This is a genomic window from Streptomyces dioscori (assembly GCF_003024195.1).
GTDB lineage: Bacteria > Actinomycetota > Actinomycetes > Streptomycetales > Streptomycetaceae > Streptomyces > Streptomyces dioscori.
Genome location: NZ_KZ679050.1, coordinates 287,134 through 338,143, shown reverse-complemented (window position 1 = coordinate 338,143; position 51,010 = coordinate 287,134). Strand labels below are relative to the sequence as shown.

Genomic DNA, 51,010 nt, shown 5'->3' with positions numbered 1-51,010 from the left:
CCCTTGGCCGCCAGCTCCTCCGCGTGCTTCTCGTCGTCCGTCCAGCGCGAGTTGCCGCCGTCCACGACCACGTCACCGGGCTCAAGCAGCTCGCCGAGCTCGTCGATCGTGGACTGGGTCGCGGCACCGGCGGGAACCATCACCCACACCACTCGCGGACCTTCGAGCTTCCCCACCAGCTCGGCCAGGCTGCTCACGTCGGCGAGCTCCGGATTGCGGTCGTATCCGATGACGGTGTGGCCTGCGCGGCGGATGCGCTCGCGCATGTTGCCGCCCATCTTGCCGAGCCCGATGAGACCAAGCTGCATGGCAGTCATGTCAGTTCACTTCTTCCGGAGAGTGCGGTACGTGGCCACGAGGGCGCTGGTGGAGGAGTCGAGGCCGGGGACGTCGGCGCCCTCGGTGAGGGCGGGTTCGACGCGCTTGGCGAGGACCTTGCCGAGCTCGACGCCCCACTGGTCGAAGGAGTCGATGTGCCAGATCGCGCCCTGCACGAACACCTTGTGTTCGTAGAGGGCGATGAGCTGGCCGAGGACCGAGGGGGTCAGTTCGCGCGCGAGGATCGTGGTCGTCGGGTGGTTGCCCTTGAACGTCTTGTGCGCTACCAGCTCCTCGGCCACGCCCTCCGCCCGCACCTCCTCCGGTGTCTTGCCGAAGGCGAGCGCCTGGCCCTGGGCGAAGAGGTTCGCCATCAACAGGTCGTGCTGGGACGCGAGTTCGCCGCCCAGTTCGGCGACCGGGTTGACGAAGCCGAGCAGATCGGCGGGGATCGTCTTCGTGCCCTGGTGGATCAACTGGTAGTAGGCGTGCTGCCCGTTGGTGCCGGGGGTGCCCCAGACGACCGGGCCCGTCTGCCATTCCACGGGGTGCCCGTCGCGGTCCACGGACTTGCCGTTGGACTCCATGTCCAGCTGCTGCAGGTACGCCGTGAACTTGGACAGGTAGTGCGAGTACGGCAGCACCGCGTGCGACTGGGCGTCGAAGAAGTTGCCGTACCAGACGCCCAACAGGCCCAGGAGCAACGGCACGTTGGACTCGGCAGGGGCGGTGCGGAAGTGCTCGTCGACGAGGTGGAAGCCGTCGAGCAGCTCACGGAAGCGGTCCGAGCCGATCGCGATCATCAGGGACAGCCCGATCGCGGAGTCGAACGAGTAGCGTCCGCCGACCCAGTCCCAGAACTCGAACATGTTCGCGGTGTCGATGCCGAAGTCGGCGACCTTCTCCGCGTTCGTCGACAGCGCCACGAAGTGCTTCGCCACGGCCGAGCCGTCACCGGTCTGCGCCGTGCCGCCGAGTCCGGCGAGCAGCCAGGACCGCGCCGAGGTCGCATTGGTGATCGTCTCGATGGTGGTGAAGGTCTTCGAGGCGACGATGAACAGCGTCTCGGCCGGGTCCAGGTCGCGGACCGCCTCGTGCAGGTCGGCCCCGTCGACGTTCGACACGAACCGGACCGTCAGGTCGCGGTCGGTGAAGGACCGCAGCGCGTCGTACGCCATCGCCGGGCCCAGGTCGGAGCCGCCGATGCCGATGTTGACGACGTTGCGGATACGCCGGCCGGTGTGGCCGGTCCACTTGCCGGAGCGGACCTGCTCGGCGAAGCCGGCCATCCGGTCGAGCACGGCGTGCACCTTCGGCACGACGTTCTCGCCGTCGACCTCCACGACCGCGTCCCGCGGGGCGCGCAGCGCGGTGTGCAGGACCGCCCGGTCCTCCGGCGTGTTGATCCGCTCGCCGCGGAACATCGCGTCGCGCAGGCCGAACACGTCGGTGGCGGTGGCGAGTTCCTGGAGCAGCGCGAGCGTCTCGTCGGTGATCAGGTGCTTCGAGTAGTCGATGTGCAGGTCGCCCACGCGCGCGGTGTAGCGCTCGGCGCGCTGCGGGTCCGTCGCGAACAGCTCACGCAGGTGCGCGTGCAGGAACGGCCCGGCCCGGTGGTCCTCCAGAGCGGTCCACTCGGGGCGGCGGGTGAGCTTCGGTGAGTCAGACACGGCTCTCCCTCTGGGCGTCGTCCCCGTGCAGGGCGACGGCGTACATCTCGTCCGCGTCGAGTCGCCGCAGTTCCTCGGCGATCAGCTCGGACGTGCTGCGGACCTTCAGCGCGAGGGTGCGCGAGGGCTGGCCCGGCAGGGACAGTGTCGCGAGGGGGCCTTCGGGGCGGTCGATGACGATCTCGCCGTTCGCGGTTCCGAGCTTCACGGCGGTGACCACGGGTCCCGCGGTGACGACCCGGTCGACCGGGACCTGGAGGCGGGCCTCCAGCCAGCGGGCCAGCAGTTCGGCGCTCGGGTTCTCGGCCTCGCTCTCGACGGTGGCCGTGATGATCCTCGTACGGGCCTGGTCGAGGGCGGCGGCGAGCATGGAACGCCACGGCGTCAGCCGGGTCCAGGCCAGGTCGGTGTCGCCCGGCGCGTACGCGGCGGCACGCGCCTCCAGGGCCTCAAGCGGGGTCTCCACGGCGTACATGTCGGTGATCCGGCGCTGCGCGAGGGCGCCCAGCGGGTCCTTGACCGGGACCTTCGGCGCGTCCACCGGCCACCAGACGACGACGGGCGCGTCCGGGAGCAGCAGCGGCAGGACCACCGAGTCGGCGTGGTCGGACACCTCGCCGTACATGCGCAGGATGACCGTCTCGCCGGTGCCGGCGTCCGCGCCGACCCGTACCTCGGCGTCGAGGTGGGAGTTCGTGCGGTCGCGCGGGGTGCGGGCGTGCCGCTTGATGACGACCAGGGTGCGCGAGGGGTGCTCGTGCGAGGCCTCCTCGGCCGCCTTGATCGAGTCGTAGGCGTTCTCCTCGTCCGTCACGATGACCATCGTCAGGACCATGCCCACGGCTGGCGTGCCGATGGCGCGGCGACCCTGCACGAGGGCCTTGTTGATCTTGCTTGCCGTGGTGTCGGTCAGGTCGATCTTCATGGCCTGCGCCAGCTCCGTCCGTCTCGTGCGAGCATCTCGTCGGCTTCCCCGGGGCCCCAGGTGCCCGAGGCGTACTGCGCGGGTTTGCCGTGCGTGTCCCAGTAGCCCTCGATCGGGTCGAGGATCTTCCAGGACTCTTCCACCTCCTGGTGGCGGGGGAAGAGGTTGGCGTCTCCGAGCAGTACATCCAGGATCAGGCGTTCGTACGCCTCCGGGCTGGACTCCGTGAACGACTCGCCGTACGCGAAGTCCATCGACACGTCCCGGATCTCCATCGACGTACCCGGCACCTTCGATCCGAAGCGCACCGTCATGCCCTCGTCCGGCTGGACGCGGATGACGATCGCGTTCGCGCCGAGTTCCTCGGTGGCGGTGGAGTCGAAGGGGGAGTGCGGGGCGCGCTGGAAGACCACCGCGATCTCGGTGACCCGCCGGCCGAGACGCTTGCCGGTGCGCAGGTAGAAGGGGACGCCCGCCCAGCGGCGGTTGTCGACCTCCAGCTTGACGGCCGCGTACGTGTCGGTCGTCGACCCGGGGTCGATGCCGTCCTCGTCGAGGTAGCCGCGCACCTTCTCGCCGCCCTGCCAGCCCGTCGCGTACTGCCCGCGGACCGTGTGCTCGCCCAGGTTCTCCGGCAGCTTCACGGACTTGAGGACCTTGAGCTTCTCGGTGAGCAGCGAGTCGGCGTCGAAGGCGATGGGCTCCTCCATCGCGGTGAGCGCCATCAGCTGCAGGAGGTGGTTCTGGATGACGTCACGGGCGGACCCGATGCCGTCGTAGTAGCCCGCACGGCCTCCGATGCCGATGTCCTCGGCCATCGTGATCTGTACGTGGTCGACGTACGACCGGTTCCAGATGGGCTCGTACATCTGATTGGCGAAGCGGAGCGCCAGGATGTTCTGGACGGTCTCCTTGCCGAGGTAGTGGTCGATCCGGAACACCTGCTCCGGGTCGAACACCTCGTGCACCACGCGGTTCAGCTCACGCGCGCTCTTCAGGTCGCGGCCGAACGGCTTCTCGATCACCCCGCGCCGCCAGGAGCCCGCGGGCGCCTCGGCGAGGCCGTGCTTCTTGAGCTGCTTGACGACCTTGGGGAAGAACTTCGGCGGTACGGATAGGTAGAAGGCGTAATTGCCGCTCGTACCCCGGGACTTGTCCAACTCGTCGACAGCGGCGCGCAGTTGATCGAACGCCTGGTCGTCGTCGAAGTCACCCGGGATGAACCGCATGCCCTCGGCGAGCTGCTGCCAGACCTCCTCGCGGAACTCGGTGCGCGCGTGGTCGCGGACCGAGTCGTGCACGATCTGCGCGAAGTCCTCGTCCTCCCAGTCGCGCCGCGCGAACCCGACGAGCGAGAAGCCCGGCGGCAGCAGGCCGCGGTTGGCCAGGTCGTAGACGGCCGGCATGAGCTTCTTGCGGGACAGGTCGCCGGTCACCCCGAAGATGACGAGCCCGGAGGGCCCGGCGATCTTCGGCAGCCGGCGGTCCTGGGGGTCACGGAGGGGATTGACCCACCCGTCACCCTGCTCCAGCACCTCGGCGAGCGACTGCGGCGCGAGATCGGCGCCGGCCGCGTCGGCGGCGGCGACCGCCGCAGTGTCCGAGACCGAGCCGTCCGCGGTGACGGCGACAGCACCGGCCTTCGCACGGCTCGGCGCGGCCTTCTTGGCATCGGCGGTCTTCGCGGCACTCGCGGTCTTCTTGGCTCCGGCTGCCTTCGCGGCACCCGAAGCCTTCGTAGCACCAGCGGTCTTCGCGGCACCCGCGGTCTTCCTGGCGCCAGCGGTCTTCGCGGCACCCGTGGCCTTCTTGGCGCCCACGGCCTTGGTTGCGCCCACGGCCTTGGTCGCACCCGCGGCCTTCTTGGCACCGGCGGTCTTCTTGGTGCCCACGGCCTTCGCGGCACCCGAAGCCTTCTTGGTGCCCGAAGCCTTCTTCGTAGGCGCGGTCTTCTTCGCCGAGGTGGCGACGGCAGGCGCGGCCGCCGCCGTGCCCGCCGTCTCCGACGGGGTTCCCTCGGGAGGGTTCTTGCTCATTCGCTGTCAACTCCCTTGCTGTTCAGCGAGACCGTGACCGCGTCCAGCAGCTCGCCCCAGGCCACCGCGAACTTCGCGACGCCCTCGGTCTCCAGCTGCCCGACGACCTCGTCGTACGAGATGCCCTGCTTCTCGACGGCGTCCAGGTCCGCGCGGGCCTGTGCGTAGCCGCCGCTCACCGTGTCGCCGCGGATCTCGCCGTGGTCGGCGGTGGCGTTCAGCGTGCCCTCGGGCATCGTGTTGACCGTGCCGGGCGCGACCAGCTCGTCGACGTACAGCGTGTCCTTGTAGGACGGGTCCTTGACGCCGGTCGACGCCCACAGCGGACGCTGCTTGTTGGCGCGGGCGCCACCGAGGGCGTTCCAGCGCTCCGAGTCGAAGACCTGCTCGTACGCCTCGTACGCGAGCCGCGCGTTGGCCAGCGCGGCCCTGCCCTTGAGCGCGAGCGCCTCGTCCGTGCCGACCTTCGTCAGCCGCTTGTCGATCTCGCTGTCGACGCGGGACACGAAGAAGGAGGCGACGGAGTGGATGGTGGCGAGGTCCAGGCCCTTGGCCTGTGCCTTCTCCAGGCCGGCCAGGTAGGCGTCCATGACCTCGCGGTAGCGCTCCAGCGAGAAGATCAGCGTGACGTTGACGCTGATGCCGAGGCCGATGACCTCGGTGATCGCGGGCAGTCCGGCCTTCGTCGCCGGGATCTTGATCATGACGTTCGGGCGGTCGACCAGCCAGAAGAGCTGCTTGGCCTCGGCGACCGTCGCCTTCGTGTCGTGGGCGAGGCGCGGGTCGACCTCGATGGAGACCCGGCCGTCCCGGCCGCTGGTCGCGTCGTACACGGGCCGCAGTATGTCGGCGGCGGCGCGGACGTCGGCGGTGGTCATCATCCGTACGGCCTCGTCGACCGTGACGCGGCGGGCGGCGAGGTCGGCGAGCTGCTCCTCGTACCCTTCGCCGGAGCCGATCGCGGCCTGGAAGATGGAGGGGTTGGTGGTGACGCCGACGACGTGCCGGGTCTCGATCAGTTCGGCGAGGTTGCCGGACGTGATGCGCTTGCGGGACAGGTCGTCGAGCCAGATGGAGACGCCTTCGCCGGAGAGGGCCTTCAGGGGTTCGGCGGTGGTGATTGTCTGAGTCGTGATTGTCTGGGTCACAGTGATCATCTTCCTTCGTGCAGTCGGACTAACCGCGGGCGGCGGCGACGGATTCCCGCGCGGACGCGGCGACGTTCTCGGCGGTGAAGCCGTACTCGGCGAACAGGACCTTGGCGTCGGCGGAGGCGCCGAAGTGCTCCAGGGAGACGATGCGTCCGGCGTCACCGACGTACCGGTACCAGGTGAGACCGATGCCCGCCTCGACCGCCACGCGGGCCTTCACGGCTGTCGGCAGGACACTCTCCCGGTACTCGGCGGACTGCTCCTCGAACCACTCCACGGACGGCATCGACACCACCCGGGTGCCCAGTCCCTCGGCTTCCAACTGCTCGCGTGCCGCCACGGCGAGCTGCACCTCGGAGCCGGTCGCGATGAGGATCACGTCGGGCGCCTCGGTGGAGGAGTCGCGCAGAACGTAGCCGCCCTTGGCCGCGTCGGCGTTGGCCTCGTAGGTCGGTACACCCTGACGGGTGAGGGCCAGGCCGTGCGGGGCCGGGTTCACCGCGTGCCGCCGGGTGATCTCGGCCCAGGCGATCGCGGTCTCGTTGGCGTCGGCGGGGCGCACGATGTTCAGCCCGGGGATGGCGCGCAGCGAGGCCAGGTGTTCGACCGGCTGGTGGGTCGGGCCGTCCTCGCCGAGGCCGATGGAGTCGTGCGTCCACACGTACGTGACGGGGAGCTGCATGAGGGCGGACAGGCGGACGGCGTTGCGCATGTAGTCGGAGAACACCAGGAAGGTGCCGCCGTAGATACGGGTGTTGCCGTGCAGCGCGATGCCGTTCATCTCCGCGGCCATGGAGTGCTCGCGGATGCCGAAGTGGATCGTGCGGCCGTACGGGTCGGCCTCGGGGAGCGGGTTGCCCTTGGGGAGGAACGACGAGGTCTTGTCGATGGTGGTGTTGTTCGAGCCCGCGAGGTCGGCGGAACCGCCCCACAGCTCGGGAAGCACCCCGCCGAGAGCCTGCAGCACCTTGCCGGAGGCCGCGCGGGTCGCCACGGACGTGCCGGTCTCGAACACCGGCAGCGCGCTCTCCCAGCCCTCGGGCAGCTGTCCGGCGACGATCCGGTCGAAGAGCTTGGCGTGTCCGGGCCGCGCGGTGCGCCACTCGGCGAGTTGCTTGTTCCAGGCGGCGTGCGCCTCGGCGCCGCGGTCGAGGGCGCGACGGGCGTGGTCCAGGACCTCGTCCGACACCTCGAAGGACCGCTCGGGGTCGAAGCCGAGGAGGCGCTTGGTGGCGGCGATCTCGTCCGCGCCGAGGGCCGAGCCGTGCGAGGCCTCGGTGTTCCGCGCGTTCGGGGCGGGCCAGGCGATGATCGTGCGCATCGCGATGATCGAGGGCCGTCCGGTCTCGTTCCTGGCGGCGGTCAGGGCCTCGTACAGCGCGGCCACGTCGATGTCACCGGCCGTGTCGCCGTCCGTCGAGGGCTCGATCCGCTGGACGTGCCAGCCGTACGCCTCGTACCGCTTCAGGACGTCCTCGGAGAAGGCCGTGGCGGTGTCGCCCTCGATCGAGATGTGGTTGTCGTCGTAGAGGAAGACGAGGTTGCCGAGCTTCTGGTGGCCGGCGAGGGAGGACGCCTCGGCGGAGATGCCCTCCTCCAGGTCGCCGTCGGAGACGATGCCCCAGATGGTGTGGTCGAAGGGGGACTCGCCCTCGGGGGCGTCCGGGTCGAAGAAGCCGCGCTCGTAGCGGGCGGCCATCGCCATGCCCACCGCGTTGGCGACACCCTGGCCCAGCGGGCCCGTGGTGGTCTCGACGCCGGCCGTGTGGCCGTACTCGGGGTGTCCCGGCGTCTTCGAGCCGTGGGTGCGGAACGCCTTCAGGTCGTCCAGCTCCAGCTCGTAGCCGGAGAGGAAGAGCTGGGTGTAGAGCGTCAGCGAGGTGTGGCCGGGGGAGAGGACGAAGCGGTCGCGGCCGGTCCACTCCGGGTCGGCGGGGTCGTGACGCATCACCTTCTGAAAGAGGGTGTACGCGGCCGGGGCCAGACTCATCGCGGTGCCGGGGTGGCCGTTGCCGACCTTCTGCACGGCGTCGGCCGCCAGCAGCCGGGCCGTGTCGACGGCTCGACGGTCCAGGTCGGTCCACTCCAAGCTGTCAGGTGTCTGCGCGCTCATCTTCAACAAATCCTCACCGGAAGCCCGATAACTGCTCTGATGCCTTCAACCTTAAAAGTCAGACTTTTACTGGGGAAGGTGCCCCTGTGTCAGCCTTTGGTGAAAGTGGGACAACGACCACGGGACCGAGCCGGTAAGAGAAGGACATGGCGGACACAAGTACTCAATTCGAGGACGGATTCAAGGGCGGGTACGGAGACGGGCACGAAGGCGGGCACGAAGTCGGGCACGAGGGTGGACGTGAGAGCGGACATGACGGCGGCCGGACCGGGATCAAGACCTTTCCCTTCCCCGTCGACCTCAGCGTCCTCGGTGTCGGCATGCAGGTGGGCCCGATGGAAGCAGGCCGCAGCTGGCATTCGGGTGAACAGATCGAACGCGTCCACCGCATCGACTTCCATGTGGTCCTGCTCTTCCGGGGCGGCCCCGTCCGGCACATGATCGACTTCGACGAGTACGAGGCCGGGGACGGCGAGATCCTCTGGATCCGGCCCGGACAGGTGCACCGCTTCTCCTCCGCGGCGGACTACCGCGGCACCGCCCTGATCATGCAGCCGGGCTTCCTGCCCCGCGCCACCGTCGAGGCGACCGGCCTCTACCGCTACGACCTGCCCCCGCTGCTGCGCCCCGACCGGGACCAGCTCACCGCGCTGGAGCACTCCCTCGCCCAGCTGGAGCGCGAGTACGTCGACACGGGCACCCTGCCGCTCAGCCTGCACACCGCCGTGCTGCGGCACACCCTGACCGCGTTCCTGCTGCGCCTGGCCCATCTGGCGGCCGGCGCCGCCGACGCGGCCCACGCGCAGGCGGACAGCACCTTCACCCGCTTCCGCCAGGCCGTCGAGAAGGGCTTCGTCACCAACCACAGCGTCAGCGCGTACGCCGACGCCCTCGGCTACTCCCGGCGCACCCTCGTCCGCGCGGTCCGCGCCGCCACCGGTGAGACACCCAAGGGGTTCATCGACAAGCGGGTCGTCCTGGAGGCCAAGCGCCTGCTGGCCCACACGGACATGCCGATCGGCCGCATCGGCGCCGTCGTGGGCTTCCCGGACGCGGCCAACTTCTCCAAGTTCTTCGTCCAGCACACCGGCACGACACCGGTGGCGTTCCGGGCGGAGCTGCGCTGAGACCCCGTAACCGCGCGGATACGTCTGTGGAGGGGCGGCCCGGCCGGGCCGCCCCTCCACAGATACCTGACGGTGGTGACTACGGACTCAGCGGCCGAAGTTGAACCAGTTCACGTTCACGAAGTCCGCCGGCTGGCCGCTCGTGAAGGTCAGATAGACGTCGTGCGTGCCGGTGACGTCGCTGATGTTCGCGGGCACGGTCCGCCAGCTCTGCCAGCCACCGGTGTTGGCCAGCGCGAAACTGCCGATGGGTGTGCTCGTACGGCTGTCGAGGCGGACCTCGACCAGACCGCTGACGGCGTTGCCCGCGCCGCTCGCGACCCGGGCGACGAACTGCCTGGCCGCCGTGGAGCCGAAGTTGACGCCCTTGTACTGCACCCAGTCGCCGTTGGCGAGGGCGCCGATGTTCTGGCCGCCGCCCGAGTCGGTGGTGGTCTCGGTGATCGTGCCGCTCTGCCCGTCGAACGACTCGGCCTGGATCGCGCTGTACGCGTCACGGTTGCCGGTCGGCGGAGGGGTGGTGCCGCCGCCCGACGTGAGTACCTGCACGTAGTCCACGACCATCGGGTTGCCCGGCACCGTGGCACCGTCCGGGCCACCGCCGAAGGCGTCCACGAAACCGCCGCCCATGGCCACGTTCAGGATGATGAAGTACCCGTGGTTCGTGGCGTTCGCCCAGGTCGTCGCGTCGACCTGATTGGCCCGTACGGTGTGGTAGTTGACGCCGTCGACGTAGAAGCGGATCTCCTCCACGCTCGTCGAGCGGTCCCACTCCAGGCCGTACGTGTGGAAGCCCGCCTGGCAGGTCGTGCCGGGACAGGCGCGGGAGCCGCCGATGCCGGTCGTCTCGTTGCAGGGGCCGCCCGGGTTGGTGCCGCAGTGCATGGTGGACCACACGGTGTTGAGGCCCTGGACGTTCTCCATGATGTCCAGCTCGCCGACGGCCGGCCAGTTCTGGTAGTTGCCGCGGTAGGGCGCGCCCAGCATCCAGAACGCCGGCCAGTACCCGCGGGCGGCCGTGCCCGTCACGTTGGGCATCTGGATACGGGACTGGACCCGCAGCTTGCCCCCGGCGGGCGGCTGGAAGTCGGTGCGGTTGGTCTCGATGCGGCCCGAGGTCCAGTTGCCGGAGGCGTCGCGCCGCGGGGTGATGCGGAGGTTCCCGGCGCCGTCCAGTGCCACGTTGTTGGTGCTGGACGTCATGTTCTCGATCTCGCCCGTGCCCCAGTTGGAGGGGCCGCCCGGGTAGCCGTGGCCGGTCGCGTACTGCCAGTTCGCGGTGTTGACGCCGGTGCCCGCGGAGCCGTTGAAGTCGTCGACGAAGACCTGGGTCCAGCCGCTGGGCGGCGCGGGCGCGTCCGCCTGTGCCGCCGAGGCCCCGGCCGCCGCCAGGCTCAGCACGCCGACGAGCGCGATGACCGAGCGCCTTATTCGACCGGGTCTTGCGGGGGTGCCGGAAGTTTCCCTCATGGGTGCCTCTTCAGGTACGGAGTCGGGGGTGCGCGGATGCCTTTGCGAGAGCTTTGAGAGCGCTCTCATGACAGGTGCGCGGCCAATGTGCTCTTCGGCACCCCGGCCGTCAAGAGGTAAAGCAGAGATTGCCTCCGGCGGGCCGGGGAGTTCACTCCGTGAAGGTGGGGCGGATCGGACGGGTCGTCAGAAAGCGCTTCCCGCACGCCGGTCGGCCCAGGGTCCGTGCTGTGGGCGGGCGAGGTCGCGGCTGAGGTTCCGGTGCGGAGCAGCCGCGACGCCCGGCCGCTGGGCGCGGGTGGGTGCTCGCTCGCGGAGCGGGTGTGAACGGGTGTGAACGGAAAACGGATCCCGCTACTTTCTCCCGAGCGCCTTCCGAGGGGGCACGCGCTAGCTTGATCGTGCCGATCGAATCCTCGTTCGGCCGCGCCTTCCCGTACACGGAACTCGCGTGTCACGCACAGGCGTTGACGGGCACCGGGGCGAGGGGAATGGGACGGTGGCACAAGCTCGTGTGCAAGACCCTTGGCGGCTGCTCCTGGTCGAGGACGACCAGGAGCTGGGCACGATGCTCTCCGAGGTGCTGCGGGACGAGGGATACGCGGTCGACGTGGCGGCGGACGGCCAGCGCGGCCTGCATCTCGGCCTCGCCCGGCAGTACGACGTACTGGTCGTCGACCGGCGCCTGCCCGTGCTCGACGGCCTCGACCTGCTGAGCCGGCTGCGCTCCCGCGCGGTCCGGACGCCGGTCATGCTGCTGACCGCGATGGGCACGGTGCACGACCGGGTCGACGGTCTCGACGCCGGCGCCGACGACTACCTGGTCAAGCCCTTCGAACTGGACGAGTTCAGCGCCCGATTACGGGCCCTGTGCCGCCGGGCACTCGATGTGGCCGACGTGCTGCGGATCGGCTCGGGACACCTGTACGTCAGCAGGCGCGAGGTGGAACTGGCCGACGGCGAGCGGATCGCCCTCGCCGCGCGGGAGTTCGAACTGCTGTGGGTGCTGGCCTCCCGCCCCGAGACCGTGTATTCGCGGGCGGAGCTGCGCCGGGCGGTCTTCCACGAGACGCCCGCGTCCTCCATCGTCGACACCTACGTCTACTACCTGCGCCGCAAACTCGGCCGGCAGGTGGTGCGCACGGTCCGTGGCCTCGGCTACCGCCTGGGGGCGCTGTGAGGGCGTCGGCGTACGGGGAATGGGCGGCGGTGCGCCGGGCCCGTCTGCGGATCTCCGTGATCACCGGCGCCACCGTCACCCTGCTGATCACGCTCGTCGGCGGCGTGGCCCACACGGTCATGACCCACGCACAGGACGAGCAGGTACGGCGGGAGCTGCGTTACGGCGCGTCGCGCGGCGACCTGTCGAGTCCACCGGTGTGCACCTGGCTGTACGCGCCGGGGACGACCCCGCTCGCGAACTCCCCGGCCGGATTCCCGGTACGCGCCGACATGGACCGGGCCCTGCGGACCCGGGAGGCCGTGGAACGCACCGTACGGCGCAACGGCACGGTCTACCTCGTACGGACACAGGTCAGGGCGGACGGCCGACTGGTGCAGGCGGTGTTCGACCTGCGTTTCCAGCTCGCCGACCGAAGGTACCTGTGGACGGCGCTGGGCGTCGCCGAGGTCGTGGGACTGCTTGCGGCGACCGCGACCGGTGCCGTCCTCGGGCGCCGTGCGGTGGCCCCGCTCGCCGAGGCTCTCACCCGGCAGCGCCGGTTCGTCGCGGACGCCAGCCACGAGCTGCGCACCCCGATCACCCAGGTGTACACACGGGCCCAGGTGCTGGCACGGCAGGCGGCCGACGACGATCTCCCGGCCCGGCACCGGGACGGGCTGGCCCGGCTGGTCGGTTCGGTCGGCCGCCTCGGTGAGGTACTGGACGACCTGCTGCTGTCCGCGAGCCTCGCGGCGGACCCGGCGCGGCGGTCGGAACACCGCCATGTCGAACTGGTGACGCTGGCCCGGACGGTGGTCGCCGAGGAGTCGGACCGCACCCGCGACAGCGGCCTCACCGTGGTCGTGAACGGTCCTTCGTACCCGCTCTGCGTCGACGGCATCGAGTCCGCGCTGCGCCGCGCGGTCGGCGAACTGCTGGTGAACGCGATCGGGCACACCCCGGCGGGCGGGCGGATCGAGGTGGACCTCGCGCACGCCGACGGGACGGTACAGCTCACCGTCACGGACACCGGGTCCGGGTTCGATCCCGCCGAGGCGGAGCGGCTGTTCGAGAGGTTCCACCGGGGTGACGCGGGCGGCCGGTACGGTCTGGGACTCGCGCTGCTGCGGGAGGTCATCGCCCATCACGGCGGCACGGTGGCCGCCACCGGCCGCCCGGGGCGCGGTGCCCGGTTCACCATCAGGCTGCCGGAGTGCGCCTCGTCGGCCGTCCCGGAACCGGCGCCCGCGGTCACGGCAGGCCGGCCGTGAGGAGCAGGCGGGCCGCGGCCCGGACGTCGGCGTCCAGCGGCCGGTCCCGCTCGACCGCGGGGATCGCCTCGACGAGGGCGTCGAGCAGCCTGCCGCACCCGGGCGCGGTGGGCCGGCGCGCCCCGACGTGCACGGCCTGGCGCAGACCGACGGCGAGCGACCCGCACAGCAGACCGAGCAGCTCCGCCATGTCGTAGGAGCGCAGGGCGGCCTGCGTGCCGAACGGGACGACGTCCTGGTTGTGGAGGTTGGTCGGCAGGCTCTGCATGCCGGCCGGTGTCGCCGCGCGGCGGATCTCGGCGACGAGCGAGGTGGTGGCCAGCTGTACGCCCTGCAGTCCGTGCTGCTGCCCCGGTTCGGTGGCGAGCATCGGCGGCAGCCCGCCGTTGCGGGCCGGATCCACCAGCAGGTCGAGCTGGCGCTCGGCCAGGTTGCCCAGCTGGGCGGTGACGGAGGCCAGCAGGTCGGCGGCGAAGGCGGCGGGCTGCCCGAAGAAGTTCCCGCCGTGCACCACCTTTCCCGGCCCGGCTCCCTCTTCCGGCTCCGCGTCCGTCCCTGTCCCCGACCCGCTGTTCTTCCCCGTCCCCCGGTCGGCGGGGAAGAACAGCGGGTTGTCACTGACGCCGCCGAGGTCCGCGGCGACCACGCCGTCGACGTAGCGCAGGGCGTCCTCCGCGGCGCCGAGCAACTGCGGGGCACAGCGGATGCTGTACGGCTCCTGAAGGGGACGGGCGCCGGACGGTGTGACGCCGCTGAGGGTGTGCCGCATGCGCGCGCCTACGTGGACCGCGCCGGCATGACCGTAGGCGCGCAGCAGATCCTCGTCGAGGAAGCCGGGATCGCAGCCGAGGAGGTCGGTCAGCAGACAGGTGAGACCGGCCAGGGCACGGTGAGCGGCGCGGACACCGTCGTGGGCCAGCGCCGTGGCGGCGGTGGTGACGGAGGTGCCGTTGACGAGGGCGAGCGCGTCCCGGCCGTCGAGGGTGAGCGGGCGCAGACCCGCGGCGGCCAAAGCTTCGTCGGCCGGCATGCGGCGGTTGTCCACATAGGCGTGTCCGCGGCCCCGCAGTGCCTGGGTGGCATAGGCGAGCGGGATCAGGTCGCCGCTCGCCCCCACCGAGCCGTAGCGCGGGACGGCCGGGGTGAACGTCGTGGCGAACAGGGCGGTGAGCCGTTCGACGACCTCGGTGGACACACCGGAGAACCCCTGGGCGAGGGACCGGGCGCGCAGCAGCAGGGCCGCGCGCACGATCGCCGGCGGCAGGTCCGGGCCCTGGCCCGCGCCGAGATGGGCCAGGGTGTTGTCGCACTGGTCGGCCTCGTCGGCACGGCCCGCGTACCCGACGAGCGCGCCGAAACCCGTGGTGGCGCCGTAGATACGGCTCTCCCCGCCGCCGTCGCCGTGCAGCAGGTCGTGGAAGAGCCGCCGGCTGTGGTCGACGCGCGCACGGGTCTCGTCGTCCACCGTGACGGTGAGCGGCGCGGCCACGCGACGCAGGACCGCGGAGTCCAGCGGGCCGGTCAGCGAGACGGTGTCCAGGGCGGTGAGCACGCCCGAGAATCTAGGCGGGGAATCTCAGAGCGCTCTGAATTCCGGTGGATAGCTTCCGGGCCATGGCGCACGACTACCTGATCATCGGAGCGGGGCCCGCGGGACTACAGCTCGCCGCCTCCCTGGAGCGTGACGGTGCGGACTACGTCGTCCTGGAGCGCGGCAGCGTTCCGGGCGCGTTCTTCACGCGCTTTCCCCGGCATCGCCAACTGATCTCGATCAACAAGGTGCACACCGGCTACGACGATCCCGAGCTACGGCTCCGCATGGACTGGAACTCCCTGCTGAGCGACGACCCTGAGTTGCTCTTCACCCGGTACAGCCCGCGATACTTTCCGAAGGCCGACGACCTGGTCCGCTATCTGGCGGACTACGCGGCCCGTACCGGGGTGCGGGTGCGCTACGACACCACGGTGACGCGGATTTCCCGCGGCGGCGGTGACGGCGGCCCCGCGGGTGGCAGTGGTGACGGCGACTCCGCGGCTGGCGGTGGTGACGGTGCGGGATTCGCCGTCACGGATCACACCGGCACGGTGTGGCACGCCAAGCGGGTCGTGGTCGCCACCGGGGTGTCCCGGCCGAACGTGCCGACCGTCCCGGGCGTCGAACTGGCCGAGCGTTACGACACGTTCGACCCGGACCCGGAGTCCTTCACCGATCAGCGCGTGCTGATCATCGGGCGGGGCAACTCCGCGTTCGAGACGGCCGACAGCCTCATGGAGACCGCGGCGGTCATCCACCTCGTCGGATCGGGTTCCCTGCGGCTGGCGTGGAAGTCGCACTACGTGGGGCATCTGCGCGCGGTCAACAACAACTTCCTCGACAGCTACCAGCTGAAGTCGCAGAACGCCCTCCTGGACGGCCGGGTGCTGGAGATCCGCCGGGAGGGGGACGGCTTCTGCGTGCCGGTCTCGTTCGAGCGGGTCGACGAGGTGGTCAAGGACCTCCACTACGACCGGGTGATCGTCGCCACCGGTTTCCGGTTCGACGCCTCGGTCTTCGACGTCACCTGTGTCCCCGAACTGATCGTCGACGGCCGCTTCCCCGCCCTCACCCCGGTCGGGGAGTCGGTCAACGTGCCCGGCCTGTACTTCGCCGGGACGCTGACCCAGGGCCCCGACTTCAAGAAGTCCACCACCGGCTTCATCCACGGTTTCCGGTACGCGGTCCGCGCCCTGCACCGCGTACTGCGCTCACGCCACCACGGCGAGGCCTGGCCGGTGACGGAGCTGGGCGAAGCCGCCGAGCGGGCCGCCGACGCGGTCGTCGCCCGCGTCAACCGGTCCTCCGCGCTGTGGCAGCAGTTCGCCGTCCTGGGCGACCTGCTGCTCGTCGACCCGGACGGCACCCTGCGGTACGCGGAGGAGGTCCCGGTCCGCCATGTGCCCGACGCCGTGGACGCGGGGGACTTCGGGCCGGTGGACGCCCACGCGGTGATCACCCTGGAGTACGGGGCCGACCACGACCGGGTGGACCCCTTCGACGTCACCGCGGCGCGCAAGTCGCAGCAGGACACGGGCGGTCTCGACGGCCGGTACCTGCATCCGGTCGTCCGCTGGTACCGGGCCGGTGAGTTCGTCGCCGAGCACCACATGACGGAGAACCTGGAGAACGAGTGGGACAGCGAGGAGTTCCACCGCGCACCCCTGCTCGCCTTCCTCGCCGACCGCCTCGCCGCCGTCGCCCCGGTGACACCGTGACCCTGCGCGCGCTGCACGACGCGGCACGCAGGACACTGGACCCCGTCCACTACGACTACGTGGCGGGCGGGGCCGGCGAGGAACGCGTCCTGTCCGCCAACGAGGCGGCCTTCGACCGGTATCTGCTGCTGCCGCGGACCCTGCGCGGCAACGAGCCGAGGGACACCACCGCCCGGCTGCCGGGTGCTGGGCGGGCGGCCGCACCCGTGTTCGTCGCGCCCACCGCCTTTCACCGGCTGATGCATCCGGACGGCGAGGACGCCACGGCCCGTGCCGCAGCGGCCGAAGGAGCCGTCCTGGTGACAGGTACGGCCGCGACCACGGCCGTCGACGCCGTCGTCGCCGCGGCCCGCGAGGCGGCCCCGGACCCGGCGGTGTGGTTCCAGCTGTACCTGCACCCCCGCCCGGAGGTCACCGAAGCGCTCGTACGGCGCGCCGAACAGGCGGGCTGCACGGCCCTGGTGGTCACCGTCGACTCGGCGGTGTTCGGCCGCCACACCAGGGATCTGCGCAACGGCTTCACCGATCTGCCGCCGGGCCACGCCGCGGAGAACATGCGCGATCTGCCCGGCGCCCCGCCCGGCACCCTCACGGACATCCCCATGTCGGCGGCCCCGACCTGGCGGGACTTCGGCGAGCTGGCGCGCACGACCACGCTCCCCGTACTGGTCAAGGGGATCCTGCACCCGGCGGACGCGCGGCTGGCCGTCGAGCACGGCGCGAGCGGGGTGATCGTCTCCAATCACGGGGGCCGCCAGTGCGACGCCGTCCCGGCCGCCCTGGACTGCCTGCCGGCGGTCGTCGACGCCGTCGCGGACCGGACACCCGTGCTCATGGACGGGGGAGTGCGCCGCGGCAGTGACATCGCCGTCGCCCTGGCGCTGGGCGCGACGGCCGTCGGAGTGGGACGCCCGGTGATGTGGGGCCTCGCCGCCGAGGGAGAGGCCGGGGTCCGCGCGGTGCTGGCGACGCTGCGCGACGAGTACGACCACACGCTCGCGCTGTGCGGAGGGCGCCGCAACGCCGATCTGACCAGGGACATGGTCGTCCGCAGGGGAGAGACGCGGTGAGGAGCGGTACGAAGCCGGCCACGGCGGACACCTGGTGGCTGCCGCGCGGGGTGGTGGCACTGCGCGGCCGCATCTTCGAGAAGGCCAACGGCGACCGCGCGGTGACCCTGCCCAGCGCCGTCCACGGGCCGGAGGTGTTCGAACGCGTCTACGCGCACCCGGCGGCGAACGGACGCAGCGCCGGGGCAGGCCTGTCCGACCTGTTCTGGTACTGGCTGTCCCCGGGACCCGAGGTGCACCAGGAACACCTGGAACCCGGCGAGCGGTACGAGGACGTGGCCGCGACGACCCGGCGGATGCTGGCCGGAACCTCGGACGACCTCATGGCGGCGGCCACGCGCACCATCGCCCGGACCCTGGACACGGTCCCGGAGGATCGCGTCAGCCTCGTGCGCCTGCGGAATCTGGTGATGCCCGCCTGGGCCGGGTTCTGCTACGAGCTGGTGTTCAAGGAGCCGTGCCCGCCGCACGCCCGGGACCTGATCACCGCACACGCCGACGACGTGATCAGCGCGCTGAAGTGCACCGGACTGCGCCACCCGAAGCGCCGGGCCCGGCTGACGGAGTACCTGCGCGCGAAGGTCGCGGCCGGCGAGGTGCCGTATCCGCTGCCGGAGACGCTGTCGCCGGCGGAGCAGGTGCACTACCTGCAAGGGACGATGTTCAACACGGCCGTCGTGCAGCTGTCGGAGGCGACCGCACACGTCCTGCTCGCCCTGGCCCGCCACCCCGACGTGCAGCAGCGCGTCCTGGACGACGGCACCGAGGACGACCGGTACCTCACACGGGTGCTCGACGAGACGATGCGGCTGTACCCGCTGTTCGGCATCGCGCACCGCATCACCACGGGCGAGATACCGCTCGACGAGCACACCGTGCTGCCGCCCGGCACGGTGGTGTGCTTCAGCTACCCCGGCTACCACGCCACCGGCTACGACCGGCCCGACGAGTTCGACCCGGACCGCTGGGCCGGCCTGTCGGCGAAGGACGCCCACCACATCCCGTACGGCGTGGCGGCGAACCGGCCCTGCCCGGCCTGGCGGCTGTCCCCGCTGGTGCTGCGTGCCGCGGTACGGGAGGTGCTGCGCCGGTTCCGGCTGGACTCGACCGCCCCGCACACCCGGTCGATCCCGCACCGCGCCCCCTGTCTGCTCATCCCCCGCGGCCTCTCTCCCCAGCCGCGCCGGCTCGCCGCCCTGCGCCGTTTCGTACGGACGCGGAACGCGGTGGAGGACGTCACCCGCGGCGTCCGGCAACTGGTGCTGGGCACGGTCATGGTGCTGCACGCCCGCCGCCGGCGACTCGCGGGCCGCTACTTCGAAGAGCATCCGCCCGGCGGCTGCCCGGCCGACCGAGACCGTGGCCCCGGGCCCTCGCCGCACGTCCCCGCTCGTAGCTGACCACCACAGGAGCCCGCCGTGTCCACGACCTTCCTGGCAGCCACCACCGACAAGAACCTCGAACTGGTCCTGCGGGTCCTGCCCGCCATCGTGATCATCCTCGCCGCGTCCGCCGTCTGCGGCCGCCTCGCCCTGTGGGTGAAGCAGCCACGCGTGCTCGGCGAGATGGTGGCCGGCGTCCTGCTGGGCCCCACCCTCTTCGGTGCCCTCTTCCCCGAGGCCCAGAAAGCCGTCTTCACCGCAGAGGTGAAACCCATCCTGTACGTGCTGAGCACCCTCGGCCTGACCCTCTTCATGTTCCTGGTCGGTGTCGGCCTCGACCACACGGCGGGAAGCGGCAGGAAGGACACCAGGAACGCGGCCGTGCTGGCGGTGTCCGGCATCATCCCCTCGCTGCTTCTGGGTGCCGCGACGGGCTATCTGCTCCACGACCGCCTCTCCAACCCCGACGTCTCCTCTTTCGAGTTCGCCCTCTTCCTCGGCGGCGCCCTGTCGATCACCGCCTTCCCGATGCTCGCCCGCATCCTGTACGAGCGCGGACTGGAGAACTCGCCGCTCGGCCGCATGACCCTCCTGGGCGCCTCCGTCGACGACGCGGCGGCCTGGTGCTTCCTCGCCGTGCTGTCCGCCATGCACACCGGCGCCGGCCTGCCGCACGCCCTGCGCACCATCGGTCTCACCATCGTCTTCACCGTCGTGATGCTCACCGTCGTGGCGCGGCTGCTGCGTCCGATGGGTGAACGGGTCGAGCGCACCGGCCTGTTCGGCTTCGACCAGATGTACGTCGTCGTCGGCGTCGTGCTGCTCGCCGGCTATTTCACCGACTGGATCGGCATCTACTCGGTCTTCGGAGGCTTCGTCGCCGGACTGGCCATGCCCAGGAACGAGGCTTTCCGCCAGGCGCTGCACAGCCGCATGATGGACCTCGTCTGTGTGCTGCTCCTGCCCGTCTTCTTCACCTTCTCCGGCCTCAACACCGAACTGGGCGGAGTCACCGGCTGGGCCATGCTGGGAATGTTCCTGCTGATCCTCGCGGCCGGGTTCACCGGCAAGTACTTCGGGTGTGCCTTCGCCATGCGCGGCATCGGTTTCAGCTGGCGTGAGTCGTGGGCGGTGGGCGCCCTGATGAACGCCCGCGGCCTGATGATCCTCATCTTCATCAACATCGGCCTCGCCCAGGGCATGATCAACAAGGACGTCTTCTCCATGCTCGTCCTGGTGGCGGTGCTCACCACCGCGGGCGCCGTCCCGCTGTACCGGCTGGCCCTGCCCGAGCGCATCGAACGCTGTATGTCCCCGGCGGAGGGCACCGCCGACACGGAGGCTCCCCCCTCGGCCTCGACCGGGGCGGGTTCCGTGCACGCCTGATCCGCCGACGCCGGGGCAGCGACGACCGCAAGCGCCGGCCGGCAATCTCAGAGCCTTCTGATCTGACGGCACTAACGTCCCGCCCATGGTGCGCGATTACCTGATCATCGGGGCCGGACCGGCCGGACTTCAGCTCGCCGCTCTCCTGGAACGTGCCGGACGGGACTACGTCGTCCTGGAGCGCGGAGACGGCCCTGGCACGTTCTTCACCAGGTTCCCCCGACATCGACAGCTGATATCGATCAACAAGGTGAACACCGGCTACACCGACCCCGAACTCAGCCTCCGGATGGACTGGAACTCGCTCCTCAGCGACGACCCGGAGCTGTTGTTCACCCGGTACAGCGAGGAATACTTCCCCCAGGCCGACGATTTCGTACGCTACTTGGCCGACTTCGCCGACCGTACCGGCGTCCGGGTCGATTACGGCACGGACGTCGTCCGCGTCTCCCGAGAGGCCGGCGTCTTCACCGTCCGCGACGCCGCCGGCCGCGACTGGCGGGCTCGGCGGCTCGTCGTGGCGACCGGCGTCTCCCGCCTCAACGAGCCGGCCATCCCCGGCATCGAACTCGCCGAACGGTACGACGAGTTCGACACCGACCCGGCCTCCTTCGTCAATCAGCGGGTGCTCGTCGTCGGCAAGGGCAACTCCGCCTTCGAGACCGCTGAGGCCCTCATGGCGAAGGCCGCGGTCATCCACGTCGCCGGACCGCACTCCCTCAAGATGGCGTGGAAGACCCACTTCGTCGGACATCTGCGCGCGGTGAACAACAACTTCCTGGACAGCTACCAGCTCAAGTCGCAGAACGCTGTCCTGGACGGAACCGTGGAGAACATCGAGAAGACGTCCGACGGCGGGTTCCGTGTCACCTTCCGCTATGCCCGTACCGCTGAACGGCTGCGCGAACTGCTCTACGACCGCATCATCCTGTGCGCCGGATTCCGCTTCGACGCCGACGTCTTCGACGAGACCTGCCGCCCCGCCCTCGTCATCGACGGGCGCTTCCCCGAACAGAACTCCGCCTACGAGTCGGTGAACGTACCGGGCCTCCACTTCGCCGGCACGCTCACCCAGCAGCGCGACTTCAAGAGGGGCACCAGCGGCTTCGTCCACGGCTTCCGCTACGGGGTGCGCGCCCTGTACCGCATCCTGGGCGCCCGCCATCACGGCGAGCCCTGGCCCTCCCGTCCGCTCACCGCGGTACCGGAAGCGATCGCCGACGCCGTCGTCGCCCGCGTCAACCGGTCCTCCGCCCTCTGGCAGCAGTTCGGAGTCCTCGGCGACGTCGTCACGGTCGACGCGGACCGGGCCACCTACCAGGAGGAGGTCCCGCTGGAGTACGCCGCCGACGGCGGCCTCGGACCCGCCGCGCACCGGTTCGTCGTCGACCTGGAGTACGGGGCCGACCACGACGGCGTCGATCCGTTCGACGTCACCGTTCCGCGCGTGACCGAGAACGACGTCGAGCACGCCATGGACTCCAGCTATCTGCACCCCGTCGTACGCCACTACCGCGACGGTGTCCTGAGTGCCACGCACCATCTGGCGGAGAACCTGGAGAACGAGTGGGACATCCCGGCGGTCCACCATCAGCCGCTCGCGGCGTTCGTGAAGGCCTGCCTTGACTGAGCAGTTCCCCGGCAGGCTGCTGGACCTCCTCGAAACGGCCGGCCACCGCCCGGTGTTCGAGCACGCCGACCGGACCGTCACCGCGGCCGAACTCATCGGATCGGTGGGCCGCGTGACCCACGGGCTGCGCGCGCACGGCATCGGCCCCGGGGACGGTGTCGCCCTGCTGCTCGGCGTCAGCCCGGAGGCGTTCGCCACGATCATCGCGGCGCACGCGGTCGGCGCCCGCGTGGTGGGGGTACGCCCCGGCCTGACGGCACGCCAGCGACAACACCTGCTCGCGGACACCGCCTTCACGGTCACCGACCGGACGGCTGACACGGACGCCGGCACGGGCACGGGCACGGGCATGGGGATGAGCACCGACACCGACACGGACACGGACCGGCCCGGGAAGGTCCTCGCCCTGAACGACCTGCTGTCGGCACCGCACGACGGCCGCCGGCCACTGCCCCAGGCCCGGCCGGAGGACATCGCCCGGCTCATCCACACCAGCGGCAGCACCGGCGTCCCCAAGGCCTGCGCGCAGACCTACGCGGCGATGACCGAAGCCTGGGCGCTCCGCCCGGAGGCCTGGCCGCCCGCCGTCCGCGCACTCGCCGCACGGCTGGACCGCTTCCTGGTGTTCGGCACCCTGGCGAGCCAGGTGATGCTGGAGTACGGGCTCCTCACCCTCGCCGCCGGCGGCACCCTGGTGACCGCCGGACAGCCGGATCTCCGCGACAGCATCGAGCGGCACCGCGCGACCGCGAGCGTCATCACCGTGGCCCGCCTGCGGAAACTCACGGCAGGTCAGCGCGCGTCACCCGCCGACCTCACCACCCTGCGCGCCCTGATGGTGTCCGGCTCCCCGCTGGAGCCGGGACGGCTTCGCGAGGCCTCCGACGTGCTCGGCCCGGTCGTCTTCCACGGGTACGGGCAGACCGAGACCGGCATGATCTCCATGGCCACCCCCGAGGACGAGCCGGGTTCGCTGGGTGTGCCACCGGTCGACCTGGAGATCCGGGACGCCTCGGGCCGCCCTGTCCCGCCGGGCACCGACGGCGAACTCTTCGTCCGGACCCCGGGACAGAGCGTCGGCTACTGGCGGGAACCCGCCCTCACCGCCGAGGTGTTCGGGGACGGCTGGGTACGCACCCGCGACCTCGGCCGGCTCGACTCCGAAGGCAGGCTGTGGCTCACGGGCAGGGCCCGGGACGTGATCATCGTCAACGCCAACCTCTACTACGCCGGTCCCGTCGAGCGACTGCTCGCCACCCATCCCTCGGTGGCCGAGGCGTACGTCGTCGGCGTCCCCGACGACGACACCGGCGAGGCGGTCCACGCCTTCGTCGTACCTGCCGAGGGCCACCTCCCGGAGCTGCGCGAACTGCGCGCGTGGGTGACCGCGAACCTGGAGGAAGCGAGCGCGCCGACCCGCCTGACCCTCATCGATGAGGCACCGCTCACGCCTGCGGGGAAGCCGGACAAGAGGCGGCTGAGCGCCGGGGGATAGCTGCCTGGGGGGGCGGGGCCACGGCGAGGGCCCCGGTCCGTGGAGGGACCGGGGCCGACGACCACCACTGCTTCGGTTCTTTCAGCGCTGCCTGGTGAGCTCGGGTGCGGCGGGCGGAGCCTCCTCGTGCAGGCCGAAGCGGTCGTGCGCCCGCCGCAGCCGCTCCGGCGCCCACCACGCCCGCCGGCCCAGCAGCGCCATGGTCGCCGGGACGAGCAGCATCCGTACCAGCGTCGCGTCGATCAGCACCGCGAGCGTCAGTCCGAGGCCGATCTGCAGGATGGGGGCGAACCCGCCCGTCATGAAGGCGCCGAAGACGACCGCGAGCAGCAGCGCCGCGCAGCTCACGACCCGGCCGGAGCGGCGCAGTCCGGTGACGACCGCCTCCTGCGCGTCGCCCGTGCGCAGCCAGGTCTCGCGCATCCGGGCCAGGATGAACAGCTCGTAGTCCATGGCGAGTCCGAAGGCGATCGCGATGATCAGCGGAGGTGCCGTCAGGCTGAGCGCGCCGAGTTCCTGCGAGCCCAGCGCCGAGGCCAGATGGCCGTCCTGGAACACCCAGACCACCACACCGAGCGCGGCGCCCAGGCTGAGCAGGGTCGTGAAGATCGTACGCAGCGGGATCAGGACCGAGCCGGTGAACGCGAAGAGCAGGACGAAGATCCCGGCGAGGACGGTGACCGCCGCCCACGGTGCCCGGTCGCCGAGCATCGCCCGGAAGTCCACGAGCCGGGCCGCGACACCGGTGACCTGTACGGGCTCGTCGCCGCGCACGTCCCGTACCCGCTGGACGAGGTCGGTCGCCGCCTTCCCGTCCGCGCTGCCGCTGTGCTGCATGCTCAGCACGGTCGTGCCGCCCGGCAGTTCACGCGACTCGGTACCGGGGGAGAGCGCCTTGATCCGCTCGGCCGTCGCGGTGTCCGTGCCGGGTTTCAGGACCACCGTCACCTTCGAGACGCCGGTGCCGGGCGGGAAGTGCGCCCCGACGGTGTCGTCCAGCTGACGCGCTTCCGTACTCGTCGGCAACTGCTGGGCATCCCCGATATTGATCTTCATGCCGGTGGCGGGCAGGGCCAGTACGAGCAGGGCGGCGACGGACGCGACGGTGACGACGACCGGGCGGCCGGTGGCGAAACGGGCCAGCCGGGCGAAGACGCGCCCCTCCTCCTCGGCCGTCCTGTCCTTCGCGGGGGCGATCTTTCCGCCGAAGCGGGCCAGCAGCGCGGGCAGCAGGGTGAGAGCGGCCAGCATGTCGATGACCACGACGGCGGCCACGGCGAAGCCCATGCTGCGCAGGAAGATGCTGGGGAAGACCAGCAGGCCGGTGAGGCTGACGGCCACGGTCAGACCGGAGAACAGGACCGTGCGGCCGGCGCCGGCCACCGTGCGGTGCACGGCTTCGACGACGTCGTCCGTGGTCCGGCGTTCCTCGCGGAAGCGCACCACCATCAACAGGGCGTAGTCCACGGCGAGTCCGAGGCCGAGCATCGTGGTCACCTGGATCGCGTACACGGAGATGTCGGTGAACTGGCTGAAGCCGAACAGGGCCAGGAACGCGCCCGCGACACCGCTGACCGCGACCACCAGGGGCAGCCCGGCGGCGCGGAAACCGCCGAAGATCAGGAGCAGCAGGACGAGGACGACGGGCAGGGAGATGATCTCCGCGCGGGCCACGTCCTCCTGGGCCCGTTCGCCGAGCTGCTGCCCGAGCAGCGGACCGCCGCTCACGTGGACGTCGGGTGCCCTGATCTGATGGATACGGTCACCGGCGGCGTCGAGGACCGTCTCCTCCGCGTCGTCGTCGAGACCGCCCTTCAGAGTCACCGGGATGACGAGCGCCCGGCCGTCCTCGGCGAGCAGGCCCCGCGTGGTGTACGGATCCGGTACGGCGGCGATGTTCGCGATGTCGCGGAGGTCGGTGACGGCGGCGTCCACCTGGGTGCGCAGTGCGGTGTCCGAGACGGCCGTTCCCGCGACCACGGCGGTGATGGACTCGCCGGCGGGGTCGATGCCGTCTAGGTACTCCGACGCGCGGTCCGACTCCGTGCCGGGGACGTCCGGCACGGAGTCGCTGAGCCGGGCGAAGACGCCTGTGCCGAGGCCGAAGCCGAGCAGCAGGAACAGCAGCCAGAGGGCGATCACGGTCAGGGGGTGGCGTGTCGACGCCCTGGCGATCCTGTGGAGCACGGGGTGCCTCCCGGCGGGTTGGTGGTTTTCCGGTCGCCTCAGGTTCGCCTCGGGCGGTGGGTCGGCGGATCGCCGGGGCGAGGGGTTTCGGCGGCTCCCCCGCACGAGTGAGAACCCGCCCGCGACTCCGCCGCACGGGGGAGCTCCGACCCGGACCACGTCTGCGGCCCGGCGGGGGCGGGCCGCGCAGTTCCCCGCGCCCCTTGAAAGCGGGGCTACCGCCCCCAAACACGAAAGACAGGGGCGCAGCCCCGTCTTTCAGGGGCGCGGGGAACTGCGCGAACGGCCCCCACCGGGCCCGCAGGTGAAGTGCGTCGTGGGGGAGGTCAGTTCGAGCCGGGGGTCACCACTCCCGACTCGTACGCGCAGATGACCGCCTGGACCCGGTCCCGCAGACCCAGCTTGCTGAGCACGTTGCTGACGTGCGTCTTCACCGTGTGCTCGCTGACGAACAGCGTGCGCGCGATCTCCGCGTTGGACAGCCCCCGCGCCAGCAGCCGAAGCGTCTCCTCCTCGCGCGCCGTGAGGACACCGAGCCGCGCCGAGGAAGGCGGCGGCGCCGCCGCCTCCGCCCGCCGCCGCTGGATGATGTCGGCGACCAGCCGCCGCGTCACCGACGGCGCGAGCAGCGAGTCCCCGGCAGCCACCACCCGTACCGCGTGCACCAGGTCGTCCCGCCGCACGTCCTTGAGCAGAAACCCGCTGGCCCCCGCGTACAGCGCCTCGTACACGTACTCGTCGAGGTCGAACGTCGTCAGCATGACCACCCGGCACGCGGACTGCGCGCACACCAGCCTCGCGGCCTCCAGCCCGTCCATCCGGGGCATACGGATGTCGAGCAGCAGCACGTCCGGCGTGTGCCGCTGCACCGCGGCCACCGCCTCCACGCCGTCCCCCGCCTCCGCGACGACGTCGATGTCGGGCTGCGCCTCCAGGATCATGCTGAAGCCGCTGCGGACCAGTTCCTGGTCGTCGGCGACCACCACGCGGATGCTCACCCCGGCGCCACCTGCCGGTCGCCCGCCACGGGCAGGCGTACGACGACCCGGAAACCGCCGTCATGGCCGGGCTCCGTACGGGCGGTGCCCCCGCACGCGGCGGCCCGCTCACGGATGCCGATCAGCCCGTGCCCGCCCGTGCTCCCGTCCTCGCCCCCGCCCGGGGCGGTGTCCGCCGGGCCCCGCCCGTCGTCCGTCACCGTGAGCGTCAACTCGGTCTCCGTCCAGTCCAGTTCGACCCGCGCGCAGGAAGCGTACGCGTGCTTGACGGTGTTGGTCAGGGCCTCCTGGACCACGCGGTACGCGGCGACCTCGGTGTCCCGGTGCAGGGGGCGCGGCTCCCCGGTGCGCCGCAGCTCGACCCGCAGCCCCGTCGTGTCGCCGACCTGCCGGACCAGACCTGCCAGGGCCGCGACCCCCGGCTGCGGCAGCCGGTCCGAACCGCCGTGCGGCGGCTCCTCCTTGAGGACGCCGAGGATCCGCCGCAGCTGGACCATCGCGTCGCGCCCGGCACCGGCGATGGCGTCGAACACTCCCTCCGCGCGCTCGGGGTCGCTGCGCACGACCACGGGCCCGGCCTCGGCCTGCACCACCATCAGGCTCACCGCGTGGGCCAGGACGTCGTGCATGTCCCGGGCGATACCGGCCCGTTCCGTGGCGACGGCCCGCGCGGTGTCGGCGGCCCGTTCGCGTTCCAGGCGGCGGGCCCGGTCCTCCAGCGCCGCCGTGTACGCCCGCTGCAGACGGGACAGCACTCCGAAGCCGTAGGCACTGACGCAGCTCAGCAACTGGAAGGCGTATTCGAAGGGTTGCGCGTCCTCCTTGTGCATCATGGTGAGCGAGACGCCGGCCAGCCAGCCCACCAGCATGAACCGCCGCTGCCAGGGCCGGCCGACGGCGGCCGTCGTGTAGAGGACGACGAGACCGCCGTACATGATGTCCGGCGGTGGTGCGTGGTAGACGGCCATGGCGGGGGTGAACACCGAGACCCCGCAGGCGGCGAGGAACGGCGCCCGGCGCCGCCACACCAGCGGCACCGCCGTACCGGCCCCCAGCAGGAACCCCTGCCAGGTCAGGCGGTCGTCGCCCTCGTCGGGAAACATCCACTGCAGCGACGCGGCGAACAGCACGAGTGCGGCGAGCGCGATGTCGACGACGTACGGGTTGGCCGTGCGCAGGCGGGCGACGGCGGGGGTGATCCAGGGGGAGGCGGACGGGGCGGGCATGGGCGGCTCCTCGGGGAAGGGGCCGTGCCAGTATCGGCGCGGGGCGGGGGCCGCGTCCTCACCGGTGAGAGGGATATTGATCGGCTTCCACCGGGGAGGGGTATCGGCTGCTCTCGCGAGAAACGCGTTCGGTCCTCATCCCCCCGACGGCGACGGCGACGGTTCCGGCTGCCATCCCAGTGCCCGGGAGATCCCGCGCGCGGCGAGCCGTACCGCGGGTATCAACGCCGGTGTCTGCGCGCCCTGTTCGGGCACCACGACCGAGACCGCCGCGCTCACCGGGCCGCCAGGACCGCGCACCGGAGCGGCCACCGACAGGGCGTCCTCCGTGATCTGACGGACACTCACCGCCACACCGGAGCGCCGGACTTCGGCGAGTGCGCGGCGCAGGGCGGCCGGGTCGGTGAGGGTGTGCGGGGTGAAGCCGGCGAGCGGCCCCGCGCAGTACGCCTCCTGGAACGCCGGTTCGCAGTGGGCGAGCAGTGCGAGTCCCACCCCGGTCGCGTGCAGTGGCCAGCGCGCGCCCACCTGGATCTTCACGCCCACGGCCGAACGGCCCGAGATCCACTCGATGTAGACGACCTCGGAGCCGTCGCGCACGGCCAGCTGCACGTTCTCGTGCGTGGCTTCGTAGAGGTCCTCCAGATACGGCAGCGCGATCTGCCGCAACGCGAGCCCGCGCGGGGAGAGCGCGGCGAGCTCCCACAGCCGCAGACCCACGTGGTAGATGCCGTCCGCGTCGCGTTCCAGGGCGCCCCAGTCGCTGAGCGCGCCCACGAGCCGGTGCGCGGTGGTGAGGGAGAGCCCGGCCCGGCGGCTGATGTCCGTGAGGGAGAGCGCCGGGTGTTCGTGGTCGAAGGCGGCGAGCACGGCCAGCAGGCGGTCGGGTGCGGACAGGGAGGTCATGGGCCGCGCCGTTCTACGCGCCGGAGTCGAGCTCGGTCTCGGCGATGCGCCGCAGCAGCGTGTGCAGGATCTCCCGTTCGGCGGGGTCGAGCGGCCCGAGCAGGCCGTCCGTCACCCGCAGCCCCGCCTCGTCGGTGTCGCGCAGGAAGGCACGCCCGTCCCCGGTCAGTACGACGGTCCGGCTGCGGCGGTCGTCGGGGGAGGGGCGGCGTTCGGCGAACCCGAGCCTCTCCAGGTCGTCGACCAGGCCGACGATCGCGCTCGGGTCGTAACCGAGCCGTGAGCTCAGCTCCCGCTGGAGCGCGCCTTCGGTGGTGGCCAGGAAACGCAGCAGTGCGTAGTGCCGCAGCCGCAGCCCCGACTCCTGCAGGAACGAGTTGAACATCTGCCCCGAGCGCAGCCCCATCCGGTACAGCAGGTAGCCCGTGTCCGCGTGCAGTCCGCGCATCCACGGTTCCTGGGCGTCGATCGGCGCGGCATCCGTGAGCGGGGGGTCGGTGACATGCGGCTGGCGGGCGATGGCGGGCTCCCTGGTCGTGGCCCTGAGAGGGGCTCGGTACTGCGTCCGTACGCGACCAGCATGGCGCACAGCCGAGTCGGCAACAACTATTGACGTCAACAATCATTGTCCTTAGCTTCGACCCCGTCACCCCGTCACCCCGTCACCGCTCTTGAAGGGACCCCCTTCGTGTCCAGCATCGATCTCACCGGCAAGGTCGCCGTGGTCACGGGTTCCGGCCGTGGCCTCGGCCTGGCCTACGCGCGGGCCCTCGCCGCCGCAGGCGCCTCCGTGGTCGTCAACGACGTGGACGAGGCCGTCGCCGAACACGCCGTCGAGGCGATCACCGGTGCGGGCGGCACGGCCGTGGCCGAGGTCGTCGCGGTCGGCACCGCCGAGGCCGCGGAGCGCCTGGTGGGCCGCGCGGTCGCGGAGTTCGGCCGCCTCGACGTCCTGGTCACCAACGCGGGCATCCTGCGCGACAAGGTCCTGTGGAAGATGACCGACGACGACTTCGACGCGGTGCTCACCACACACCTGAAGGGCACCTTCACCTGCGCCCGCGCCGCCGCCGTACGGATGCGGGAGCAGGGCGGGGGCGGCACGCTGATCCTGGTCGGCTCACCGGCCGGGCAGCGCGGCAACTTCGGCCAGACCAACTACTCCGCCGCCAAGGCCGGCATCGCCGCCATGGCCCGAACCTGGTCGATGGAGCTGGCCCGCGCGGGCATCACCGTCAACGCGATCGTGCCGGTGGCCGCGACCGCGATGACCGAGACCATCCCGGCCTTCGCCCCCTACATCGAGGCCATGAAACAGGGCGAACCGCTGCCGGACTTCCTGCGCAGGGGCGAGGGCTTCGGCACCCCCGAGGACTGCGCGGCCCTCGTCCCGTTCCTGGCCTCCGAGGCGGCCCGCGGGGTGACCGGCCAGGCCATCGGCATCGGCGGCGACAAGGTCACCCTGTGGTCCCACCCGCAGGAGATCAGGGCCGCGTACGCCGACGGCGGCTGGACCTCCGAGGCGCTCGCCGACGTCTGGCACACCTCGGTCGGCGCCGAACCGCAGACGGTGGGCATCCCCGCCCCCGCCCCCGCGCCCGCAGCCTCACCCGCGCCCAAGGCCGCGGAGGCGTCATGACCCTCCCGATGACGATGAACGTCGACGACCTGGTCGCCATCGACGTCCACACCCACGCCGAGGTCTCCTCCAGGGGCACGTCCTCGCTCGACGACGACCTGCACGCGGCCTCCAGCGCCTATTTCAAGGTCGAGGGCAAGCGGAAGCCGACCCTGGAGGAGACGGCCGCGTACTACCGGGAGCGGAGGATGGCCGCCGTGATCTTCACGGTCGACGCCGAGTCCGCGACCGGCACCGAACCCGTCCCGAACGAGGAGGTCGCCGAGGCCGCCGCCGCCAACCCGGACGTGCTGATCCCGTTCGCCTCCATCGACCCGTTCCGCGGGAAGGCGGGGGTGAAGCGGGCCCGTCGGCTGGTCGAGGAGTACGGGGTGAAGGGCTTCAAGTTCCACCCCAGCATCCAGGGCTTCTTCCCCAACGACCGTTCCGTGGCGTACGCGTTGTACGAGGTCATCGAGGAGACCGGCGCCATCGCCCTCTTCCACACCGGGCAGACCGGCATCGGCGCGGGCGTGCCCGGCGGGGGAGGCATCCGCCTCAAGTACTCCAACCCGCTGCATGTCGACGACGTGGCCGCGGACTTCCCGCACCTGAAGATCATCCTGGCGCATCCGTCCTTCCCCTGGCAGGACGAGGCCCTCGCGGTCGCCACGCACAAGCCGGGCGTCCACATCGACCTCTCCGGCTGGTCACCGAAGTACTTCCCGCCGCAGCTCGTGCAGTACGCGAACACCCTGCTCAAGGACAAGGTGCTGTTCGGCTCCGACTACCCGGTCCTCACCCCGGACCGCTGGCTCGCCGACTTCGCGAAGCTCCCCGTCAAGGACGAGGTCAGGCCGAAGATCCTCAAGGAGAACGCGGCCCGGCTGCTCGGCCTCACCAAGCCATGACCGGACACACCGAGCCATGACCGGACACACCGAGCCATGAACGGCCCGTCAAGCCATGACCGGCCTCACCGGGCCGTGACCGGACACACCGAGCCGTAAGGGGTACGCCATGCGTAACGAGGGACTGGGGTCGTGGCCCGCCCGCCGGGCCCGCAAGACCCCGCACCGCACCGCCCTGATCCACGACGGCACGACACTCACGTACGGCGGCCTGTACGAGCGCACCACCCGCCTCGCCCACGCCCTGCGCGCCCGAGGGGTGCGCCGCGGCGACCGGATCGCCTACCTCGGCCCGAACCACCCCTCCTACCTGGAGACGCTGTTCGCGGCCGGCACGCTCGGCGCGGTCTTCGTCCCGCTCAACACCCGCCTCGCCGGGCCCGAGATCGCCTACCAGCTCGAAGACTCCGGCGCGAAGGTCCTCGTGCACGGGCCGGAGTCCGAGGGGCTGGTCGCCGGCCTGCCGGGCACCTGCGAGGTGCGTACGTACGTCGAAGTGGGCGCCGGCTACGACCAGTTGCTCGCCGCGGCCTCCGAGGAGGCGATCGACGAACCCGTCACCGCCGACGACACCTGCGTCATCATGTACACCTCGGGGACGACGGGCCGGCCCAAGGGCGCGATGCTCACCCACGGCAATCTGACATGGAACGCCGTCAACGTCCTCGTCGACCAGGACCTGATCGCGGACGAACGCGCCCTGGTGTCGGCCCCGTTGTTCCACACGGCGGGTCTGAACATGCTGGCCCTCCCCGTCCTCCTCAAGGGCGGAACCTGTGTCCTGGTCGAGGCGTTCGACCCGGCGGCCACCCTCGATCTGATCGAACGGCACCGGATCACCTTCATGTTCGGCGTGCCCACCATGTTCGAGCAGGTGGCCCGCCGGCCGGGCTGGGCCGACGCCGACCTGTCCTCGCTGCGCATGCTCAGCTGCGGCGGCTCACCCGTGCCGACCCCGCTCATCGCCGCCTACCAGGAGCGCGGCCTCACCTTCCTCCAGGGCTACGGCATGACCGAGGCATCGCCCGGCGTGCTCTTCCTGGACGCCGAGCACGCGGTGACCAAGGCGGGCTCGGCGGGAGTGCCGCACTTCTTCAGCGATGTACGTGTCGTACGGCCCGGCCTCACCCCGGCCGACCTCGCGGACGTCGGCGAGACGGGCGAGATCGTCGTACGCGGTCCCCATGTCATGCCCGGTTACTGGGGATCGCCCGACGAGACCGCGGCCGTGTTCAGCGACGGCTGGTTCCGCAGCGGGGACGCGGCCCGGATCGACGAGGACGGCTATGTGACCGTCGTCGACCGCATCAAGGACATGATCATCTCGGGCGGCGAGAACGTCTATCCCGCCGAGATAGAGGACTGCCTCCTCGCTCACCCCGGTATCGCCGAATGCGCGGTCATCGGCGTGCCCGACGAGAAGTGGGGCGAGGTGCCGCGCGCGGTGGTGGTCGCGCGCGAGGGCGTCGAGCTGGACCCCGACGAGGTCCTCGCGTCCCTCACCGGCCACCTCGCAAAGTACAAGATCCCGAAGTCGGTGGTGCTCGCGGACGAACTCCCGCGGACCGCCTCCGGCAAGTTGCTCAAGTCCCGTGTCCGGCGGCGGTACGGGGTCGACTCCCAGTAGGCGACTTCCAGTAAGCGACTTCCAGTAGAGGAGAGCCATATGACCATCGCGGTGAACGGTGTCGACGAACTCCGGAAGCTCGCCGGGGGTGACCTCGGTACGAGCGAGTGGATCGAGGTGACCCAGGAACGGATCAACACCTTCGCCGATGCCACGGGGGACCACCAGTGGATCCACGTCGACGCGGAGAAGGCCGCGCGGGGGCCGTTCGGGGCGCCGATCGCGCACGGGTACCTCACCCTGTCGCTGTTCATCCCGCTCTTCACCGAACTGCTGGACGTCCGGGGCGTGACCACGAAGGTCAACTACGGGCTGAACAAGGTGCGGTTTCCCTCGCCGGTGAAGGTGGGGGCGCGGATACGGCTTGTCGCGCGGCTTGCGGAGGTCTCCGATGTACCGGGCGGGGTGCAGGTCGCCGTCGACGGCACGATCGAGATCGAAGGGGTGGGGAAGCCGGCGGCGGTGTTGCAGAGCTTGTCCCGGTTCTATGTGTGACGAAGGTGTTCGGTGCGTGGTCGGGTGCGGGTCCGTCGTGGCTGGTCGCGCCGTTCCCCGCGCCCCTGAGAGGCACCCCTAGACGGGTGGTCTCACCGGGACCAGGTCCAAGAGGTGGTCCGCGGATTGTTGGGCCAAGGGGGTCAGGCGGGTGTAGACCGTTCGGAACGTCTTCTCGGCCTGGTCGGCGGGCCAGTTGTCCGGGAGGTGCTTGACCGGCAGGCGCGGGTCCCGGCGGACCACCTGGAGCCACTGCGTCGACAGGCGCAGCCGCAGTGCGAGGGCCTCGTCGGCCGCGGGCTCGGCCGTCTCCCAGTGCTGCCAGCGGCGGACGAACGCCTGGTAGCGCTTGGCAAGTTCGTCCAGTTCCCAGGTCTCCTCGATCATCGCGCCGATGTCCATACCGGCGTCCGCGTGGGCGCGGAAGATCTTCACGTGGGCGGACAGGCCGAGTTCGGCGACGAGTCCGGAGACGTCGGTCTCGCCGGGCGCGATCCACAGCCCGCCGAACAGCGGGCCGAAGCCGTTCCACGTCAACTGCGCGCGTAGATCGTGCCGTTGGCGCTGCCACGACTCGGGCAGTGAGAAGCCGAGCAGGGTCCAGGTGCCGTCCCACCGGCGGTTGACGGCCCCCTCCTCCCAGATCCGCTGCTCGCCGTCCCGCAGCACGGCCTCCGAGCGCTCGGTCAGTCCGAAGTACATCCGGCGCCCCTCGCGCTGCCGCCGCAGCAGATCGCGGCCGACCATCCGCGTCAGGGTGGACCGGGTCGCGTGCTCTCCGACTCCCGCCCGCCCGAAGACATCGATGACGCTCCCCGAATACACGCAGACATCCCGACCGAGCACCTGGTCACCGAGAAAGGACAACATGAGGGACTGGGGCCGCAACGCCTCGTCACTGGTCACCCACCCACGGTACGCCCGCCGATCACAGTCGTTCGCCTTTCAGGGGGGGTGCAGCCCCTTGCCTTCAGGGGCGTGGGGAACTGCGCGACGAGCCCCCACGCACCCGCACCCGAAGACGAGCGCACCCAGCCGCCGCCGGTTCCGGACGGTCAGAGCACGCGCAGCGTCCACTCCCACCGGTGGGAGCCCGACGGTACGAGATACCCGGCCGAGGTGTCCGGCCCGCACGACGCCGTGCCGAGTCCCCGGTGCGCCGCGTCGAGGTGCACGACACAGCCCGGCCGTGGCACCAGCTCGTCGTGGTGCGTGGCGGCGGCCAGATCCTCGGCCCGGTACCGGTTGACGGAGACCTGCCCCGGTGCCCCCAGCTCCACCGCGAGCCCCGTGGCGTCCGGCGCCGACAGCGTGAACCGCCGCACCCCGTGCCGCCCGCCGCTCTCCTGGGGCCGCAGGTAAGGGGTGAAGAGCGCGTCCACCGGCAGCGAGTGGTGTCCCACGGGCGCGCCCGTGCTGCGGTCCGGGTACGACTCCCAGGGGCCCTGCCCGTACCAGTCCAGGACATCGAGCCCCGGGACCGTCTCGAAGACCGTGCCGACCCGGGCCACGTCGTCCAGCCCCGCCGGCAGTTCGGCCGACTCCTCGATGCGGATGCCGCCGGACACCGGGGTGAACACCTGCTCGTGCCGGACGGGCCCGGCACCGGTCGCGTACTCGCTGAGCACGACGACCCGCGAGCCCTCCTCGCGGACGTCCACGACCTTGCGTACGAGCGCGTCGAGGCCCCAGTCGTGCCAGCGGGCCGCCATGCCGCCCAGCTCGTCGTTGTCGGTGGGCGCCCGCCAGAGCGAGAGCCGCGGCGCCGAAGTGAGCGACGGGTGGACCAGCAGCGCGTCCTCGTCCAGCGTGACGGCCGGACCGGTCGCGGCCTCCGGGGCCGTGTCGGTGGCCGCCGCGGCCAGCCGCACCTGCGGCACACACACCTCCGTGCCGAGCGGCGCCCACGCCTCGTCGTCCGCGGTCGTGACCCGCAGGGTCAGCCAGGTCTCACCGGCGGCGGAGGGCTCGGGCGGCGGGAACGGCAGCGGGACCTCCGCCGACCCGCCCGGCGGTACCTCCGGCAGCGGGGCCGGAGCCCGCCGCGTCGTACCGTCGGCGCCCACGAGCAGCCACTCGGCCGCCAGCCACTCCAGGCCACGGAAGTGCTGCCGGTTGTGGATCCGCAGAACCCCTTCGTCGTACGTCAGGCGGACCGGGCCCGCGATCTCCCGGTGCTCGTACATCACTGGCTTGGGGGTGCGGTCGGGGAACACCACGCCGTCCGCGATGAAGGCGCCGTCGTGGATCGTCTCGCCGAAGTCGCCGCCGTAGGCCCAGCGGTGGCCGGGTGCGGTGACACCGTTGCCGTACAGGCCCACGCCACCTCGGCCGGCCGGTCGTCCGTCGTTCACACGCTGGAGGATGCCGTGGTCCCAGAACTCCCAGATGAAGCCGCCCTGAAGCCCCGGGGTGGACTCGATGGCGGCCCAGGTGTCGGCGAGGGTGCCGTTGCTGTTGCCCATGGCGTGCGAGTACTCGCACTGGATGAGCGGCTTGGTCTGCCTGCCCGACAGGGCGTGGGCCACGCACTCCTCGATGGGCGCGTACATGGGGCAGGCGATGTCGGAGGCGAGCTGCTCGTCCGCCCAGTCGATCTTGGCGGCTCCCTCGTACTGGATCGGCCGGGTCGGGTCGTGGCGCCGTACCCAGCCCGCCGCCGCGTCGTGGTTGGCGCCGTAGTCCGACTCGTTGCCCAGGGACCAGACGATGATCGAGGGATGGTTCTTGTCCCGCAGGACCATGCGCGAGACGCGGTCCACGAACGCGGGCAGATAGCGGGGGTCGTCGGCGATCTCGTGCGCGTGGTCGTGCGACTCGATGTTCGCCTCGTCCACCACGTACAGGCCCAGTTCGTCGGCGAGGTCGTACAGGGTCGGGTCGTTCGGGTAGTGCGCGGTGCGGACCGCGTTGAAGCCGAACCGCTTGAGGACGACGAGGTCCGCGCGCATGTCGTCCGCGGTGACCGTGCGGCCGGTCAGCGGGTGGAAGTCGTGCCGGTTTGCGCCCCGGATGAAGACGCGTTCGCCGTTGACCAGCAGGTCCCGGCCGACGATCTCGACGTCCCGGAAACCGACCCGGTGGTGCGAGCTGTCGGCGATCGAGCCGTCGGCCCGGTGCAGCCGCACGGCCAGCTCGTACAGTTCGGGTGTCTCGGCGGTCCAGGGGCGGACGTCCCGGACGACGGTCCGCAGCCGTGCCTCGCCGTAGAAGTCGGACACCCGCATGTCCTCGGCGTTGAGACGGTCGAACTCCGTGTCCTGGGCGAGGAGTTGACCGTCCAATGCGGCCGTGACGTACCAGCCCTCGGGGAGCGGGCCCGCCGTGTCGCGGACCTTGCAGTCGACCAGCAGCCGTCCGTCCCGCGGCGCGCGCACGGTCACGTCCGCGAGATACAGCGGATCGGTGGCGTACAGCAGCACCGAGCGCGTGATGCCCGCGTGCCACCACTGGTCCTGGTCCTCGATGTGCGACGCGTCGGACCACTTGACGACGGTGAACCGTACGGTGGCCGGGTCCCCGGGCCGTACGACGGCCGTGAGGTCGAACTCGGCCGCCAGGTGGGAGTCCTTGGAGATGCCGACCGGCCGGCCGTTCACATGGACGAGCAGCACGCTCTCGGCCGCGCCGACCTGGAGGACGATCCGGCGGCCCGCCCACTCGGCGGGGATGTCCACGGACCGCTCGTAGACGCCGGTCGGGTTCGCGGCGGGCGTGTGCGGCGGGACGTCGGCGAACGGCATCCGGACATTGGTGTACTGGGGCAGGTCGCCACGGCTCTGCATGGTCCACACGCCCGGCACGTCGGCGAGGGTCCACTCGCCCGAGGCGCCGGTCGGCGAGGGCAGCAGCTGGAAGTGCCAGGAGCCGTCCAGGGACAGCGCGCCGGAGCGCCGGTCCACCGCGTTCATCGGCAGCCGCTGCCAGGAGGTCGTCTCCGGGGACTCCCAGGGCCGCAGGGCGAGCAGGTGGTCGCGTCCCATCAGCGGATCGCTCCCTTGCCGAGGTCGGCGATGATCTGCTTGGCGCCGATCGCGAAGACGATCAGCAGGGGGATCAGGGCGAGGACCGCACCCGTCATGACCATCCCGTAGTCCGTGGTGCCGTGAACGCCGTTGAGCTGGGAGAGGGCGACCTGGAGGGTCACGTTGTCCGGGTTGGTGAGGGCGATCAGCGGCCAGGCGTAGTCGTTCCACTGGCCCATGAACGTGAAGATGCCGAGGAAGGCGAGCCCGGGGCGGACCACGGGCAGGGCCACGTGCCAGTACTGGCGCAGGAAGCTCGCCCCGTCGATCTTCGAGGCGTCCAGCAGCTCGTCGTGGATCGCGCTCTTCATGTACTGCCGCATCCAGAAGATGCCGAAGGCGTTCGCGGCGGCCGGCACGATCAGCGAGGTCATCGAGCCGATCCAGCCCAGCTTCGCCATGATCACGAACTGCGGGATGGCGGCGAGCTGCGCCGGCACCATGAAGATGGCCATCATCATCGCGAACAGCACCCGGCGGCCGGGGAAACTGAACTTGGCGAAGACGAACGCGGCCAGCGAGTCGAAGAACAGCACGAGGAACGTCACGGAGACGGCGACGAGCAGCGAGTTGAACATCGACCCGAAGAAGTCGATGCTGTCGAACAGCTTGCTGAGGTTGTCGCCGAAGTGCGAGCCGGGCAGCAGTTTCGGCGGGTAGGAGAAGATCTCGGTCGACGTGTGCGTCGACATGATCACGGCCCAGTAGAAGGGGAACGCGGAGAGCAGTACCCCGACGGCGAGGGAGAGGTGGAGCGCGATGCCCCTGCGCTGGGTGCCTCGGATACGCGTGCCCTTGGTGGGCTCGGCGCGCGGCGGCTCGGTGGGGGCGGGCTCGGTCTGTGTGGTGACAGCCATGGTGACGGGCCTCCCTAGTCTTCGCCCCGGCGCTGCACCAGGCGCCAGTTGATGATCGAGAAGATGACGACGACGAGGAAGATGCCCCAGGCCACGGCCGCGCCGTAGCCGAAGTCGTTGTTGTCGAAGGTCTGCTGGAAGAAGTAGAGGACCATCGTGCGGCCGGCGTGGTCGGGACCGCCGGAGAACGTGGACTCGTTGGCGGTGGACTGCAGCAGCACCTGCGGTTCGGAGAAGCTCTGCAGCCCCGTCACCGTCGAGATGACGAGCACGAACAGCAGCACCGGCCGCATCAGCGGGAGTGTGATCCGGAAGAAGGTCTGCACGGGTCCGGCGCCGTCCATGCGGGCCGCCTCGTACAGCTCGCCGGGGATCGTCTGGAGTCCGGCGAGGAAGATGATCGCGTTGTAGCCGGTCCACTGCCAGGTCATCAGGGTGGCGATGGCGACCTTGATGCCCCAGGGGGTGTTCAGCCAGGCGATCTGGTCGAGGCCGACCGCCTGCAACAGGGCGTTCACCAGGCCGAAGTTGGTGGAGAAGACCGAGCCGAAGATGATCGCGACGGCGACCACCGAGGTGACGTTCGGCAGGAAGTACGCGAAGCGGTAGACGTTCTTGAAGCGGACCGCCGAGTTGAGCATCACGGCCGTGATCATCGCGAGGAAGATCATGGGGAAGGTGGCCAGCGCCCAGATGATCAGCGTGTTGCCGATCGAGCTCCAGAAGTCGGTGTCGCTCAGCAGATAGCGGTACTGCGAGAGGCCCGCGTACTCCATCGAGCCGAGGCCGTCCCACCGGTGGAACGACAGATAGAGCGAGAAGCCGACCGGGATCAGACCGAAGGCGAGGAAGAGGAGATAGAAGGGGGAGATCGCGGCGTACAGCCGCCAGTAGCTCAGGATGCCCTTCTTGGGATTGACGGCGGGCGGCTCGGCGACGGGCGCCGGGGGCTTCTCGACCAGGGGTGCGGTAGCCATCAGTAGCTCACCCCCAGGTGGTCGGCGATACGCCGGCACTTGCTCATGGCGTCCTTCCAGGCGTTCTCCGGGTTCTTGCCGAGGACGCCGACGTTCTTGATCTCGTCCCTGATCGGCTGCCCGAGTGCCACGTCGAACGGGCTGTTGAAGGCGACCGGGATCTTCTCCGCGGCCGGCCCGTACACGTCCATCGTGATCTGGTCGCCGAAGAACGGGTCGTGCTCCCGCAGCTTCTTCAGCCCGTACGAGGCAGGGGTCGAGGGGAAGAGCCCCGCGTCCATGAAGCCCTGGGCCTGGTTGTCCGCGTTGAGCAGCCAGGTGATGATCTCGAAGGCCTTCTCGGGTTCACGGCACGCCTTGGTGATCGCGAGGAAGGAGCCGCCGACGTTCGAGGGGCCGCCGGGACAGTTCGCGACCCGCCATCTGCCCTTGGTCTTCGGGTACTGGAGCTTGAGGTCGCCCGCCGCCCACGAGGCGTTGAGCTGGCTGGGCAGCTCGCCGCTCTCGGTGGCCGAGATCGAGTCGGGCGTGCCCGTCACGATGCTCGACGCGAGCCCGCGCCGCTTGGCCTCCACGGCACGGTCCCAGCAGACGCGCACATGTTCCTGGTCGCCGATGAAGTGCTTGTCCTTGTCGACGAACCGCTGGGTGCCCTGTCCGATCGACATCTCGAAGACGCTGGTGATGTCGGTCAGGATGAACGCCCCGCGCACCCGCTTCTTGAGCTGCTCACCCGCGGCGAAGAACTGGTCCCAGGTGCCCATCTCCTTGGACACGTCGTCCGGTTCGTACGCGAGCCCGGCCTTCTCGTAGACGGCCGGCTGGTAGTACTGCACGACGGGACCCACGTCGATGGGGAAGCCGACGAGGCTGCCGTCGGGGGCCACGCCCTGCTGCCACTTCCAGTCCAGGTACTGGTCCTTGAGCTTCTCCGCGCCGAGTGTGCGCAGGTCCACGAACTGGTCGGCGTTCGGCAGGTACGACGCCATGTCCTCGCCCTTGAGCCCCGCGATGTCGGGGACATGGGCCTGGCCGGTCATCGTGGTGATGAGCTTGGAGCGGTAGTAGCCGCCGATCTGGATCGCGTCCAGGTCCACGGCGCTGTCGTAACGGGCCTTGGCCTTCTTGACGACGGTGTCGCTCAGGCCGCCGCTCCAGTACCAGAGCACCATGTTCCGGCCCGTCGAGCCCGTCGGTACGGCGCAGCCGGACGCCAGGCCGCCGAGCGCGGTCGCGGCCGTACCGGCCAGTCCCGCGCGGAGCAGGCCCCTTCGTGAGAGCCGCACAGCTCCCACCGCCTTTCGCATGTGTTCGGTCTTCGCATCAGGAGAACGCATCTGGAGCCAGGCATCAGAAGGGATGCGTCGCGGGAGATGCGTCGGGGGAGATCGGGAGTGCCGTGGGGGCGGGTGGAGTCACCGGGGCGTGGGGAACCGGAGGGCCGGGATCGGCGGGCATACGGTCCGTCAGGAAGCCGTACGCGCGCCGCAGTTCGGGATTCTTGACGGAGCGCCACCACTGGTGGATCCCGTACCAGCCGGGCGCGGCGAGCGCCCCGCCGTGCCGCTGTACGGAGAGTCCGGCGGCCAGCACCGCGAAGCGCAGCCGCTCCTCCAGGGGCCAGCCTTCCAGCGAGGCCGCGACGAAGCTCGCGCCGAAGACGTCTCCGGCACCCGTCGCGTCCAGGACGTCGGTGGCGAGGGCGGGCACGTCGGCGTGCTCGCCCGTGGTCTGGTCGACGGCGATCGCGCCGTCCCGGCCGCGGGTGACCACGGCCACCGGCACCAGCTCGGAGAGCTTGGAGAGCGCGTCGGCCGCGGTGTCGGTGCGGGTGTACGCCATCGCCTCGCCGTCGTTCGGGACGAAGGCGTGGCACAGGGCGAGCTGGTCGAGGAGGTCCGAGGACCACTGCTGGGTGGGGTCCCAGCCGACGTCCGCGTAGATCTTCGTGCCGTTCGCGGCGGCCCCGGCGATCCACTCGCGGGGTTCGGCCTCGATGTGCACGAGCGCCGTGCGCGCGGCGGGCGGGTCACCCATCAGCGCGTCCTGCGAGTACGGGGGCTCCTGGCCGTGGGTGACCAGGGCCCGGTCGTGGCCGTACGCGATCGAGACGGTGACCGGGGTGTGCCAGCCGTCCGCGGTACGGGAGAGCGAGAGGTCGATGTGCTCCTGGCCGGCGAGGACCTCACGGCAGTACGCGCCGTAGTAGTCGTCGCCGAACACCGTGGCCAGGGAGGTGCTCAGGCCGTAACGGGCCGCGGCCACGGCCAGGTTGGCGATGCCGCCGGGGCTCGTGCCCATCCCGTCGGTCCAGATCTCCTCGCCGGGGGTCGGCGGCTTGCCCAGACCGGTCAGGACGAGGTCGTAGAAGAGCAGCCCGGTCAGCAGCACATCGGGCCGCGCGTCAGGCCGTGTCTCACCCACGAGCGCATCCTCTCGTCAAAACTCTTCATTCTCGTCGTACGAAGTGCACGGGATTGTGTTTCGGTGGACAGGATCGTGCGCGTCTCCGGCCGATTTGGCAAGAGTCGAGCAAAAGTAAGCATAGAAATGCTCACCGATGACGAGTACTGTTCAGCTCGTGCTGGCAGAGAGACGACATCAACTCATCCTGCGGGCCCTGCGCTCCGGCGGCCCCGCGGCCGTGACCGACCTCTCGGAGCAGCTCGGCGTGAGCCCCGCCACCGTCCGGCGCGACCTGCTCAAGCTGGAGGAGGAGGGCCTGCTCACCCGCGTACACGGCGGAGCGGTCGCCGAGGAGGGCGACCAGCCCTTCGCCGAGGTCGCCGAGGTGCGCGTGGCCGAGAAGGACGCCATAGCGGCGCGCGCGGCGGGCCTGGTCGAGGACGGCCAGTCCGTGCTGCTCGACATCGGCACCACCGCCTACCGGCTGGCCCGGCAGCTGCACGGCCGCCGGATCACCGTGATCACCAGCAACCTCGTCGTCTACGAGGAGCTGGTGGACGACGAGGCCATCGAGCTGGTCCTGCTCGGCGGCATGGTCCGCCGCGAGTACCGCTCGCTGGTCGGCTTCCTCACCGAGGACAACCTGCGCCAGCTGCATGCGGACTGGCTGTTCCTGGGAACAAGCGGAGTACGACCGGGAGGGCAGGTGATGGACACGACCGTCGTCGAGGTGCCGGTGAAGCGCGCCATGATCAAGGCGGCCGACCGGGTCGTCCTGCTCGCCGACCGCGCCAAGTTCCCGGGGACGGGGATGGCGAAGGTCTGCGGACCCGAGGACCTGGACGTCGTGGTGACCAACGCACCGGCGGACGCCGGGACGCGCGCCGCCCTGGAAGAGGCGGGCGTACGCGTGGTGCTCACGTGAGCGGCGCACGCGAGGGGGTGACGGGGCCCGGCGCGCGGGAGGGGCCGACGGGCCCCGGCGTGCGCGGGAACCGGACGGCGGGCTCCGGGGCCGCGATGGCACCGGCGGCTTCTGGGGCACTGATGGCACCGGCGGTCCCTGTGGCACTGATGGCACCAGTGGCCCCCAACGTGCGCGGGAACCCGAGGGCGGGCTCCGGGGCCGCGATGGCACCGGCGGCACCCATGGCACCCATGGCACCAGCGGCCCCTGTGGCACCGATGGCCCCGGCGGCCCCTGCGACACCGGTGGCCCTGGCGGCACCGGCGGCCCCCGCCGCACCGCCGCCCCCGTCGACCCTGATGACCCTGATGACCCCGAGGAACAGCGAAAGGGCAGTTGCGTGAAGCTGACGATTCTGGGCGGCGGCGGATTCCGCGTGCCGCTCGTGTACGGGGCGCTCCTGGGCGACCGCGGCGAGGGCCGCGTCACCGACGTCGTCCTGCACGACCTGGACCAGGGACGGCTCTCCGCCGTCGCCCGGGTCCTCGCCGAGCAGGCGGCGGCGCATCCGGACGCACCGGCCGTGACCGCCACCACGGATCTCGACGAGGCGCTGCGCGGCGCCGACTTCATCTTCTCCGCGATCCGCGTCGGCGGCCTCGAAGGCCGCGCCGCCGACGAGCGGGTCGCCCTCGACCAGGGCGTCCTCGGCCAGGAGACGGTCGGCGCCGGCGGCATCGCCTACGGCCTGCGCACGGTTCCCGTGGCCGTCGACATCGCCCAGCGCGTGGCCCGGCTCGCGCCCGACGCCTGGCTCATCAACTTCACCAACCCGGCGGGCCTGGTCACCGAGGCCATGTCCCGCCACCTCGGCGACCGTGTCATCGGCATCTGTGACTCCCCGGTGGGCCTCGGACGCCGGATCGCCCGGGTGCTGGGCGCCAACCCGCGCGAGGCCTGGATCGACTACGTCGGCCTCAACCACCTCGGCTGGGTCCGCGGCCTCCACGTCGCCGGCCGCGACGAACTCCCGCGCCTGCTCGCCGACACCGACCTGCTCGGCTCCTTCGAGGAGGGCAAGCTCTTCGGCACCGACTGGCTCCAGTCGCTGGGCGCCATCCCGAACGAGTATCTGCACTACTACTACTTCAACCGCGAGGCCGTCCGCGCGTACAGCCAGGCCGAGAAGACCCGCGGCGCGTTCCTGCGCGACCAGCAGGCCGGTTTCTACGAGGAGATGAGCCGCCCGGACAGCGCCGCCCTCACCGCCTGGGACCGTACGCGGGCCGAGCGCGAGGCCACGTACATGTCCGAGAACCGGGAGACGGCCGGTGCGGGCGAGCGCGATGCCGACGACCTCTCCGGCGGCTACGAGAAGGTGGCCCTCGCCCTGATGCGGGCCATCGCCCGTGACGAGCGGACCACGCTCATCCTCAACGTCCGGAACCAGGGCACCCTCGCGGCGCTCGACGCGGACGCCGTCATCGAGGTGCCCTGCCTCGTCGACGCCAACGGTGCGCACCCGGTCGCGGTCGCCCCGCTGCCCGACCACGCCACCGGTCTGGTGTGCGCGGTGAAGGCCGTGGAGCGGGAGGTGCTGGCCGCCGCCGCGTCGGGATCGCGCGCCACGGCCGTGAAGGCCTTCGCGCTGCATCCGCTGGTCGACTCGGTGAATGTGGCCCGCAACCTGGTGGACGGTTACACCGCGGTCCATCCTGGTCTCGCCTACCTCAAGTAAGCGCTTTCCCCGCTCGTTACCTGGAGACTTTCATGCACGACGAACGCCGGCGGATCGAGGAGCGCGTCCAGCGCCTTCACGACCAGCGCATCAAGGCCGCGATCTACGCCGCGGCCGTGCCCTTCGAGGTCGAGGCCTGGCAGGCACCGGGGGAGCCCGTCCCCTTCGAGGAGGCCGCGTCCGCCCCGTACACGCCCTTCACGATGGACACCCCGTGGGGCCCGCCCTGGGGCACGACATGGTTCCGGATGCGCGGGCAGGTGCCCGCCGAGTGGGCGGGGCGGCGCGTCGAGGCGGTCATCGACCTCGGCTTCGTCGGCGACTGGCCCGGAAACCAGGCCGAGGCCCTCGTCCACCTCACGGACGGCACCCCGCTGAAGGCGGTCAACCCGCTCAACCAGTACGTGGCGATCGCCAACCCCGCCGTCGGCGGCGAAGAGATCGACTACCTGGTCGAGGCGGCCTCCAACCCGGACATCCTCGCCGACGACTTCTCGAAGATCACGCCGATGGGTGACATCCGCACCGCCGGCGACAAGCCCCTCTACACGTTCCGTCGCGCGGACCTCGCCGTCCTCGACGAGGAGGTCTGGCACCTCGACCTCGACATCCAGGTCCTGCGTGAGCTGATGCTGGAGCTGGGCGAGCACGACCCCCGCCGGCACGAGATCACCCATGCTCTGGACCGGGCCCTGGACCTGCTGGACCTCGACGACATCGCCGGTTCGGCCGCCGACGTACGCGCCGCGCTCAAGCCCGCGCTGTCCAGGCCCGCCAACGCCAGCGCCCACATCGTCTCCGGCGTCGGCCACGCGCACATCGACTCCGCGTGGCTGTGGCCGATCCGCGAGACCAAGCGCAAGACGTCCCGCACCTTCTCGAACGTCACCTCGCTCGCCGACGAGTACGAGGACTTCATCTTCGCCTGCTCGCAGGCCCAGCAGTACGAGTGGGTGCGCGACAACTACCCGAAGGTCTGGGCCCGCATCCAGGAGTCCGTCAAGAAGGGCCAGTGGGCGCCGGTCGGCGGCATGTGGGTGGAGGCCGACGGCAACCTGCCCGGCGGCGAGGCCGTCGCCCGCCAGTTCGTCCACGGCAAGCGGTTCTTCATCGAGCACTTCGGCGTCGAGACCAAGGGCGTGTGGCTGCCGGACTCCTTCGGCTACACCGCGTCCTACCCGCAGCTCGCCAAGCTGGCAGGCAACGAGTGGTTCCTCACCCAGAAGATCTCCTGGAACCAGACCAACAAGTTCCCGCACCACACCTTCTGGTGGGAGGGCATCGACGGCACGCGGATCTTCACGCACTTCCCGCCCGTCGACACCTACAACGCCCGTTTCAGCGGCGAGGAGATGGCCCGCGCCACCAACAACTACCAGGAGAAGGGCGTCGGCACCCGCTCGCTGGCCCCCTTCGGCTGGGGCGACGGCGGTGGCGGCCCCACCCGCGAGATCATGGAACGGGCGCGCCGTCTCGCCGACCTGGAGGGCTCGCCCAAGGTCGTCGTCGAGCACCCCGACGAGTTCTTCGCCAAGGCCCGCGCGGAGTACCCCGACGCCCCGGTCTGGGTCGGCGAGCTGTACCTGGAGCTGCACCGGGCCACCTACACCTCCCAGGCCCGCACCAAGCAGGGCAACCGCCGCAGCGAGCACAAGCTCCGCGAGGCCGAGCTGTGGGCCACCACGGCCGCGCTGCACGCGCCCGGCTACGCCTACCCGCACGACAAGCTCGACCGGCTCTGGAAGACGGTCCTGCTCCACCAGTTCCACGACATCCTGCCGGGCTCCTCGATCGCCTGGGTGCACCGCGAGGCGGAGGCCGAGTACGCGCGCGTCGCCGAGGAGGTCGAGGCACTGACCGCCGAGGCCGTCACCGCGCTCGGCACGGGCGACCCCCGCGTCTTCAACACGAGCCCCGTCGAGCGCCGCGAGGTCGTACGGACCGCCGACGGCACCCTCGCCCACACGGTCGTCCCCGCGAACGGCAGTGCGCCCCTCGGCGCGGGTGCGGTCCCGAACCCCGTGACCGTCACCGGCCGCGTCCTCGACAACGGCCTGGTCCGCGTCGAGATCGCCGAGGACGGCACCCTGTCCTCCGTACGCGATCTGCGCGCCGGCGGCCGTGAGGTCCTCGCGGACAAGGGCAACCTGCTCCGGCTCCACACCGACCTCCCGAACTACTGGGACGCCTGGGACGTCGACAAGCACTACAAGAACCGCTACACGGACCTCCTGGACGCCGAGTACGTGACGGTCGTCGAGGACGGCCCGCTGCTCGGGGCGATCCGCGTCGAGCGCTCCTTCGGCAACGGCTCGCGCATCACGCAGACGATCAGCCTCCGCGCCGGCAGCCCCCGGATCGACTTCGAGACGGACATCGACTGGCACGAGGCCGAGAAGTTCCTCAAGGCCGGCTTCCCGGTGGACATCCGGGCGGCGCACTCGTCCGCCGAGATCGCCTTCGGCCACATCCAGCGGCCCACGCACACCAACACCACCTGGGAGTCGGCCCGCTTCGAGGTCTCCGGCCACCGCTGGGTCCACCTCGGCGAGCCCGGCTACGGCGTCGCGGTCATCAACGACTCCACCTACGGCCACGACGTCTCCCGCACAGTGCGTGAGGACGGGGGTACGACGACCACGGTCCGGCTCAGCCTGGTCCGCGCCCCGCGCATCCCCGACCCGGCGGCCGACCAGGGCAGGCACCACTTCACCTACGCGCTGCTGCCCGGCGCGAGCATCGAGGACGCGGTCGCCGAGGGCTACTCGCTCAACCTGCCGCTGCGGGTCGCGGACTCGGCGGGCACCCCCGAACCTGTCGTCTCCGTCGAGGGCGACGGCGTCACCATCGAGGCCGTCAAGCTCGCCGACGACGCCTCGGGCGATGTCGTCGTACGCCTCTACGAATCCCGCGGCGGCCGGGCGCAGGGCACCCTGCGCACGAGCTTCCCGCTGGCCGGTGCCGAGATCACCGACCTCCTGGAGCGCCCCCTGTCGACGGCGGACACGGACGGGAACGGCGTGCCCGTCACCCTGCGCCCCTTCGAGATCCAGACGCTGCGCCTGAGCGTGCGGAAGTGAGGGACACACGCATGCGGAAGCGGTGACCCCGTTTCCCATGAACAATTAAGGAAGCGCTGAAAGGCCTGGTCACGGCGGGTGGGGGAGAGGTCCCCCGTCCGCCGTGACCTGTCCCCTTTCCCTGCGCGACACCTGCGGTTCGCTCGGCGCCCCTGTGATGAGCGCGATGGGGGCAGTGCGAGAGAAAGGTGTCACCGTGCGAGACCCGCGCATGTCCGCGATCGGCAAGGGGCTTCGCCGCCGCGGCAGACTGATGGCCCAGGCGGTCGGCCCGCCGCGCCGGAACCTCGCCGCCCTGCCTGCGCCCCGTGCCGCCGACGGCTCCCGCGCCGGGGACGGCTATGTGGCGCCCCGCGCCCCGCGGCTGGTGGACTCGCCGGTCTTCGTTCTGTCCTGCGTCCGCTCGGGCTCGACCCTCCTGAGGGTCCTGCTGAACAGCCACAGCAGCATCCGCGCCCCGCACGAGATGCATCTGCGCACCCTGCACGTCCATCTCTCCCGCGGCTTCACCGCCGACGCCATGCGGGCGCTGGAGCTGGACAAGGAGGAGCTGGAGCACACGCTGTGGGACCGGGTGATGCACCTGGAACTGGCCCGCTCCGGCAAGCGGATCATCGTCGACAAGACGCCGCCCAACACCCTCATCTGGCCGCGTCTGCACCGATGTTGGCCCAACGCCCGCTGGATCGTGCTGCTGCGCCACCCCGGCGCCGTGGTCGCCTCGCTCACCGACCGCCGCACCGACCCCGACCCCGAACAGATCCGCGCCGAGGTGCTCGACTACGGCGTACGGCTCGAAGAGGCCCGCCGCACCCTCGACGCCCATGTGATGACGTACGAGGACCTCACCGCCGATCCGGAGCGGGCCACGCGCGGACTGTGCGCGTACCTCGATGTGCCCTGGGAGAGCGCGATGCTCGACTACGGGAAGAAGGACCACGGCACGTTCCGGCCGCAGCTCGGCGACTGGAGCCCCACCATCAGGTCGGGCCGTATCCAGCCGGCCCGCCCGGCCGGCCCGAAGGCCGAACTACCGCCGCGGCTCGCCGAGTTGGCGAAAAAATGGGGGTACCCGGTCGGCTGACCGGGCACCCCCGAGGTTCGTACTCCGCTCCATGACGGTCGGCCCGGTCAACCCGGCTGTGACCGAGGTGAACTGCAGGTCGCCGCGGCCGGTCCCGGAGCAGTTGCTGCCGGATCAGACCGTCAGGGGCCTGTCCGAGGACTGCGAGGCCTGAGCCGAATGCGTCGCCTTGGCCGGGTGGGTCGCATGGGCCGTCTGCGCTTCGGCGGCGGCGTCCGGCGCCGGCACATGGGCGGGCAGGTCCAGGTCCGTGTGCTGCTCCGGCGCCGACACGGGACGCACCGCGCGCGGCCCGGAGACCACCGCGTAGTCCGAACCGAGGAACGGCGGGACGACATCGCCCGGCTCCTCGCCGAGCGCGAGACGCACGGCGGCCCACGGCGCGTTGATCCCGCACTGCGAGAGCTGGTGCAGACCGCCCGCCGGGCGCGTGTTCACGTCCATCAGGACCGGCTCGTCACCGAGCATCCGGAACTGGATGTTCGTCAGGTAGTGCAGCCCGAAGCCCTCCGCGAGGACCCGGGCGGGCTCGATGAACGACGGGTCGAGCGTGAAACCGCGCCGCCGACCGTTCTTCGTCCGGCCGACCGCCATCCGGACCCGTCCGTCCGGGCCGGTGAGGCAGTCCACGGACACCTCGGGCTCACCCAGAAGGGGCATGACAAGCCAGTCCACGGGCTCGTCCGCCTGCCGCAGCGCCTGGACGACCAGGTCCAGCGGCATGTACGGGCTGGGGAAGCCGCTCAGGTGCATGAGCGAGAAGGGGGTGCGCGTGATGATGCGGAAACCGACGCCACCCGCTCCGGAAGCGGGCTTGAAGCACGCCTTGTGACCGGCGGCCTCCAGCTCGTCGACCGCGGCGATCAGCTCGTCGGCGGTGCGGACCCGCCACCACGGAGGCGTCGGCACGCCGAGCTTCTCGACGGCCTCGTACGCGACGACCTTGTCCTGGAAGGTGTGCACGGCCTCGGCGGGCGGCGCGAGCAGCGCCGTGCCGACCGCGGCGAACTCCTCGCGGTGCTCCGCCAGGGCGGTCTGGTGCAGGACGGGCACGAACACGTCGATCGAGTTCCGGACACACTGGTCGAGCGCGTACTCGACGTAGGCGGCCGGGGACAGCCCCTCCGGCTCCATCGCGGCGATGTCCGCGGCGGCCAGGATCGGGGAGTCGGGGTCACCGTGGGTGGCGTGGATCTCGACCGCGCGGCCACACGGATTTCGCCGCAGCTGATCCATGAAGAACACGTTCTCCGCGTACGTGCGGTTGAGCCAGACGCGTACGCGAGAGACCATGCAGGCCGCCTTTCAGGTTTGCGGGCACGTCAAAGCAGGCCGTGCTCGGCAAGAGGTTTAGTGGGTACACAAAACCGCCGTTCGAAAACGGGAGTTCGTGGCGGTTGTGTATGGCCGATCATAGGGGTTCCTGAGCAGTGCTGCTGCTACGGGCGTGTTACGGAATCGCCCGGCGGGCCCGCCGCACGGGCCCGTCCGACGGTCTCGCGGCGGCTCGCTTGGCAGGTCAGAGGCCCTGCGCCGGGCCGGTGCCGCGCGGTCGCGGCGGGGTGCGCCGGGGCGCCCACCGGTGCTCCATATCACCGTCGTCGGATCGTCGGATCGGGTGACCGACTGATCGGCGGGCGGGCGCGGACCCGTGTCCGGGGCGTGCGCAGCGCCCGGACGCCGTCCGGGTGGGCGTGCCGCTGCGCGGCGCCGGAGTGCCGTCCCGCGCGGTGGGGCGGAGGGTGGTCCGCGAGGTGGGGCGGCCGGGTGCCGCGCGGGCCTCGGCGTCAGGGTCGGACCGGGGCGGAGTCGCTCTTGTACGGCGACGGGGGCGTGTGTTCTTGTGTTCTCATCCGGGCGGCCGCGAGGCGTCCCGGCACGGGGAGGGGGCGAGGGTGACGACGGCTGACCGTCAGGGCCGGCTGCTGGCCATCAGCGACCTGCACATCGGATACGCCGAGAACCGCGCCCTCGTCGAGGAGATGCGCCCCGAGACCGACGACGACTGGCTCCTGGTGGCCGGCGACGTCGCGGAGACGGTGGCCGACATCCGCTGGGCCCTCGAAACGCTCAGCCGGCGCTTCAAGAAGGTGATCTGGGCACCGGGCAACCACGAACTGTGGACCCACCCCAAGGACACCGTCACCCTGCGCGGAGTGGCCCGCTACGAATACCTCGTACAGCTCTGCCGCGAGCTGGGCGTGGTCACCCCCGAGGACCCCTACCCCGTGTGGGAGGGCCCCGAAGGACCGGTCGTGGTGGCCCCTCTCTTCCTCCTCTACGACTACTCGTTCCTGCCCGCGGGCTGCGCCACCAAGGAAGAGGGCCTCGCGTACGCCCACGGCACCGGCATCGTCTGCACCGACGAGCACGTGCTGCACCCCGACCCGTACCCCAGCCGTGAGGCCTGGTGCCGGGCCCGGGTGGCCGAGACCGAACGCAGGCTCGCGGAGATCCCCGACGGGCTGCCCACGGTGCTCGTGAACCACTACCCGCTGGACCGGCACCCG

Annotated in this window: 38 protein-coding genes (1 of these 38 cut by a window edge); 18 read left to right on the top strand and 20 right to left on the bottom strand. The window is 70.9% G+C overall.

All coding sequences use genetic code 11. The features are described 5' to 3' along the window. From C6Y14_RS30620 to tkt, 6 genes are all read right to left on the bottom strand, one after another. On the bottom strand, positions 1–308 hold a 308-nt coding region (locus C6Y14_RS30620; RefSeq protein WP_159074339.1), incomplete at its 3' end, for an NAD(P)-binding domain-containing protein. 15 nt (positions 309–323) lie between these two features. Continuing rightward, positions 324–1,988, bottom strand: a complete 1,665-nt coding sequence (pgi, locus tag C6Y14_RS30615) for a glucose-6-phosphate isomerase (RefSeq protein WP_107020095.1) — start codon at positions 1,986–1,988, stop codon at positions 324–326. Beyond that, entirely contained in the window at positions 1,981–2,913 is a 933-nt protein-coding gene (gene opcA / locus C6Y14_RS30610; RefSeq protein WP_107020094.1) for a glucose-6-phosphate dehydrogenase assembly protein OpcA, read from the bottom strand. Before opcA ends, pgi begins: the two co-directional genes overlap by 8 nt. Next, complete coding sequence (zwf, locus tag C6Y14_RS30605; RefSeq protein WP_225891364.1) at positions 2,910–4,448, bottom strand: glucose-6-phosphate dehydrogenase; 1,539 nt, start codon at positions 4,446–4,448, stop codon at positions 2,910–2,912. Before zwf ends, opcA begins: the two co-directional genes overlap by 4 nt. A 497-nt stretch (positions 4,449–4,945) precedes the next feature. After that, positions 4,946–6,106: a transaldolase gene (gene tal / locus C6Y14_RS30600; RefSeq protein WP_107020093.1), complete on the bottom strand. Its 1,161-nt coding sequence runs from the start codon at positions 6,104–6,106 to the stop codon at positions 4,946–4,948. Positions 6,107–6,125: 19 nt separating this feature from the next. After that, positions 6,126–8,213 (bottom strand): transketolase, encoded by a 2,088-nt coding sequence (gene tkt, locus C6Y14_RS30595; RefSeq protein WP_107020092.1) that lies wholly within the window; start codon positions 8,211–8,213, stop codon positions 6,126–6,128. Positions 8,214–8,359: 146 nt separating this feature from the next. Between tkt and C6Y14_RS30590 the strand changes: the two genes are divergently transcribed. After that, positions 8,360–9,340 (top strand): helix-turn-helix domain-containing protein, encoded by a 981-nt coding sequence (locus C6Y14_RS30590; protein ID WP_107020091.1) that lies wholly within the window; start codon positions 8,360–8,362, stop codon positions 9,338–9,340. A gap of 87 nt (positions 9,341–9,427) precedes the next feature. On the opposite strand, the gene C6Y14_RS30585 is transcribed toward C6Y14_RS30590, so the two are convergent. Next, positions 9,428–10,810 carry a glycoside hydrolase family 16 protein gene (locus tag C6Y14_RS30585; protein ID WP_107020090.1) on the bottom strand — a complete coding sequence of 461 codons (1,383 nt, stop codon included), beginning with the start codon at positions 10,808–10,810 and terminating at the stop codon, positions 9,428–9,430. Positions 10,811–11,324: 514 nt separating this feature from the next. Between C6Y14_RS30585 and C6Y14_RS30580 the strand changes: the two genes are divergently transcribed. Both C6Y14_RS30580 and C6Y14_RS30575 read left to right on the top strand, forming a co-directional pair. Then, on the top strand, positions 11,325–11,990 hold the full coding sequence (locus C6Y14_RS30580; protein WP_225891360.1) for a response regulator transcription factor: 666 nt from the start codon (positions 11,325–11,327) through the stop codon (positions 11,988–11,990). Continuing rightward, complete coding sequence (locus C6Y14_RS30575; RefSeq protein WP_225891359.1) at positions 11,987–13,243, top strand: sensor histidine kinase; 1,257 nt, start codon at positions 11,987–11,989, stop codon at positions 13,241–13,243. Before C6Y14_RS30580 ends, C6Y14_RS30575 begins: the two co-directional genes overlap by 4 nt. Here the strand turns inward: C6Y14_RS30575 and C6Y14_RS30570 are convergent. Continuing rightward, positions 13,224–14,795 (bottom strand): aromatic amino acid ammonia-lyase, encoded by a 1,572-nt coding sequence (locus C6Y14_RS30570; protein ID WP_107020088.1) that lies wholly within the window; start codon positions 14,793–14,795, stop codon positions 13,224–13,226. The two genes, C6Y14_RS30575 and C6Y14_RS30570, sit on opposite strands and share 20 nt — an antisense overlap. Positions 14,796–14,857: 62 nt before the next feature. Between C6Y14_RS30570 and C6Y14_RS30565 the strand changes: the two genes are divergently transcribed. The 6 genes from C6Y14_RS30565 (at position 14,858) to C6Y14_RS30540 (ending at position 23,458) form a co-directional block, all read left to right on the top strand. Beyond that, positions 14,858–16,495, top strand: a complete 1,638-nt coding sequence (locus tag C6Y14_RS30565; RefSeq protein ID WP_107020087.1) for an NAD(P)-binding domain-containing protein — start codon at positions 14,858–14,860, stop codon at positions 16,493–16,495. Next, positions 16,492–17,565: an alpha-hydroxy acid oxidase gene (locus C6Y14_RS30560; RefSeq protein ID WP_107020086.1), complete on the top strand. Its 1,074-nt coding sequence runs from the start codon at positions 16,492–16,494 to the stop codon at positions 17,563–17,565. Before C6Y14_RS30565 ends, C6Y14_RS30560 begins: the two co-directional genes overlap by 4 nt. Then, entirely contained in the window at positions 17,562–18,965 is a 1,404-nt protein-coding gene (locus tag C6Y14_RS30555) for a cytochrome P450 (RefSeq protein WP_107020085.1), read from the top strand. Before C6Y14_RS30560 ends, C6Y14_RS30555 begins: the two co-directional genes overlap by 4 nt. 18 nt (positions 18,966–18,983) lie before the next feature. Continuing rightward, a complete protein-coding gene (locus C6Y14_RS30550; RefSeq protein ID WP_107020084.1) occupies positions 18,984–20,333 on the top strand; it encodes a cation:proton antiporter in 1,350 nt (449 codons plus the stop codon). 85 nt (positions 20,334–20,418) lie between these two features. After that, the gene (locus C6Y14_RS30545; RefSeq protein ID WP_107020083.1) at positions 20,419–21,963 is read left to right on the top strand and encodes an NAD(P)-binding domain-containing protein; all 1,545 of its coding nucleotides are present in this window, start codon (positions 20,419–20,421) and stop codon (positions 21,961–21,963) included. Beyond that, the gene (locus tag C6Y14_RS30540) at positions 21,956–23,458 is read left to right on the top strand and encodes a class I adenylate-forming enzyme family protein (protein WP_107020082.1); all 1,503 of its coding nucleotides are present in this window, start codon (positions 21,956–21,958) and stop codon (positions 23,456–23,458) included. Before C6Y14_RS30545 ends, C6Y14_RS30540 begins: the two co-directional genes overlap by 8 nt. 81 nt (positions 23,459–23,539) lie before the next feature. On the opposite strand, the gene C6Y14_RS30535 is transcribed toward C6Y14_RS30540, so the two are convergent. The 5 genes from C6Y14_RS30535 to C6Y14_RS30515 all read right to left on the bottom strand — a co-directional run bounded on the left by C6Y14_RS30535 (position 23,540) and on the right by C6Y14_RS30515 (position 29,223). Continuing rightward, positions 23,540–25,645 (bottom strand): MMPL family transporter, encoded by a 2,106-nt coding sequence (locus C6Y14_RS30535; RefSeq protein ID WP_107020081.1) that lies wholly within the window; start codon positions 25,643–25,645, stop codon positions 23,540–23,542. A 326-nt stretch (positions 25,646–25,971) separates the two neighbouring features. Further along, a complete protein-coding gene (locus C6Y14_RS30530) occupies positions 25,972–26,643 on the bottom strand; it encodes a response regulator (RefSeq protein ID WP_107020080.1) in 672 nt (223 codons plus the stop codon). Continuing rightward, on the bottom strand, positions 26,640–27,869 hold the full coding sequence (locus tag C6Y14_RS30525; protein ID WP_107020079.1) for a sensor histidine kinase: 1,230 nt from the start codon (positions 27,867–27,869) through the stop codon (positions 26,640–26,642). Before C6Y14_RS30525 ends, C6Y14_RS30530 begins: the two co-directional genes overlap by 4 nt. A 135-nt stretch (positions 27,870–28,004) precedes the next feature. Continuing rightward, positions 28,005–28,775 carry an IclR family transcriptional regulator gene (locus C6Y14_RS30520; RefSeq protein ID WP_107020078.1) on the bottom strand — a complete coding sequence of 257 codons (771 nt, stop codon included), beginning with the start codon at positions 28,773–28,775 and terminating at the stop codon, positions 28,005–28,007. 13 nt (positions 28,776–28,788) lie between these two features. Further along, the gene (locus tag C6Y14_RS30515; RefSeq protein WP_107020077.1) at positions 28,789–29,223 is read right to left on the bottom strand and encodes a MarR family winged helix-turn-helix transcriptional regulator; all 435 of its coding nucleotides are present in this window, start codon (positions 29,221–29,223) and stop codon (positions 28,789–28,791) included. Positions 29,224–29,463: 240 nt separating this feature from the next. On the opposite strand from C6Y14_RS30515, the gene C6Y14_RS30510 reads away from it, so the two are divergent. The 4 genes from C6Y14_RS30510 to C6Y14_RS30495 all read left to right on the top strand — a co-directional run bounded on the left by C6Y14_RS30510 (position 29,464) and on the right by C6Y14_RS30495 (position 33,426). Then, positions 29,464–30,414, top strand: a complete 951-nt coding sequence (locus C6Y14_RS30510) for an SDR family oxidoreductase (protein ID WP_107020076.1) — start codon at positions 29,464–29,466, stop codon at positions 30,412–30,414. A gap of 14 nt (positions 30,415–30,428) precedes the next feature. Then, complete coding sequence (locus tag C6Y14_RS30505; RefSeq protein WP_107020121.1) at positions 30,429–31,304, top strand: amidohydrolase family protein; 876 nt, start codon at positions 30,429–30,431, stop codon at positions 31,302–31,304. Positions 31,305–31,413: 109 nt separating this feature from the next. Further along, on the top strand, positions 31,414–32,931 hold the full coding sequence (menE, locus tag C6Y14_RS30500) for an o-succinylbenzoate--CoA ligase (protein ID WP_107020075.1): 1,518 nt from the start codon (positions 31,414–31,416) through the stop codon (positions 32,929–32,931). Between the two features lie 39 nt (positions 32,932–32,970). Beyond that, positions 32,971–33,426: a MaoC family dehydratase gene (locus C6Y14_RS30495; protein ID WP_107020074.1), complete on the top strand. Its 456-nt coding sequence runs from the start codon at positions 32,971–32,973 to the stop codon at positions 33,424–33,426. Positions 33,427–33,504: 78 nt separating this feature from the next. Here C6Y14_RS30495 and C6Y14_RS30490 read toward each other — a convergent pair whose 3' ends face one another. The 6 genes from C6Y14_RS30490 to C6Y14_RS30465 all read right to left on the bottom strand — a co-directional run bounded on the left by C6Y14_RS30490 (position 33,505) and on the right by C6Y14_RS30465 (position 41,709). Then, entirely contained in the window at positions 33,505–34,332 is an 828-nt protein-coding gene (locus C6Y14_RS30490) for a PaaX family transcriptional regulator (protein ID WP_225891358.1), read from the bottom strand. A gap of 149 nt (positions 34,333–34,481) precedes the next feature. Further along, a complete protein-coding gene (locus C6Y14_RS30485) occupies positions 34,482–37,409 on the bottom strand; it encodes a glycoside hydrolase family 2 TIM barrel-domain containing protein (protein WP_107020072.1) in 2,928 nt (975 codons plus the stop codon). Then, complete coding sequence (locus tag C6Y14_RS30480) at positions 37,409–38,308, bottom strand: carbohydrate ABC transporter permease (protein WP_107020071.1); 900 nt, start codon at positions 38,306–38,308, stop codon at positions 37,409–37,411. The genes C6Y14_RS30485 and C6Y14_RS30480 overlap by 1 nt, the downstream gene beginning before the upstream one ends. Positions 38,309–38,322: 14 nt before the next feature. Continuing rightward, positions 38,323–39,285, bottom strand: a complete 963-nt coding sequence (locus C6Y14_RS30475; RefSeq protein ID WP_107020070.1) for a carbohydrate ABC transporter permease — start codon at positions 39,283–39,285, stop codon at positions 38,323–38,325. Continuing rightward, positions 39,285–40,571 (bottom strand): extracellular solute-binding protein, encoded by a 1,287-nt coding sequence (locus C6Y14_RS30470; protein ID WP_107020069.1) that lies wholly within the window; start codon positions 40,569–40,571, stop codon positions 39,285–39,287. The genes C6Y14_RS30475 and C6Y14_RS30470 overlap by 1 nt, the downstream gene beginning before the upstream one ends. Before the next feature lie 64 nt (positions 40,572–40,635). Next, the gene (locus C6Y14_RS30465; protein WP_107020068.1) at positions 40,636–41,709 is read right to left on the bottom strand and encodes a carbohydrate kinase family protein; all 1,074 of its coding nucleotides are present in this window, start codon (positions 41,707–41,709) and stop codon (positions 40,636–40,638) included. Between the two features lie 157 nt (positions 41,710–41,866). Between C6Y14_RS30465 and C6Y14_RS30460 the strand changes: the two genes are divergently transcribed. The 4 genes from C6Y14_RS30460 (at position 41,867) to C6Y14_RS30445 (ending at position 48,500) form a co-directional block, all read left to right on the top strand. Next, the gene (locus C6Y14_RS30460; RefSeq protein ID WP_107020067.1) at positions 41,867–42,616 is read left to right on the top strand and encodes a DeoR/GlpR family DNA-binding transcription regulator; all 750 of its coding nucleotides are present in this window, start codon (positions 41,867–41,869) and stop codon (positions 42,614–42,616) included. A gap of 382 nt (positions 42,617–42,998) precedes the next feature. Beyond that, positions 42,999–44,336, top strand: a complete 1,338-nt coding sequence (locus tag C6Y14_RS30455) for a 6-phospho-beta-glucosidase (protein ID WP_107020066.1) — start codon at positions 42,999–43,001, stop codon at positions 44,334–44,336. 32 nt (positions 44,337–44,368) lie between these two features. Then, the gene (locus C6Y14_RS30450) at positions 44,369–47,416 is read left to right on the top strand and encodes an alpha-mannosidase (protein WP_107020065.1); all 3,048 of its coding nucleotides are present in this window, start codon (positions 44,369–44,371) and stop codon (positions 47,414–47,416) included. 196 nt (positions 47,417–47,612) lie between these two features. Beyond that, positions 47,613–48,500, top strand: a complete 888-nt coding sequence (locus tag C6Y14_RS30445) for a sulfotransferase family protein (protein WP_225891357.1) — start codon at positions 47,613–47,615, stop codon at positions 48,498–48,500. A gap of 114 nt (positions 48,501–48,614) precedes the next feature. Here C6Y14_RS30445 and C6Y14_RS30440 read toward each other — a convergent pair whose 3' ends face one another. Next, on the bottom strand, positions 48,615–49,793 hold the full coding sequence (locus tag C6Y14_RS30440; protein ID WP_107020064.1) for an ATP-grasp domain-containing protein: 1,179 nt from the start codon (positions 49,791–49,793) through the stop codon (positions 48,615–48,617). Between the two features lie 602 nt (positions 49,794–50,395). On the opposite strand from C6Y14_RS30440, the gene C6Y14_RS30435 reads away from it, so the two are divergent. Next, a protein-coding gene (locus C6Y14_RS30435; RefSeq protein ID WP_107020063.1) for a metallophosphoesterase family protein crosses the window boundary here: on the top strand, positions 50,396–51,010 show its 5' portion. 291 nt of this gene lie beyond the right edge of the window; 615 of the gene's 906 nt are visible here — the first part of the coding sequence; it begins with the start codon at positions 50,396–50,398; its stop codon lies beyond the right edge, outside the window.

Coding starts and splice junctions, on each gene's coding strand:
- opcA (WP_107020094.1), bottom strand. CDS start 2,913: ATGAAGATCGACCTGACCGACACCACGGCAAGCAAGATCAACAAGGCC.
- tal (WP_107020093.1), bottom strand. CDS start 6,106: ATGATCACTGTGACCCAGACAATCACGACTCAGACAATCACCACCGCC.
- tkt (WP_107020092.1), bottom strand. CDS start 8,213: ATGAGCGCGCAGACACCTGACAGCTTGGAGTGGACCGACCTGGACCGT.
- C6Y14_RS30590 (WP_107020091.1), top strand. CDS start 8,360: ATGGCGGACACAAGTACTCAATTCGAGGACGGATTCAAGGGCGGGTAC.
- C6Y14_RS30585 (WP_107020090.1), bottom strand. CDS start 10,810: ATGAGGGAAACTTCCGGCACCCCCGCAAGACCCGGTCGAATAAGGCGC.
- C6Y14_RS30565 (WP_107020087.1), top strand. CDS start 14,858: ATGGCGCACGACTACCTGATCATCGGAGCGGGGCCCGCGGGACTACAG.
- C6Y14_RS30545 (WP_107020083.1), top strand. CDS start 20,419: ATGGTGCGCGATTACCTGATCATCGGGGCCGGACCGGCCGGACTTCAG.
- C6Y14_RS30525 (WP_107020079.1), bottom strand. CDS start 27,869: ATGCCCGCCCCGTCCGCCTCCCCCTGGATCACCCCCGCCGTCGCCCGC.
- C6Y14_RS30520 (WP_107020078.1), bottom strand. CDS start 28,775: ATGACCTCCCTGTCCGCACCCGACCGCCTGCTGGCCGTGCTCGCCGCC.
- C6Y14_RS30515 (WP_107020077.1), bottom strand. CDS start 29,223: ATGCGCGGACTGCACGCGGACACGGGCTACCTGCTGTACCGGATGGGG.
- C6Y14_RS30505 (WP_107020121.1), top strand. CDS start 30,429: ATGAACGTCGACGACCTGGTCGCCATCGACGTCCACACCCACGCCGAG.
- menE (WP_107020075.1), top strand. CDS start 31,414: ATGCGTAACGAGGGACTGGGGTCGTGGCCCGCCCGCCGGGCCCGCAAG.
- C6Y14_RS30495 (WP_107020074.1), top strand. CDS start 32,971: ATGACCATCGCGGTGAACGGTGTCGACGAACTCCGGAAGCTCGCCGGG.
- C6Y14_RS30485 (WP_107020072.1), bottom strand. CDS start 37,409: ATGGGACGCGACCACCTGCTCGCCCTGCGGCCCTGGGAGTCCCCGGAG.
- C6Y14_RS30480 (WP_107020071.1), bottom strand. CDS start 38,308: ATGGCTGTCACCACACAGACCGAGCCCGCCCCCACCGAGCCGCCGCGC.
- C6Y14_RS30475 (WP_107020070.1), bottom strand. CDS start 39,285: ATGGCTACCGCACCCCTGGTCGAGAAGCCCCCGGCGCCCGTCGCCGAG.
- C6Y14_RS30450 (WP_107020065.1), top strand. CDS start 44,369: ATGCACGACGAACGCCGGCGGATCGAGGAGCGCGTCCAGCGCCTTCAC.
- C6Y14_RS30440 (WP_107020064.1), bottom strand. CDS start 49,793: ATGGTCTCTCGCGTACGCGTCTGGCTCAACCGCACGTACGCGGAGAAC.